General features: G+C 63.6%; 49 protein-coding genes, 1 tRNA gene and 1 pseudogene (1 of these 51 only partly in view). 30 read left to right on the top strand and 21 right to left on the bottom strand.

The genetic code is table 11. The annotated features are described in order from the left end of the window. The 4 genes and pseudogenes from IRZ77_RS20330 to mqo all read left to right on the top strand — a co-directional run. Nucleotides 1–172 carry the 3' end of an ABC transporter transmembrane domain-containing protein gene (locus IRZ77_RS20330; protein ID WP_196174277.1) on the top strand. Its footprint begins 1,592 nt before the window's first position, so the window shows 172 of its 1,764 coding nt (coding positions 1,593–1,764); its start codon lies off the left edge, out of view; its stop codon occupies nt 170–172. Nucleotides 173–364: 192 nt separating this feature from the next. Beyond that, nucleotides 365–1,048: pseudogene (locus IRZ77_RS27380) on the top strand (methyl-accepting chemotaxis protein); the annotation flags it as partial. A gap of 165 nt (nt 1,049–1,213) precedes the next feature. After that, entirely contained in the window at nt 1,214–1,981 is a 768-nt protein-coding gene (locus IRZ77_RS27375; protein ID WP_408003949.1) for a methyl-accepting chemotaxis protein, read from the top strand. A gap of 271 nt (nt 1,982–2,252) precedes the next feature. Then, complete coding sequence (gene mqo / locus IRZ77_RS20320; RefSeq protein ID WP_046615834.1) at nt 2,253–3,827, top strand: malate dehydrogenase (quinone); 1,575 nt, start codon at nt 2,253–2,255, stop codon at nt 3,825–3,827. A gap of 190 nt (nt 3,828–4,017) precedes the next feature. Here mqo and IRZ77_RS20315 read toward each other — a convergent pair. After that, nucleotides 4,018–4,094, bottom strand: a tRNA-Pro gene (locus IRZ77_RS20315). A gap of 80 nt (nt 4,095–4,174) precedes the next feature. Then, entirely contained in the window at nt 4,175–4,396 is a 222-nt protein-coding gene (locus IRZ77_RS20310; protein ID WP_025338312.1) for a YgdI/YgdR family lipoprotein, read from the bottom strand. 188 nt (nt 4,397–4,584) lie between these two features. Between IRZ77_RS20310 and moaB the strand changes: the two genes are divergently transcribed. Together moaB and IRZ77_RS20300 are read left to right on the top strand one after the other, a co-directional pair. Then, the gene (gene moaB, locus IRZ77_RS20305; protein WP_025338313.1) at nt 4,585–5,124 is read left to right on the top strand and encodes a molybdenum cofactor biosynthesis protein B; all 540 of its coding nucleotides are present in this window, start codon (nt 4,585–4,587) and stop codon (nt 5,122–5,124) included. Between the two features lie 22 nt (nt 5,125–5,146). Next, nucleotides 5,147–6,334: a molybdopterin molybdotransferase MoeA gene (locus tag IRZ77_RS20300; RefSeq protein ID WP_196174279.1), complete on the top strand. Its 1,188-nt coding sequence runs from the start codon at nt 5,147–5,149 to the stop codon at nt 6,332–6,334. On the opposite strand, the gene IRZ77_RS20295 is transcribed toward IRZ77_RS20300, so the two are convergent. Then, nucleotides 6,323–7,570 carry a glycosyltransferase family 4 protein gene (locus tag IRZ77_RS20295; RefSeq protein WP_046615835.1) on the bottom strand — a complete coding sequence of 416 codons (1,248 nt, stop codon included), beginning with the start codon at nt 7,568–7,570 and terminating at the stop codon, nt 6,323–6,325. The two genes, IRZ77_RS20300 and IRZ77_RS20295, sit on opposite strands and share 12 nt — an antisense overlap. A 255-nt stretch (nt 7,571–7,825) precedes the next feature. On the opposite strand from IRZ77_RS20295, the gene yegS reads away from it, so the two are divergent. Further along, nucleotides 7,826–8,713, top strand: a complete 888-nt coding sequence (gene yegS, locus IRZ77_RS20290; protein ID WP_046615836.1) for a lipid kinase YegS — start codon at nt 7,826–7,828, stop codon at nt 8,711–8,713. Here the strand turns inward: yegS and IRZ77_RS20285 are convergent. The 3 genes from IRZ77_RS20285 to IRZ77_RS20275 form a co-directional block, all read right to left on the bottom strand. After that, nucleotides 8,697–9,356 (bottom strand): response regulator, encoded by a 660-nt coding sequence (locus tag IRZ77_RS20285; protein WP_046615837.1) that lies wholly within the window; start codon nt 9,354–9,356, stop codon nt 8,697–8,699. The two genes, yegS and IRZ77_RS20285, sit on opposite strands and share 17 nt — an antisense overlap. Continuing rightward, the gene (locus IRZ77_RS20280) at nt 9,346–10,242 is read right to left on the bottom strand and encodes a sensor histidine kinase (protein WP_108481386.1); all 897 of its coding nucleotides are present in this window, start codon (nt 10,240–10,242) and stop codon (nt 9,346–9,348) included. Before IRZ77_RS20280 ends, IRZ77_RS20285 begins: the two co-directional genes overlap by 11 nt. A 375-nt stretch (nt 10,243–10,617) precedes the next feature. After that, on the bottom strand, nt 10,618–11,127 hold the full coding sequence (locus IRZ77_RS20275; RefSeq protein WP_135002813.1) for a histidine kinase: 510 nt from the start codon (nt 11,125–11,127) through the stop codon (nt 10,618–10,620). A 350-nt stretch (nt 11,128–11,477) separates the two neighbouring features. Here IRZ77_RS20275 and IRZ77_RS20270 point away from each other — a divergent pair, with 350 nt between their 5' ends. After that, entirely contained in the window at nt 11,478–12,413 is a 936-nt protein-coding gene (locus IRZ77_RS20270) for a chemotaxis protein CheV (protein WP_046615839.1), read from the top strand. A gap of 56 nt (nt 12,414–12,469) precedes the next feature. Then, on the top strand, nt 12,470–13,273 hold the full coding sequence (locus IRZ77_RS20265) for an MOSC domain-containing protein (protein WP_046615840.1): 804 nt from the start codon (nt 12,470–12,472) through the stop codon (nt 13,271–13,273). A 111-nt stretch (nt 13,274–13,384) separates the two neighbouring features. Here IRZ77_RS20265 and IRZ77_RS20260 read toward each other — a convergent pair whose 3' ends face one another. Next, nucleotides 13,385–15,310, bottom strand: coding sequence for a transglycosylase SLT domain-containing protein (locus IRZ77_RS20260; protein ID WP_108481385.1), 1,926 nt, complete (start codon nt 15,308–15,310; stop codon nt 13,385–13,387). 221 nt (nt 15,311–15,531) lie between these two features. On the opposite strand from IRZ77_RS20260, the gene IRZ77_RS20255 reads away from it, so the two are divergent. After that, a complete protein-coding gene (locus tag IRZ77_RS20255) occupies nt 15,532–17,460 on the top strand; it encodes an ATP-binding cassette domain-containing protein (protein WP_046615842.1) in 1,929 nt (642 codons plus the stop codon). Nucleotides 17,461–17,585: 125 nt separating this feature from the next. Here IRZ77_RS20255 and IRZ77_RS20250 read toward each other — a convergent pair whose 3' ends face one another. Continuing rightward, complete coding sequence (locus IRZ77_RS20250) at nt 17,586–18,026, bottom strand: universal stress protein (protein WP_013971709.1); 441 nt, start codon at nt 18,024–18,026, stop codon at nt 17,586–17,588. A 110-nt stretch (nt 18,027–18,136) separates the two neighbouring features. On the opposite strand from IRZ77_RS20250, the gene IRZ77_RS20245 reads away from it, so the two are divergent. The 7 genes from IRZ77_RS20245 (at nt 18,137) to IRZ77_RS20215 (ending at nt 26,589) form a co-directional block, all read left to right on the top strand. Beyond that, nucleotides 18,137–18,574, top strand: coding sequence for a hypothetical protein (locus IRZ77_RS20245; RefSeq protein ID WP_046615843.1), 438 nt, complete (start codon nt 18,137–18,139; stop codon nt 18,572–18,574). 635 nt (nt 18,575–19,209) lie between these two features. Then, nucleotides 19,210–21,357 carry a fatty acid oxidation complex subunit alpha FadB gene (gene fadB / locus IRZ77_RS20240; RefSeq protein ID WP_046615844.1) on the top strand — a complete coding sequence of 716 codons (2,148 nt, stop codon included), beginning with the start codon at nt 19,210–19,212 and terminating at the stop codon, nt 21,355–21,357. Between the two features lie 31 nt (nt 21,358–21,388). Further along, entirely contained in the window at nt 21,389–22,564 is a 1,176-nt protein-coding gene (gene fadA, locus IRZ77_RS20235) for an acetyl-CoA C-acyltransferase FadA (protein ID WP_013971712.1), read from the top strand. Between the two features lie 76 nt (nt 22,565–22,640). Then, nucleotides 22,641–22,892, top strand: a complete 252-nt coding sequence (locus IRZ77_RS20230) for a DUF1653 domain-containing protein (protein WP_023661154.1) — start codon at nt 22,641–22,643, stop codon at nt 22,890–22,892. A gap of 100 nt (nt 22,893–22,992) precedes the next feature. Further along, on the top strand, nt 22,993–25,602 hold the full coding sequence (topA, locus tag IRZ77_RS20225) for a type I DNA topoisomerase (protein ID WP_015269531.1): 2,610 nt from the start codon (nt 22,993–22,995) through the stop codon (nt 25,600–25,602). 187 nt (nt 25,603–25,789) lie between these two features. Continuing rightward, nucleotides 25,790–26,305, top strand: a complete 516-nt coding sequence (locus IRZ77_RS20220; protein WP_046615847.1) for a DUF6586 family protein — start codon at nt 25,790–25,792, stop codon at nt 26,303–26,305. A 50-nt stretch (nt 26,306–26,355) separates the two neighbouring features. Next, nucleotides 26,356–26,589 (top strand): hypothetical protein, encoded by a 234-nt coding sequence (locus IRZ77_RS20215; protein ID WP_004376430.1) that lies wholly within the window; start codon nt 26,356–26,358, stop codon nt 26,587–26,589. A gap of 49 nt (nt 26,590–26,638) precedes the next feature. Here the strand turns inward: IRZ77_RS20215 and sulA are convergent, their stop codons facing one another. After that, nucleotides 26,639–27,115 carry an SOS-induced cell division inhibitor SulA gene (sulA, locus tag IRZ77_RS20210; RefSeq protein WP_196174272.1) on the bottom strand — a complete coding sequence of 159 codons (477 nt, stop codon included), beginning with the start codon at nt 27,113–27,115 and terminating at the stop codon, nt 26,639–26,641. Between the two features lie 13 nt (nt 27,116–27,128). Next, a complete protein-coding gene (gene lexA / locus IRZ77_RS20205) occupies nt 27,129–27,737 on the bottom strand; it encodes a transcriptional repressor LexA (RefSeq protein ID WP_004376420.1) in 609 nt (202 codons plus the stop codon). Nucleotides 27,738–27,952: 215 nt separating this feature from the next. Between lexA and IRZ77_RS20200 the strand changes: the two genes are divergently transcribed. From IRZ77_RS20200 to nagZ, 3 genes are read left to right on the top strand one after another with little or no spacing between them, the layout of a single operon-like run. Further along, nucleotides 27,953–28,666 carry a TetR/AcrR family transcriptional regulator gene (locus IRZ77_RS20200; RefSeq protein ID WP_046615849.1) on the top strand — a complete coding sequence of 238 codons (714 nt, stop codon included), beginning with the start codon at nt 27,953–27,955 and terminating at the stop codon, nt 28,664–28,666. Nucleotides 28,667–28,706: 40 nt separating this feature from the next. Continuing rightward, complete coding sequence (locus IRZ77_RS20195; RefSeq protein ID WP_135002809.1) at nt 28,707–29,231, top strand: L,D-transpeptidase; 525 nt, start codon at nt 28,707–28,709, stop codon at nt 29,229–29,231. A 22-nt stretch (nt 29,232–29,253) separates the two neighbouring features. Then, nucleotides 29,254–30,252 carry a beta-N-acetylhexosaminidase gene (gene nagZ, locus IRZ77_RS20190; protein WP_178081812.1) on the top strand — a complete coding sequence of 333 codons (999 nt, stop codon included), beginning with the start codon at nt 29,254–29,256 and terminating at the stop codon, nt 30,250–30,252. 267 nt (nt 30,253–30,519) lie between these two features. Here nagZ and IRZ77_RS20185 read toward each other — a convergent pair whose 3' ends face one another. Genes IRZ77_RS20185 through mfd form a run of 3 tightly spaced genes read right to left on the bottom strand, consistent with a single transcriptional unit; the run spans nt 30,520 to nt 37,879 of the window. Further along, nucleotides 30,520–33,846 carry a DEAD/DEAH box helicase gene (locus tag IRZ77_RS20185; RefSeq protein ID WP_196174270.1) on the bottom strand — a complete coding sequence of 1,109 codons (3,327 nt, stop codon included), beginning with the start codon at nt 33,844–33,846 and terminating at the stop codon, nt 30,520–30,522. Nucleotide 33,847: 1 nt separating this feature from the next. Then, complete coding sequence (locus IRZ77_RS20180; RefSeq protein WP_135003107.1) at nt 33,848–34,420, bottom strand: CsiV family protein; 573 nt, start codon at nt 34,418–34,420, stop codon at nt 33,848–33,850. Nucleotides 34,421–34,429: 9 nt separating this feature from the next. After that, the gene (gene mfd / locus IRZ77_RS20175) at nt 34,430–37,879 is read right to left on the bottom strand and encodes a transcription-repair coupling factor (RefSeq protein ID WP_196174268.1); all 3,450 of its coding nucleotides are present in this window, start codon (nt 37,877–37,879) and stop codon (nt 34,430–34,432) included. Between the two features lie 167 nt (nt 37,880–38,046). On the opposite strand from mfd, the gene IRZ77_RS20170 reads away from it, so the two are divergent. From IRZ77_RS20170 to sthA, 3 genes are all read left to right on the top strand, one after another. Beyond that, nucleotides 38,047–39,510, top strand: a complete 1,464-nt coding sequence (locus IRZ77_RS20170) for a glyceraldehyde-3-phosphate dehydrogenase (RefSeq protein ID WP_196174267.1) — start codon at nt 38,047–38,049, stop codon at nt 39,508–39,510. Nucleotides 39,511–39,719: 209 nt separating this feature from the next. Further along, entirely contained in the window at nt 39,720–40,718 is a 999-nt protein-coding gene (locus IRZ77_RS20165) for an FAD:protein FMN transferase (protein ID WP_196174265.1), read from the top strand. A 202-nt stretch (nt 40,719–40,920) separates the two neighbouring features. Continuing rightward, nucleotides 40,921–42,315 carry a Si-specific NAD(P)(+) transhydrogenase gene (sthA, locus tag IRZ77_RS20160; RefSeq protein WP_046615856.1) on the top strand — a complete coding sequence of 465 codons (1,395 nt, stop codon included), beginning with the start codon at nt 40,921–40,923 and terminating at the stop codon, nt 42,313–42,315. Between the two features lie 42 nt (nt 42,316–42,357). On the opposite strand, the gene IRZ77_RS20155 is transcribed toward sthA, so the two are convergent. Next, nucleotides 42,358–43,080 (bottom strand): glycerophosphodiester phosphodiesterase, encoded by a 723-nt coding sequence (locus tag IRZ77_RS20155; protein ID WP_046615857.1) that lies wholly within the window; start codon nt 43,078–43,080, stop codon nt 42,358–42,360. A gap of 32 nt (nt 43,081–43,112) precedes the next feature. After that, on the bottom strand, nt 43,113–43,697 hold the full coding sequence (locus IRZ77_RS20150) for a PilZ domain-containing protein (RefSeq protein ID WP_085601679.1): 585 nt from the start codon (nt 43,695–43,697) through the stop codon (nt 43,113–43,115). Between the two features lie 93 nt (nt 43,698–43,790). Here IRZ77_RS20150 and IRZ77_RS20145 point away from each other — a divergent pair, with 93 nt between their 5' ends. From IRZ77_RS20145 to IRZ77_RS20135, 3 genes are all read left to right on the top strand, one after another. After that, a complete protein-coding gene (locus IRZ77_RS20145) occupies nt 43,791–45,041 on the top strand; it encodes a lipoprotein-releasing ABC transporter permease subunit (protein ID WP_046615859.1) in 1,251 nt (416 codons plus the stop codon). Nucleotides 45,042–45,048: 7 nt separating this feature from the next. Continuing rightward, nucleotides 45,049–45,732, top strand: a complete 684-nt coding sequence (gene lolD, locus IRZ77_RS20140) for a lipoprotein-releasing ABC transporter ATP-binding protein LolD (protein ID WP_178081810.1) — start codon at nt 45,049–45,051, stop codon at nt 45,730–45,732. Nucleotides 45,733–45,793: 61 nt separating this feature from the next. Then, nucleotides 45,794–47,035 (top strand): lipoprotein-releasing ABC transporter permease subunit, encoded by a 1,242-nt coding sequence (locus IRZ77_RS20135; RefSeq protein WP_085601690.1) that lies wholly within the window; start codon nt 45,794–45,796, stop codon nt 47,033–47,035. Nucleotides 47,036–47,156: 121 nt separating this feature from the next. Here the strand turns inward: IRZ77_RS20135 and IRZ77_RS20130 are convergent, their stop codons facing one another. Together IRZ77_RS20130 and cinR are read right to left on the bottom strand one after the other, a co-directional pair. Next, nucleotides 47,157–48,506: a heavy metal sensor histidine kinase gene (locus IRZ77_RS20130; RefSeq protein ID WP_196174263.1), complete on the bottom strand. Its 1,350-nt coding sequence runs from the start codon at nt 48,504–48,506 to the stop codon at nt 47,157–47,159. Continuing rightward, nucleotides 48,503–49,183 (bottom strand): two-component system response regulator CinR, encoded by a 681-nt coding sequence (cinR, locus tag IRZ77_RS20125; RefSeq protein WP_196174261.1) that lies wholly within the window; start codon nt 49,181–49,183, stop codon nt 48,503–48,505. The genes IRZ77_RS20130 and cinR overlap by 4 nt, the downstream gene beginning before the upstream one ends. A gap of 264 nt (nt 49,184–49,447) precedes the next feature. Between cinR and queF the strand changes: the two genes are divergently transcribed. Continuing rightward, the gene (gene queF / locus IRZ77_RS20120; protein ID WP_085601676.1) at nt 49,448–50,278 is read left to right on the top strand and encodes an NADPH-dependent 7-cyano-7-deazaguanine reductase QueF; all 831 of its coding nucleotides are present in this window, start codon (nt 49,448–49,450) and stop codon (nt 50,276–50,278) included. Nucleotides 50,279–50,425: 147 nt separating this feature from the next. Here queF and IRZ77_RS20115 read toward each other — a convergent pair whose 3' ends face one another. Continuing rightward, complete coding sequence (locus tag IRZ77_RS20115) at nt 50,426–50,689, bottom strand: DUF4404 family protein (protein ID WP_039614141.1); 264 nt, start codon at nt 50,687–50,689, stop codon at nt 50,426–50,428. 122 nt (nt 50,690–50,811) lie between these two features. Further along, nucleotides 50,812–51,375, bottom strand: a complete 564-nt coding sequence (locus IRZ77_RS20110; RefSeq protein WP_108480066.1) for a phosphonoacetaldehyde phosphonohydrolase-related protein — start codon at nt 51,373–51,375, stop codon at nt 50,812–50,814. 200 nt (nt 51,376–51,575) lie between these two features. Here IRZ77_RS20110 and IRZ77_RS20105 point away from each other — a divergent pair, with 200 nt between their 5' ends. After that, the gene (locus IRZ77_RS20105) at nt 51,576–52,283 is read left to right on the top strand and encodes an MlaA family lipoprotein (protein WP_135002579.1); all 708 of its coding nucleotides are present in this window, start codon (nt 51,576–51,578) and stop codon (nt 52,281–52,283) included. A gap of 34 nt (nt 52,284–52,317) precedes the next feature. On the opposite strand, the gene IRZ77_RS20100 is transcribed toward IRZ77_RS20105, so the two are convergent. Continuing rightward, nucleotides 52,318–52,617 (bottom strand): PilZ domain-containing protein, encoded by a 300-nt coding sequence (locus IRZ77_RS20100; RefSeq protein ID WP_108480065.1) that lies wholly within the window; start codon nt 52,615–52,617, stop codon nt 52,318–52,320. A 270-nt stretch (nt 52,618–52,887) separates the two neighbouring features. Here IRZ77_RS20100 and rssB point away from each other — a divergent pair, with 270 nt between their 5' ends. Beyond that, complete coding sequence (gene rssB, locus IRZ77_RS20095) at nt 52,888–54,072, top strand: two-component system response regulator RssB (RefSeq protein WP_046615868.1); 1,185 nt, start codon at nt 52,888–52,890, stop codon at nt 54,070–54,072. Beyond that, nucleotides 54,069–54,551, top strand: a complete 483-nt coding sequence (rssC, locus tag IRZ77_RS20090) for an anti-sigma factor antagonist RssC (protein ID WP_013971741.1) — start codon at nt 54,069–54,071, stop codon at nt 54,549–54,551. The genes rssB and rssC overlap by 4 nt, the downstream gene beginning before the upstream one ends. Before the next feature lie 264 nt (nt 54,552–54,815). Here rssC and IRZ77_RS20085 read toward each other — a convergent pair whose 3' ends face one another. After that, complete coding sequence (locus tag IRZ77_RS20085) at nt 54,816–56,666, bottom strand: alkaline phosphatase D family protein (RefSeq protein ID WP_196174260.1); 1,851 nt, start codon at nt 56,664–56,666, stop codon at nt 54,816–54,818. Nucleotides 56,667–56,841: the final 175 nt, after the last annotated feature.

Below are 56,841 nucleotides of genomic sequence, written 5' to 3'. Positions count from 1 at the left end.
GGCCGGGCGCACCACCCTGGTGATCGCCCATCGGCTGGCTACGGTCCAGCATGCCGACCGTATCGCGGTCATCGACAAGGGCCGGCTGGTGGCGGTGGGGACGCACCGCCAGTTGATCGAAGAGAGCCCACTGTATGCCCGGCTGGCGGCCCTGCAGTTCACCACGGGTTAGCTTGTCGTGGCTCTGTAACATTTCTGTAGTAATTGCCTGAGAGTATCTAGCTCAACTGTTGCGTAAGTGCTCGACCTGGCTGCCATTGCTTGATGGCAGCCTTTTTTTGGCCTGCCAGCAACCGGGCTGCGTTGCACCTTGTTGCCAGCTTGCGCGGCCCTACGGTCTTCCTCCTGCTTTCCGAGATCCAAGATGTTGCGTAAATCCCTCAGAGTGCAAATTCTCTCCCTGCTCGGCGGCAGTCTGGTGGCGATGTTGCTGATCGCCCTGGTGTGCTTCCAGTTCCTTTCCTCCAGCGTGCGCGGCTACGCCGAGCTGGTTGACGGGCCGCTGCGGGCCTCGCAACTGATTGACGAAGCCAACCTGCAGTTCAAGATTCAGGTGCAGGAATGGAAGAACGTGCTGCTGCGCGGGCGCCAGCCGGCTGACATGGACAAGTACTGGCAGCAGTTCCAGGCTCGCGAGCAGCAGGTGCAGAAACTGCTCGGACAATTGATCGACAGCAGCGACGCCAGGCTGAAGGCGCCGTTGCAGCAGCTGCGTGACAGCCACCGGCAGCTGGGCCAAGCCTATGCGCAGGGTCGCCAGGCATTCCTGGCGGCGGGCGGCGACCCTGTGGCAGGCGACCAGGCGGTCAAGGGCGTGGACCGCGCCGCCAGCGAGCAGATGAGCGAACTGGTCGAGCAATTGCGTGCCGAGGCCCTTCAGCACGCCGCCAGCCTCAGTGCTGGCGCCGAGCGCACGGTATGGGTGGGCCTGCTGGTGATGCTGGTCTCGGCCGTGCTGGTGGGGCTGCTCAGTCTGTGGTTGGTCAACCGCAGCCTGGTCGAGCCGATCCGCCAGTTGATCGACTATGTCGCGCAGCTTAGCCAGGGCCGCTTTGCCGCCCGGGTAGACAGCCGCCGCGAGGACGAACTGGGCCGCCTGGCGCGGGCCGCCAATACCCTGCGCGACTTCCTTGCCGACACGGTCGGCCGGCTGCAGGACAACGCCCAGGAACTGGAAGGCGCCAGTGGCCAGTTGCGCAGCATCGCCGGCGACATGGCCCGTGGTACCCACGACCAGTTCCAGCGCACCGACCAGGTGGCCACGGCCATGCACGAGATGTCCGCCACCGCCCAGGAAGTCGCCCGCCACGCCGCCGAGGCCGCCCGCGCGGCGGACGATGCCGACCACAGTGCCCAGGCGGGCGAGCAGGTGATGCAGCAGACCATCGACATCATCGGCGCGGTCAACCGCGAAATTGCCGGTACGGCGGCGGTGATACGCGACCTGGAGCATGACAGCACGCGCATTGGCAAAGTCCTCGAGGTGATCCGCGGTATTGCCGAGCAGACCAACCTGCTGGCGCTCAACGCGGCCATCGAAGCGGCCCGTGCCGGCGAGGCCGGGCGAGGTTTTGCGGTAGTCGCCGATGAAGTGCGCAGCCTGGCCCAGCGGACGGCGGCATCGATCGCCGAGATCCACCAGATCATCGAGGCGGTGCAATCGGGGGCGGTGGAGGCGGTCAAGGCCATCGAAAGCGGCCAGCAGCGCAGCGAGGAGGGTGCCGAGCAGGTGCAGCAAGCCGGGCAGATGCTGCAGCGTATCACCTTGGCAGTGGAAGCGATCCGCGACATGAACCGGCAGATCGCTACCGCGGCCGAAGAGCAGACCAGCGTGGCCGAGGACATCTCCTGCAACCTGATCGAAATCACCCGCATCGCCACGGCTAACCAGCAGGCCGTACAACATACCGAGCAGGCGGGGCAGCGCTTGCATGGATTGTCCGGGCAACTGGGCGAAGTCACCTCCCGCCTGAGCGCCTGATTTCAAGGGGCCGCTGCGCAGCCCATCGCCGGCAACCCAGCTCCCACCGCGGCTGTGCAGGCCTGCTCTTTGGGGGAGCTGGCTTGCCGGCGATGGGGCGCGTAGCGGCCCCAGGGGGAAACCCGCCATCTGACAGGGGCAAACTCTTCCCCACTGGCGGATTGTCGCCATGCGACCCGTCGCCGCCCCCCCGTATTTCACTGCTCCAGACTCAGTTGGCACGTTCCCTGCTCAAGGCGGCGCGCGTGTACACAACAACTGGATAACATCAATGAAGAAATTCCTGCTGACGTTCCTCTGCCTGGGCGTCATCGGCTGCTCCAAACCCGCGGAACCGGAAAAGACCGTCGACGTGCTGCTGATCGGCGGTGGCATCATGAGTGCCAGCCTGGGCACCTACCTCACCGAGCTGGAGCCTTCCTGGAAGGTCGACATCTACGAGCGCCTGGACCAGGTGGCCGAAGAAAGCTCCAACGCCTGGAACAACGCCGGTACCGGTCACTCCGCGTTCTGCGAGCTGAACTACACCAGCGTCGGCAAAGACGGCAGCATCGACATCAGCAAGGCTGTCGGGGTCAACGAGCAGTTCGAGGTGTCCAAGCAATTCTGGGCCCACCAGGTCGAGCAGGGTGTGCTGAGCAACCCGAAGTCGTTCATCAACAACGTGCCACACATGAGCTTTGTCTGGGGCGACGACAACGTTGCCTTCCTGCACAAGCGCGTCGACGCCCTGCAGCACAGCTCGCTGTTCCGCGGCATGGAAATCTCCGAAGACCACGAGCAGATCCGCAAGTGGGCACCGCTGGTGATGGAAGGCCGTGACCCGGGGCAGAAGGTCGCCGCCACGCGCATGGCCATTGGCACCGACGTGAACTTTGGCGAAATCACCCGCCAGCTGTTCGCCGCGATGACCCGCAACCCCAATGTGTCGCTGAACCTGCGCCATGAAGTGCGCGACATCGTGCGCAACGACGATGGTACCTGGCATGTGCGGGTGGCCGACCTGGCCAACGGCGGCGAGGAAAAGGCCGTCAACGCCCGTTTCGTGTTCATTGGTGCTGGTGGTGGTGCGCTGAAGCTGCTGCAGAAGTCGGGCATCCCCGAAGCCGAAGGCTATGCCGGCTTCCCGGTCGGCGGCCAGTTCCTGATGACCGACAACCCAGACCTGATCGCCCGCCACCAGGCCAAGCTGTACGGCAAGGCCTCGGTCGGCGCGCCGCCGATGTCGGTACCGCACCTGGACACGCGGATGATCGATGGCAAGCAGGTGCTGCTGTTCGGTCCGTTCGCCACCTTCTCCACCAAGTACCTCAAGCACGGCTCGCTGCTGGACATGTTCGCCTCGCTGAACAGCCACAACGTACTGCCGATGGTCAATGCCGGTATCGACAACATCGACCTCAGCACTTATCTGATGGGGCAGTTGATGCTCAGTTTCGATGACCGCATGAACGCGCTGCGCGAGTACTTCCCCAACGCCAAGAACGAAGACTGGAAGCTGCTGCAGGCCGGCCAGCGGGTTCAGGTGATCAAGAAGGACCCGGTACTGGGCGGTGTGCTGCAATTCGGTACAGAAGTGGTGGCGGCCCAGGACGGCAGCATCGCTGCGTTGCTGGGGGCATCGCCGGGCGCCTCGACCGCGGCGCCGATCATGCTGACCGTGCTGGAAAAGACCTTCAAGGACCGTATCCAGTCGCCAGCCTGGCAGGCCAGGCTCAAGGAAATCGTGCCGAGCTATGGCCAGAAGCTGAACAACAACCTGGCGCTGACCAACCAGACCCGGGCATGGAGCAGCGAGCGCCTGCAGTTGCTGTATGCGCCGGTGGAGGCCGAGCAAGCGTTATGACCGCTTGATGCAGCCCTTTGTAGGAGCGGCCTTGTGTCGCGAGAGGGCTGCGAAGCAGCCCCGGCGATATGTGCAACGATGCCGGGATCTGGGGCCGCTTTGCGGCCCATCGCGACACAAGGCCGCTCCTACAGGAACTTTTCGATGCACAACAAAAAGCCCGCACGAGGCGGGCTTTTTGACGAGGATTTGGTCGGAGAGACAGGATTCGAACCTGCGGCCTTCTCGTCCCGAACGAGACGCGCTACCTGGCTGCGCTACACTCCGATGAAGGAAATCCTACTGCATACTTTTTTTGCACGCAAGCCCTTGTTGTTAAAAGGGCCTTTGCAAAAAACAGGCTGCGATCAGAGCTCTTTGACGGTGCGGATCTGGTCCTTGTTCAGGCGCGTGCGCTTGCCGTCCAGCTGCTCGAATTCATAAAAACCGGAGTCTTCATCGAACTTCGGTGTGTCGGTGGCCTGGATTTCGCGACCGTCGTTCAGGGTAATGACGGTTGGCGATGCGCAGCCAGCGAGGGCGCCCAGGCCCAAGGCGAGCAGAAAGGCGGGTAGGGTCCGTTGAATCATCGTGTTTCTCCAGTGCGATGGTGCTAGATGACATTAAGACGCAGGGCGTCCACGCAAGTTCCGTCTACAGTGCAGCATAGCGGCAAACTTGTGGCATTGATCGAGAGCAAGGGCCACGGGCGTCACGCTGTGATGGGCGCGTGCTGTGTTATAACTGCGGCCATCCCATGTTCTTGTGACGGACCCCCATGAAAGCCAAGGCAGATACCCCATTCGTGCCGCTGAACATCGCCGTGCTCACGGTCAGCGACACCCGCACCTTCGACACCGATACTTCCGGCCAGCTGTTCGTCGACCGGCTGAGCGCGGCCGGTCATCGCCTGGCCGAGCGCGTGCTGCTGAAAGACGACTTGTACAAGATTCGCGCCCAGGTCGCCACCTGGATCGCCGATGACAGCGTGCAGGTGGTGCTGATCACCGGTGGCACCGGCTTTACCGGCCGCGACAGCACCCCCGAGGCCGTGGCCTGCCTGCTGGACAAGCAGGTAGAAGGCTTTGGTGAGCTGTTCCGGCAGATTTCCGTGGCCGACATCGGCACCTCCACGGTGCAGTCGCGGGCCCTGGCCGGGCTGGCCAACGGTACCCTGGTGTGCTGCCTGCCGGGTTCGACCAACGCGGTGCGCACCGGTTGGGACGGCATCCTCGCCGAGCAGCTGGATGCCCGCCATCGCCCGTGCAACTTCGTGCCGCACCTGAAGCAGGCAGCGGCCTGCGACAGCCGTGGTTGAGGTGCCCCAGGCCCGGCCGCTGATGCCGGTGGAACAGGCCCTGGAGCAGCTGCTGGCATTGGCCGAAGCGGCACCGATCCGCGACACCGAGAACCTGCCGCTGGCCGAAGCCGAGGGCCGTGTGCTGGCCACCGACCTGGTGGCCTCGCTCGACCTGCCACCGTGGCCGAACAGCGCCATGGACGGTTATGCCTTGCGTCTGGCCGACTGGCAGGGCAAACCCCTGCCGGTCAGCCAGCGGATTTTCGCCGGCCATGCGCCGCAGCCGCTGCAACCGGGCACCTGTGCGCGTATCTTCACCGGGGCGCCGCTGCCCGAAGGCGCCGACTGCGTCGAGATGCAGGAAAACACCCAAGTGGCGGAGGATGGCCGGGTACGCTTTCTTGAAGCGCTGAAGATCGGGCAGAACATTCGTCCCCAGGGCCAGGAAACCCGCAAGGGCGAACAGGTGATGAGCGCCGGCACCCGGCTTGGGCCGATCGAGCTGGGCCTGGCCGCGACCCTGGGCCACGGCCGGCTGGACGTGGTGCGCAAGGTGCGGGTGGCGGTGCTGTCCACCGGTGACGAACTGGTCGAACCCGGCCTGCCGCTGGGGCCGGGGCAGATCTACAACAGTAATCGCCGGCTGCTGGTCAGCTGGTTGCAGCGGCTGGGCTGCGACGTGGTCGATGCGGGCATCCTGCCGGATGACCTGGCACGCACCCGCAGCTGCCTGGCCGAGCTGGGCGATGTCGACCTGATCCTGTCCACCGGCGGTGTCTCGGTGGGGGAGGCCGACTACCTCGGCGCCGCCCTGCGCGAAGCCGGCGAGCTGGCCTTGTGGAAGCTGGCGATCAAACCGGGCAAGCCGCTGACCTTCGGCCACTTCCAGGGTGTGCCGGTAATCGGGCTGCCGGGTAACCCGGCCTCGACCCTGGTCACCTTCGGCCTGCTGACCCGGCCCTACCTGTTGCGGCGTCAGGGTGTGACCGATGTCACGCCGCTGCGCTTCGACATGCCGGCCGGCTTTGACTGGCCCAAGGCCGGCACGCGCCGCGAATACCTGCGCGCACGTATCGAACAGGGCCAGGTGCGCATCTACAAGAACCAGAGCTCTGGCGTGCTGCGCAGTGCGGCCTGGGCGGAGGGGTTGGTGGAGGTGCGCGAAGGCAGTACGCCGACGCGGGGGGACAGCGTGCCGTTCATTCCCTTCAGCGAACTACTTGGCTGAGCGGCCCAGCAAGGCACTGCCCAGTGGCGCCGCCTCGACCGGTGCCGCCTGGGCCAGGCGCATGTGCACGTTCTCCAGTTGCTGGGCGGCCACGCTCCAGTCATGTCGCTGGCGGGCGAACTGGCGCCCGGCAGCGCTCAACTGGCTCATGCGCCAAGGCTGGTTGAGCAACTGGGTGATCAGCAGGGCAAGCTGGTCGCCATCCTCACTGCCCAGGTAGTGCTCACCGTTGTTCGCGGTCAGGCCTGAAACGCCTTTGCCGGTGGTGATCACCGGTAAGCCCGCGGCCATCGCTTCGAGGATCTTCACCTTGGAGCCACCGGCATAGCGCAGCGGTGCGAAGAACAGCGCCGAACGCCGCTGCAGCTCACGCAAGTCGGGGCGGTAGCCGAACCATTCGATGCGCGGGTCGTTCCAGTGCAGTTTCCAGCTGGCGGGCATGGCATGCCCGGCAATCGCCAGGCGCACCGCCGGGTTGCTCATCCAGACCTGCGGCATGATGTCTTCCAGCGCCCATTCGATGGCCTCCAGGTTCGCGCCATACTCGAAGTTGCCAACGAACAGCAAGCGCTGGCTGTGCAGCGCAGGTTGCACGTGCTGGTAGAAATCACAATCCACGCCATTGACCACCACGTTCACCGGGCGTCCACTGATCTGCGCGATCAGCTCGGCATCGTGGGTGCTGACCACCACCAGTTCGGTTGGTTGGCGCAATACTCGCTGTTCCCAGCGTCGATAGCGCCAGCGGTCGAAGGCGTTGAGCGGGCGCAGCCATAGCGGCAGGCGATCGTGGCTGGCGCCACCCATAACCGATTCCAGGGTGTGTTCGCTGAGCATGTACGGCAGTCCGCGTGCCTGCAAGGCCTTTTCGAAGGGTTGAAAACTGTAGCTGTGCTCGATCTGGATCACATCCCAGGGTTCGTCAAGCAATTGCTCGAAGCGGTGCCGCAGGCAAGGAGCCAGGCCATTGATGATTGCCCGCATGGGGTAGGCGATGATTGGCGAGGCCAGCAGGTTGAGCGGGCTGTGCAGGGGGCGACGGGGCAGCACGATCAGGCGCTCGAGCAGCGGTTCCAGGGCCTCGCGGGCGGCATCGCCCAGCGGGATCTTCGATTGCACCAGCAGGGTAATCCGGTGACCCCGCTGTGCCAGGGCGCGTATCAGGTGGTATTGCCGTGTCTTGCTGCCGCTGGTGGTCGGCCAGGGTAGGTACGGCAGTGTCCAGAGAATGCGCATGACCCGAAATCCTCGCTAAAGGCTGCGGATAGCAAGACGCGCCCTTGGGCAGCAGTGGTAGAACCACTGCCGGGGGCGCGTCCGTGGCAATAAAGTGTATCTGCTGAGCATAGCCGGGCATTGCCAGGCGTGGGGAAAAGACTGGCCGCTCCCACAAAATCGACCGCGTTGGCCTGCTATTTTTTGGGATGCATGCAACGATCCGCGGTTGCGAAGGGTCGAGATCTGGGTTGATCACTTCACGGAGGCGCACACATGCAAGGGCGCAAGGCAATGCTGATCCTGCATGGCAAGCAGGCCATGAACGAAGACGTGCGCAGCGCCGTGCATGGCTTGCGCGATAGTGGCTGGGTACTGGATGTGCGGGTCACCTGGGAGGCCGGTGACGCCCAGCGCCTGGTCACCGAGGCCCTGGCTGCCGGCTACGGCCATATCGTCGCCGGAGGTGGGGATGGCACGTTGCGTGATGTCGCCGAGGCCATGGGGCTTGCAGGTACTCAGGCCAGCCTGGCGTTGTTGCCGCTGGGTACGGCCAACGATTTTGCCAAGGCCGCCGGCATACCCCTGGAGCCTGCCACTGCACTGGCCTTGCTGAACATACCCGCGCGGCCAATAGACCTGGGCCAGGCCGGTGACCAGTTGTTCCTCAACATGGCCACGGGCGGTTTTGGCAGCCAGGTCACGGCCAATACCTCCGAAGACCTGAAGAAAGTGCTGGGCGCTGCCGCCTACCTGTTCACTGGCTTGTCGCGTTTCAGCGAACTGCAGGCAGCCTCGGTCGAGCTGCGAGGGCCGGGTTTCGACTGGCAGGGTGACCTGCTGGCGCTGGGGATCGGCAACGGTCGCCAGGCCGGGGGTGGGCAAGTGCTGTGCCCCGAGGCCCTGGTGGATGATGGCTTGCTCGATATCGCCATCCTGCCGGCACCTCAGGAGATGGTCGGGGCGCTGCGTGAACTGTTGGCTGGCAACGGGTTGTTGGTCAGGGCCAGGTTGCCCTGGGTCGAGATCAAGTGCTCGCAAGGGTTGGACATCAACCTGGATGGCGAGCCGGTGCAGGCCGACAAGTTGCGCTTCAAGGCCAGGCCCGCTGCGCTGCGCCTGCACTTGCCAGAGGGGTCGCCGTTGCTCAGTCGTCCAGGCTGATGATTTTCTCGCGCACTGCGAACAGCACCAGGCCGGCCACATCATGGATCTGCAGGCGTTTCATGATTTGCGAGCGGTGGGTTTCCACGGTCTTGATCGACAGGCCCAGCCCGGTGGCGATTTCTCGCGTGGACTTGCCACGCACGATCAGGCGCAGGATCTCCAGCTGTCGCGCCGTGAGGTTATGCCGCTCGCCTGCGGGTTGCTTGCCCTGCCTGGTGTGCAGAAGCGCCTGGTTGATGACCGTATGGGCGATGGCCGGGCTGAGGTAGCGCTCGCCATTGCGCACCGCGGTAAGGGCCTGTTCCAGTTCGGTGGCGCTGGTGTCCTTGAGCAGGTAGCCGTGTGCGCCGCTTTCCAGGGCCCGCATGATCAGGTCCGGGTCGGTGTGCATCGACAGGATCAGCACCTTGCAGGTGCTGCCGCTGGCGCGCAGTTGGGTGAGGGCGTCCAGCCCGCTGGTGGAGCGCATGGAGATGTCCAGCAGGACAATGTCCGGTGCCAGCGTACGCACCTGTTCGAGCAACTGGCTGCCATCGTCGGCTTCACCGATCACATCATAGCCAGGGATGTCGCAGACCAGTGCGCGCACCCCGGCGCGGATCAGCGAGTGGTCGTCTACCAGCAGCAGCCTACAGGTCATGGGTTGCAGTACTCCTGGCGCGTTCCTGGGTGCGCGGTGGCCATGGGAACATCGCCTCGATGTGCGTGCCCAGGCCAAGCTGGCTGGTGATGTCCAGGCTGCCCTGCAGCGCGGTTACCCGCTCCTGCATGCCGGCCAAGCCCCGCTGGCCTGCTTCGGCCGGTTGCCTGGCTGGCACGAAACCGCGTCCATCGTCGTGGATCGACAACGCCAACCCCTCAGGCGTGCGCTGCAGGCGGACGACAAGGTTGCGAGCCTGGGCGTGGCGCAGCATGTTGGTCACGGCTTCCTGGGTGATGCGGAAAACCGCCATGGCCACGGCCTCGTCGATGCCGCCCAGGCGCTGGTTGCACGCCAGGCTCCAGTGCACGCCGCTGTTGCCCAGGGTACGCACCAGGTGTGCGCGCAGGCTGGCTTCCAGGCCCAGGCTGGCCAACTGCCGAGGGTTGAGCAGGGCGGAGACATCGCGCACGTTGCCCAGGGTGTCGTCCAGCGTGCTGCGCAGCGCGTCGCAGTGGCCTTGCAGGTCATCGGGCATGCGCTTTTGCAGCCACTGCAACTGCAATTTGGCGGCGGTGAGCAACTGGCCGATGTCATCGTGCAATTCCCGGCTCAGATGCTGGCGCTCGTCTTCCTGGACCTTGAGCATGCGCTCGGCCAACTCCGCCGGGCGCAGGTTGATCGACCTGGCGCCCATGGCCAGGTGCACCACAGCGCCCAGCGTGGCGGCCAACTGCAGCAGCAGCAGGCTGGTCGGGATCGCCTGGTCGGCCAGGTACAGCGACAGGTTGGCGACCAGCGACGCCATGCACAGCCCGACCGTCGTCCAGCGCAGCAGGGTTGTGCGGGAGCAGCACTGCAAAGAAGTCTTCAAGCGTGGGGACATAGGTAGGGAAGCCACTGAAGTATTGCTGATGGAGGCCTTGCACAATCCATGTCAGAGGCTTTGGAGCAGTACTTTCTATTTTCTTTCGAACACGTGATCCTGCGACCTTGCTGCAGGTTGCAAGCGTTTGTGGGGGCGCATGTTACCACTTCGCAGTGCATTGGTCGCGGTCGGGTAAAGGTATGAAACGCCGGCGGGGCGGGCGCGGGAGAGTAGCAAAGTGCCACTTGGCTTTATTGTGCAGCAGGCACTTGCCATGGAACTTGCGCGCTGTTGATTCAACTTGGCCACCGGCAACCTGGAAACTTTCGAGAACTTTCCAAGTTCGACCTGGGTGGGCCTGAATAAACGTGCCCAGCTGCATTTCAAACCAGTTCAATAGGTGGCAGATGAGCGGCCGGAGTGCGTGCTGCCTGCCGTCTCGGTATGCGGGTGGATGCACACGCTGCCTTGCTCGTTACAAGGCGTGCAGGGTAGTGCAAACGGTTGCTGCACGGCCTTGGCCAGTTCACCCAGCAGCACCAGCTGTTCACCGATGTCCAGGTTGAGCCGCCCGGTGCAAGGGTCGACCAGTTCCAGCTGCCAGGCCAGCAGGGTCAGGCAGGCCCCTACTGCGGGCAAAGCTTCGCGCTGCAGGCAACCGCCCTGGCAGGCCGGGGCCAGCAACTGCTGCAGAGCGGTGGTGTAATGGGCGACTTCGCGCAGGCCAAGGTGTGCGGCCTGTCGAGCGAGGTTGTCGAGGGCGTTGTCCAGGCAGCGGCAGGCATCCGGGTCATTGTCGATCAATTCCAGATGCTGCAGGCATTCCTGGGCCTGGGTCAGCAGTACCTGGGCATCCAGCAGGAACCCCTGCAGGGCGTTATCGAACGGCAAGGCGCTGTCCATCATGAAGCCCCCGCGTGTGGGGTAGGCGCAAGGGACGGGCACGCCAATACGATAGCTAGCAAAAGCCTGACTCCATTCATGCAATGAGAATGGCGTCACATTAATGGCTAAAGGATATCGCGAACATCAGGTTGCGCCCGATTGTGGCTAAGGGTTTCCCTGATAAGGGCCTCAGGTGGGGAACTTTTGCCGTCCCGCTGAATCATTCGCGCTTCCCGCAGTAAAGCATGATGGTAATGTGATATCAATTGCCTTCACGGCATTTTCCCGCAAGGGTCAAGGTGTGCGTGAAGCCGCCGATACAGGGTGGATGATTTCACTTTTTCCGACTCAAGCCTGGGGGCTTTCCAATGGCTGGCATTCTCGACACGGTAGACCAACGCACGCAACTGGTGGGTGAGAACCGCCTGGAAATCCTGATGTTTCGCCTGGCCGGCCGCCAGCTGTTCGCAATCAACGTGTTCAAGGTGCAGGAAGTGCTGCAACTGCCCAAGCTGACCCTGATGCCCCAGCGCCATGCTTTCGTCTGCGGTGTGGTCAACCTGCGCGGCCAGACCCTGCCGGTGATCGACCTGTCCCAGGCGATCGGCATGCGCCCGCTGCAGCCGGGGCCGGACAGCACCATCATCGTCACCGAATACAACCGCTCGGTGCAGGCCTTCCTGGTGGGCGGTGTCGACCGCATCGTCAACATGAACTGGGAAGCGATCATGCCGCCGCCATCCAGCGCCGGACGCCAGCATTATCTGACCGCCATCACCAAGGTCGATGACAAGCTGGTGGAAGTGATCGATGTGGAGAAGGTGCTGGCCGAGATTGTGCCGTACAACGCCCGGGTTTCCGGCGACAAGCTCGCCGACCCGGTGCTGGCCCGGGCTCGCGGCCGCGAAGTGCTGCTGGTGGACGACTCCAGCGTGGCCCTGGCGCAATTGCGCGACACCCTGTCCCAGTTGGGCGTGAAGTTGCACGTGGCCAGTGATGGCCTGAAGGCGCTGCGCATGCTAAAGGGCTGGGCTGACGCAGGAGAGAACGTGTGCGAGAAGTTGCTGATGGTGTTCACCGACGCCGAGATGCCGGAAATGGACGGCTACCGTTTGACCACCGAGATCCGTGGCGATGCCCGTTTGCGCCAGCTGTACGTGGTGTTGCACACCTCGCTGTCGGGTAGTTTCAACGAGTCCATGGTGAAGAAGGTGGGCTGCGACAACTTCCTGTCCAAGTTCCAGCCCGATCGCCTTGTCGACGTGGTCAAGCAACGTCTGTTGCTGGACGCCGCTACCGCGTGATTCCAGCCCCTGCCGGGTATAAGCTTGGCGTTTTGGCATGACGCGAGGCGGCAGGGATGTTTCTCAGTGAGCTGTATCGGTACCCGGTGAAGTCGGGGCAGGCCCAACGCTTGCAAGCTTCGCCGGTGGGGTTGCTGGGGGTGCACGGCGACCGGCGCTGGATGGTGGTGGAGGAAGAAAACGGACGCTTCCTTACCCAGCGCGCCTGGCCTCAGCTTGGCCGGATCAAGGCAAGCGATGATGACAGTGGCCAGTTGCTGCTGGAAGCACCTGGGCAGGCACCGTTGTGGGTGCCTGTGCCACCTGCCGATGATGCCCTGCGCGGCGTGACCATCTGGCGCGATACCCTGCGTGTGCCGGATGCGGGCGATGCGGCGGCGGCCTGGCTGAGCCAGTTGCTGGGCAAGGCCGTGCGCCTGGTGCATTGCCCGGAGCAGCGCGCGCGTTACCTGCCCAATGGCTACGGCTTCAACAGTGACCGGGCGGCGTTCCCGGACGGTTTCCCGTTGTTGCTGATCGGCCAGGGTTCGCTGGACGAACTCGACCGGCGTATCGGCCGGCCCATGGAGATGCTGCGCTTTCGGCCCAACCTGGTGGTGCAGGGGGCTGAGCCGTTTGCCGAAGATGGCTGGAAGCGGATTCGTATCGGCAGCCTGGAGTTTCGCGTGCTCAAGCCCAGTGTGCGCTGCATCTTTACCACCATCGACCCGGCAACCGGCGAGCGCAGCGAGGACCGCGAGCCGATGGCCACGCTCAGGACCTTCCGCGAGAAAGAAGGGGATGTGCTGTTCGGGCAAAACCTGGCGGTGGATGGCAGCGGGTGGCTGGAGGTAGGGATGCAGGTCGAAATCCTGGAGTAGCTGTGTTGCCTGTGCCGGCCTCTTCGCGGGTATTGCACCGGGTTTGAATGCGGTGCAGTACCTGTGAGAGCGGGTTTACCCGCGAAGGGGTTGGAACAGGCTCACCAGCGATCACATGTCATCGAAATACCGCTCATGCCAATCCACCAGCGGCTGCGGCGAGTTCAGCTTCTGCCCGTAGATCACCGAATACGACAGCACGTTCTGCACATACTGGCGCGTTTCGTCGAACGGGATCGATTCCACCCACACATCGAAGCTCAGGTGCTTGGCGCCTTTGAGCCACTGCCGCACACGCCCGGGGCCGGCGTTGTAGGCTGCCGAAGCGAGCACCCGGTTGCCGTTGAACTGACTGTGTACCTGGCTCAGGTAGGCCGCACCCAGCTGGATGTTCTTGTCCGGGTTGAACACCTGCGCCGGTGATGCCAGCGGGATGCTGAACTTTCGCGCGGTTTCCTTGGCCGTGGCCGGCATCAACTGCATCAGGCCGCTGGCACCCACCGGGGAGCGTGCATCCTCCATGAACGCGCTTTCCTGGCGGGTAATGGCGAATACCCAGCTCGAATGCAGGCCGCGGACCTTGGCCTCGCGCACCAGTGTGTCGCGGTGGGCCATCGGGAAGCGGATGTCCAGGTCGTCCCAGTACTGTGCCTGGCTGATGGTGCGAATGGCCGGGAAGTACCAGCGCAGGTCGTACCCCAGGCGTGCCTGGGCGACCATTTCGTCGCGGCTGAAGTGGCGGCTGACGTGGTACCACTCGCGGCGGCCTTCGACGATCTGGCCGCGAGCGTGGAACTCCAGGGCACGGCGGATGCCCGGGGTATTGCGTACCTTGTTGACCAACTGTGGGCTGAGCACCAGCGGCTTGTTGTTCAGCTGGTAAGGGGTCTGTGCCCGGTCGGCGGCGAGGAAACCGTAGAAGTCACGCTCGCGCGCCACGGTCTTGTACAGCAGCGGGATCTGTGGGTTGTTCGGTTGCGCCAGCTCCAGGCTGCGCGCCTGCCAGTACTTCCAGCGGCTGCTGCTGGCCAGGTCCTGGGGCAGGCGGCGGGTCAGCTCGTAGGCGTCCTCCCAGCGGCCCAGGCGCAGCAGCAGGCGCAGGCGCCATTCGCTGACGGTGTTATCACGCAGTTCGGGGTCGTAGCGGGTCATCAGGTCGAGCGCGCGCGGGTCGTAGCGGCGCGCAAGGGTCAGGCCGATTTCGCGGGCGATGGCCACCTTCTCGTCTCGGGAAAAGTGCATGCGCTGGGCGTAGTCGTCGAGCAGTGTCATGGCCCGCTCCGGGTCCTGTCGGGCCAGGCGGCGCAGGCCGAGGCTGACCACGTCGGACATGGCTTCGTTGACCGGGGTGAAGCGCGACGGCTGGTTGAGCAGCTCGGGTTTTTGCGCCACATCGACCAGCAGGCGCCCCTGTGGGGCGAGAGTGGTCAGGGTCTTGACCAGGTTGTTGGCCAGGCCGTAGTTGCGCGCCTGGGCCGCCAGCTTGGTGCGTTGCCAGCGCTTGGCCTCGGTCAGCTGGCCCTCGGCCGCCCACATGCCGAACAGCGTGTCGCAGGTGGCCGGCTGCGACTTGCCGACGTTCCACAGTTTTTCGGCCGTGGCAAAGCCCTCGGCGCGCAGGCCGTGGCTGAGCTGGTACTGGCCGTTGAGGCAATCCAGTTCGGTGAAATTGAGCTTGGGGTCGTAGTACTTGACGAAGGTGTTCCATTCGCCGCGTTCGGCCAGCCAGCGCAACCAGCGCAGTTTCATCCAGTTGGCCTGGGGCAGGTCGCCATGCTTGGCGAGGAAGCCTTCGATTTCCTGATTGCTGGCGGTTTTCAGGCGGGCGGTGAGTTCGTCGTAGGCCAGGTAGGGCGTCAGCGGGTAGTCGCTGAGGGCCTGGGCATAGCGCAGGTACGGGCCTTTGTCACCTTTGGCCAGCGCGCGCTTGGCCTCGTCATAGTATTGGCGTTGCAGGGTAAGGTCGGCGGCCTGCGCCGCGCAGGTAGCGGCGGTGAGCAGCAGGCAGGATGCAATATGTAACAGGCGGCTGCGCATGATACGTCCGGGCAGTTGAACCATGGGGAAGTGACGGCGGAGCCAGCACTGTTGGAAGCTATTGCCTTAGCTTAGCTGTTTGCCGGCCGCGGGTGAAAGCACTGTGCTTGTATCGGGATATTAAGTTCGACCAGATGTCGCAAAGCCCTCGCCGGTTGGCCAGGCGGATGCCGTCGGGGGCCAAGTCAGGTAGAATGCGCGCCCGATTTATGGAGACCAACATGACCCTGCTCAAATTCAGCGATGTGTCCCTCGCATTCGGCGCCATGCCGCTGCTGGACAAAGTGTCCTGGCAGATCGCTCGTGGCGAGCGGGTGTGCATCATCGGCCGCAACGGCACCGGCAAGTCGAGCATGCTGCGCCTGGTCAAGGGCGAGCAGAAGGGCGACGACGGCGAAATCTGGCGTGCCCCGGGCCTGAAGATCGGCGAGCTGCCGCAGGAGCTTCCGGTGGCCGACGAACGCACGGTGTTCGACGTGGTGGCCGCAGGGCTGGATGGCGTTGGCGATCTGCTGGCGCAGTTCCACCACCTGAGCCTGAACATCCAGGGCGATGAAGACCTGGAAAAACTCATGCACGTCCAGCACGAGCTGGAAGCCCGTGACGGCTGGCGCTTGCAGCAGGTGGTGGAAAGCACCCTGAGCCGCCTGCAACTGCCGGCCGACAAGACCCTGGCCGAACTGTCCGGTGGCTGGCGCCGACGCGTGCTGCTGGCCCAGGCGCTGGTGTCGGAACCCGACCTGCTGCTGCTCGACGAGCCGACCAACCACCTGGACATCGGTGCCATCGCCTGGCTCGAAGAGGCACTTCGCGGCTTCAACGGCGCGGTGCTGTTCATCACCCACGACCGTTCCTTCCTGCAGAATCTGGCCACCCGCATCCTCGAACTGGATCGCGGCGGCCTGATTGACTGGAACGGCGACTATGCCAGCTTCCTGGTGCACAAGGAGGCCGCGCTGGCCGCCGAAGAAACCGCCAACGCATTGTTCGACAAGCGCCTGGCCCAGGAAGAAGTGTGGATCCGCCAAGGCATCAAGGCCCGCCGTACCCGCAACGAAGGCCGCGTGCGCGCGCTGAAGGCCCTGCGTGTGGAGCGTAGCGAACGCCGCGAACGCCAGGGCAAGGCCAACATCCAGATCGAGGCGGCGGAAAAGTCCGGCAAGCAGGTGATGGTGCTGGAAAACGTCAGCTTCCATCACCCCGACGGGCCTGTGCTGGTCAAGGACTTCTCCATGGTCCTGCAGCGTGAGGACCGCATCGGCCTGCTGGGCGCCAACGGTACCGGCAAGACCACCCTGCTCAAGCTGATGCTCGGCGACCTGGAGCCGACCGCCGGCAAGGTCGAGCGCGGCACCAAGCTGGAAGTGGCCTATTTCGACCAGATGCGTCACCAGCTCGACCTGGAAAAGACCGTTATCGACAACCTGGCCGAAGGCCGCGACTTCATCGAGATCGACGGCCAGAACCGCCATGTGCTGAGCTACCTGGGCGATTTCCTGTTCAGCCCTCAGCGTGCCCGTACGCCGGTCAAGGCGCTGTCGGGTGGCGAGCGTGCACGGCTGTTGCTGGCCAAGCTGTTCAGCAAGCCGGCCAACCTGCTGGTGCTTGACGAACCGACCAACGACCTGGACGTGGAAACCCTCGAGCTGCTCGAGGAGGTGCTGTCCAACTACAAGGGCACCGTGCTGATGGTCAGCCACGACCGGGCCTTCCTCGACAACGTCGTCACCAGCACCCTGGTGTTCGAAGGCGAGGGCAAGGTGCGTGAATACGTTGGTGGTTACGAGGACTGGATTCGCCAGGGTGGCTCGCCGAAGCTGCTGGGCGTGACCGAGAGCAAGGGCGGCAAGTCCGAGCTCAACAGCGCGGTGGTGGAGAAGGTCGAGGCCAAGCCGGCGCCTGCCCCTGTTGCAGTGGTGGCCGATGGTTCGAAAAAGAAGCTCAGCTACAAGCTGCAGCGTGAGCTGGAAATGCTGCCGGGGCAGATCGACGAACTGGAGCAGCGCATGGCCGAGGCCCAGGAAGAAGTGAATGCGGCGGGCTTCTATCAGCGGCCTATTGCGGAAACCTCGGCGGTGCTGGCCAAGATCGAGAAGCTGCAGGGTGAGCTGGATGTATTGGTAGAGCGCTGGGCCGAGCTGGAAGGCTGACCAGCGTCAGCCTGATTCGGCCTCTTCGCGGGTGAACCCGCTCCCACAAGGACCGCACCGCAGTTGAACGCGGTACAGTACCTGTGGGAGCGGGTTCACCCGCGAAATGGCCGGCACAGGTTGAATCATTCCTTCTTCTGCAACCGCACCGCCAGTACATCGCACGGCGCGCCATGCAGCACGTCATTGGCCGTAGAGCCCAGTAGCAATGCCAGGCCGTGACGGCCATGGCTGCCGACCACGATCAGGTCGCACTTCTGGTCCTTGGCCAGCTGGTGGATTTCCTGGCGCGGCTGGCCATAGGTCAGGTGCGAGTCGCCGCGGTGGATGTCCGGGTATTTGTTGAACAGGCGGTCCATGCGTTCCTTGGCCTGGTCGAACTGCTGCTGTTGCAGCTGCGACAGGTCCATCGGTACGTCACCGCCGAACGCCATGGCCATCGGCTCGACGATGTGTACCAGCGAAACTTTGGCATTCGACGGTGCGGCCAGCGCCATGGCACGTTTGATCACCGGGTCGCATTCTTCGGTCAGGTCGACGGCGACCAGAAGATGTTCGTAGGACATGAGCGGAACTCCTGACAATCGCGATAGAAGAAGTATGGTCGCTTTCGGGCGGGTCTTCCGTGAAAAATGGCTAACCAGCTCATTTGCAACGTTTTATGGGAACTACAGATATGACGGTATTGCTGGTGGTGTCAATCCTGGCGCTGATTCTCAGCCCGCTTTCGTGGCTGCGCACCTCGCGCAAGCAGAGCGAGCAGATGAAGTTGCGCCTGGAGGCTCGGCGCATGGGTTTGGCCATGCAGCTGGCGCCGCAGCAGTGGCCGCACTGGCTGGAAAAGGAGCCGCCGAGCCCGTGCCCGCAATACCACCGGGCACGTCGCCGCGGGCATGAGGACAGCTTCAGCTTCTGGCAGATAACCCCGGGGGTGTGGTGGAACCAGTGGCGTGAACCCTGTGAGGACCCACGCTTCATGGAGGCCTTGGCGCGCTTGCCGGCGAGTGTCTACAAGGTCGAGGCCGATGCGCGCATGATCGCGCTGTACTGGACCGAGCGGGGCGATACGGCTGTGTTGCAGGATGTTGCCTACGTCCTCGAAACCCTGGCCTGAGACCTGCCTTTGCGCAGCCTGTGTGGGAGCGGGTTTACCCGCGAAGAAGGCGACGCGGTGGATGGCACCGGCTTTGCCGGTGTTCGCGGGTAAACCCGCTCCCACAGGGCCCCGCTAAGCCCTACCATTGGTCTTCTCATCCGAAGGCAAGCACAAAACGACAAAGCGGCGGCTTGGCCGATCCCCTGAAGGGGTGGGGTGCCAAGTCGCCGCTTTGCGTTCTGCTGCGCAGAAAAGGCCAGGCAGGCCGGGTATGCATTCAAGCAAGTGCCAGTGTAGCCGTTCGAGGTCGCCGTGCAAGGCAGAGCTGCAACATTCGCCTGCGGTTCATGGTCAATCGCCGACATGAATGGTCAACAATCACTGTCATCATGTTTTGTACCAGGACGCTACAAAATGACCGGAAAGTCGTGTTTTCACCATGCTCGCGAGCATTTGACAACGCTGATCTTTTCGGAGAATGTGTGCACACCCAAATCAAACGGGCGTATGAATTGAGCGTTTGTATGTCATGACGCCAAGCCATACTTCCGACTAGCGCGCTGACGGGTGTGCCTGGGGCAGGGCAGCTAGGCCTGCTTTTGCTGCAGCGATCGGCGTGTACTGTTCAGCTTCCATATCGTGGAGATCAGTTGATGATTTACGAAGGTAAAGCCATCACGGTTAAGGCTCTTGAAAGTGGCATCGTCGAGCTCAAGTTCGACCTCAAGGGTGAGTCCGTCAACAAGTTCAACCGCCTGACCCTGAACGAACTGCGCCAGGCCGTCGATGCCATCCAGGCCGACGCCTCGGTCAAGGGCGTGATCGTCAGCAGTGGCAAGGACGTGTTCATCGTCGGCGCCGACATCACCGAGTTCGTCGACAACTTCAAGCTGCCCGAGGCCGAACTGGTCGCCGGCAACCTGGAAGCCAACCGCATCTTCAACGCCTTCGAAGACCTCGAAGTGCCGACCGTCGCCGCCATCAACGGCATCGCGCTGGGCGGCGGCCTGGAAATGTGCCTGGCCGCCGACTACCGGGTCATGTCCACCAGCGCCAAGATCGGCCTGCCGGAAGTCAAGCTGGGTATCTACCCGGGCTTCGGCGGTACCGTGCGCCTGCCGCGCCTGATCGGTTCGGACAACGCCATCGAATGGATCGCCGCCGGCAAGGAAAACCGTGCCGAAGACGCCCTGAAAGTGGGTGCCGTCGACGCCGTGGTCGCGCCTGAGCTGTTGATGGCCGGTGCTCTTGACCTGGTCAAGCGCGCCATCAGTGGCGAGCTGGACTACAAGGCCAAGCGTCAGCCAAAACTGGAAAAGCTCAAGCTCAACGCCATCGAGCAGATGATGGCCTTCGAGACTGCCAAGGGCTTCGTCGCTGGCCAGGCCGGCCCGAACTACCCGGCCCCGGTCGAAGCCATCAAGACCATCCAGAAGGCCGCCAACTTCGGCCGTGACAAGGCCCTGGAAGTCGAAGCCGCAGGCTTCGCGAAGCTGGCCAAGACCTCGGTTGCCGAGAGCCTGATCGGCCTGTTCCTCAACGACCAGGAACTCAAGCGCAAGGCCAAGGCGCATGACGAAATCGCCCGCGACGTGAAGCAGGCCGCCGTGCTCGGCGCCGGCATCATGGGGGGCGGCATCGCCTACCAGTCGGCGGTCAAGGGCACCCCGATCCTGATGAAGGACATCCGCGAGGAAGCCATCCAGCTGGGCCTGAACGAGGCCTCCAAGCTGCTCGGTAACCGTGTCGAGAAGGGCCGCCTGACCCCGGCCAAGATGGCCGAGGCACTCAACGCCATTCGCCCGACCCTGTCCTACGGCGACTTCGCCAATGTCGACATCGTCGTCGAGGCCGTGGTCGAGAACCCGAAAGTCAAGCAGGCCGTGCTGGCTGAAGTGGAAGCCCAGGTGAAGGAAGATGCGATCCTCGCTTCCAACACCTCGACCATTTCCATCAACCTGCTGGCCAAGGCGCTCAAGCGCCCGGAAAACTTCGTCGGCATGCACTTCTTCAACCCGGTGCACATGATGCCGCTGGTGGAAGTCATCCGTGGCGAGAAGTCCAGTGAAGTGGCGGTCGCCACCACCGTGGCCTACGCCAAGAAAATGGGCAAGAACCCGATCGTGGTCAACGACTGCCCGGGCTTTCTGGTCAACCGCGTGCTGTTCCCGTACTTCGGCGGCTTCGCCAAGCTGGTAAGCGCCGGTGTCGACTTCGTGCGTATCGACAAGGTCATGGAAAAGTTCGGCTGGCCGATGGGCCCGGCGTACCTGATGGACGTGGTCGGCATCGACACCGGCCACCACGGCCGTGACGTGATGGCCGAAGGCTTCCCGGACCGCATGAAGGACGAGCGTCGCTCGGCCGTTGACGCACTGTACGAGGCCAACCGCCTGGGCCAGAAGAACGGCAAGGGCTTCTACGCCTACGAAACCGACAAGCGCGGCAAGCCGAAGAAGGTCGCCGATGCCACCGTGCTCGACGTGCTCAAGCCGATCGTCTTCGAGCAGCGTGAAGTCACCGACGAAGACATCATCAACTGGATGATGATCCCGCTGTGCCTGGAGACTGTGCGCTGCCTGGAAGACGGCATCGTCGAAACCGCCGCCGAAGCTGACATGGGTCTGGTCTACGGCATTGGCTTCCCTCCCTTCCGCGGTGGTGCGCTGCGCTACATCGACTCGATCGGTGTGGCCGAATTCGTTGCCCTGGCCGATCAATACGCCGACCTGGGGCCGCTGTACCACCCGACCGCCAAGCTGCGTGAAATGGCCAAGAACGGCCAGCGCTTCTTCAACTGAGCGGTCAACGAGCTAGAGCGAGAAATTTGATATGAGCCTGAATCCAAGAGACGTGGTGATTGTCGACTTCGGTCGCACGCCGATGGGCCGCTCCAAGGGTGGCATGCACCGCAATACCCGCGCCGAAGACATGTCGGCGCACTTGATCAGCAAGCTGCTGGAACGCAACGACAAGGTCGACCCGAAAGAAGTCGAGGACGTGATCTGGGGCTGCGTCAACCAGACCCTCGAGCAGGGCTGGAACATCGCCCGCATGGCTTCGCTGATGACCCAGATCCCGCACACTTCCGCGGCGCAGACCGTCAGCCGTCTGTGCGGCTCGTCGATGAGTGCGCTGCACACCGCCGCCCAGGCGATCATGACCGGCAATGGTGATGTATTCGTGGTCGGTGGCGTGGAGCACATGGGCCACGTCAGCATGATGCATGGTGTCGACCCCAACCCGCACCTGTCCTTGCATGCCGCCAAGGCTTCCGGGATGATGGGCCTGACCGCGGAAATGCTCGGCAAGATGCACGGCATTACCCGTGAGCAGCAGGACCTGTTCGGCCTGCGTTCGCACCAGCTGGCCCACAAGGCCACGGTCGAAGGCAAGTTCAAGGACGAAATCATCCCGATGCAGGGCTATGACGAGAACGGCTTCCTGAAGGTGTTCGATTTCGACGAAACCATTCGCCCGGAAACCACCCTCGAAGGCCTGGCATCGTTGAAGCCGGCGTTCAACCCGAAAGGCGGTACCGTCACTGCCGGTACCTCGTCGCAGATCACCGACGGTGCGTCGTGCATGATCGTCATGTCCGGCCAGCGCGCCATGGACCTGGGTATTCAGCCATTGGCGGTCATCCGTTCCATGGCGGTGGCTGGTGTCGACCCGGCGATCATGGGCTACGGCCCGGTGCCGTCGACTCAGAAAGCCCTCAAGCGTGCTGGCCTGACCATGGCCGACATCGACTTCATCGAGCTCAATGAAGCCTTCGCTGCACAGGCCCTGCCAGTGCTGAAAGACTTGAAAGTACTCGACAAGATGGATGAGAAGGTTAACCTGCACGGCGGCGCCATTGCCTTGGGCCACCCGTTCGGTTGCTCCGGGGCGCGGATTTCCGGCACCCTGCTCAACGTCATGAAGCAGAATGGCGGTACCCTGGGGGTGGCGACCATGTGCGTCGGCCTCGGCCAAGGTATCACCACGGTCTTCGAACGCGTCTGATCGCGCAGCGGGACAGCGACCGGGGCCTTGTGCCCCGGTTTTGTTTTTACAGGTTTTATTCAAGAGGGTGGGCAACATGCAGATACAACCAGGCGTATACCGGCATTACAAAGGGCCTGAGTACCGTGTCTTCAGTGTTGCGCGGCACTCCGAGAGCGAAGAGTGGATGGTGTTCTACCAATGCCTGTATGGTGATTACAGCTTCTGGGTACGGCCACTTTCGATGTTTCAGGAGTCCGTCGAGGTTGACGGCGAGCAGGTGCCACGCTTTGCTTTGGTCAAGGCCGAAGAGGGGCTGCCCGGGTTGCTGGGCAAGTCGCACGAGTGATAGTCCGAACTTGACCTCACACTTTTGCCACTATATATAGCGGTGCCGCGTCTGGCACCTGACGCGTTTTTCATCTTCAGATTCAGGAATACTCCGATCCATGGGCAAATCGCTGGTCATTGTGGAATCCCCGGCCAAGGCCAAGACCATCAACAAGTACCTGGGCAACCAGTACGTGGTGAAGTCGAGTATCGGCCATATCCGAGACCTCCCCACCAGCGGTTCGGCCAGCGCCAGCAAAGAGCCGGCCGCCAAGCGTGGCAAGGCCGCGGGTGAGGCTCCGGCCCTGTCGCCGAAGGAAAAGGCCCGCCGCCAGCTGGTGGCACGCATGGGCGTCGACCCCGACCACGGCTGGAAGGCCAAGTACGAGATCCTGCCCGGCAAGGAAAAGGTGATCGAAGAGCTGCGCCGCCTGGCGAAGGACGCCGACACCATCTATCTCGCAACCGACTTGGACCGCGAAGGGGAAGCCATTGCCTGGCACCTGCGCGAGGCCATCGGCGGCGACGACACCCGCTACAAGCGCGTGGTGTTCAACGAAATTACCAAGAAGGCTATTCAGGAAGCCTTCTCGCAGCCGGGCGAGCTGGATATCGACCGGGTGAACGCGCAGCAGGCGCGGCGTTTCCTCGACCGCGTGGTCGGCTATATGGTTTCGCCGCTGCTGTGGGCCAAGATCGCCCGTGGCCTGTCCGCCGGTCGTGTACAGTCGGTGGCGGTCAAGCTGGTGGTGGAGCGCGAACGCGAGATCCGCGCGTTCATCCCGGAAGAGTACTGGGAAATTCACGCCGACCTCGGCACCGCCAAGAACGCCAAGGTGCGTTTCGAAGTGGCCCGCGAGAAGGGTGAGGCCTTCAAACCGCTGAATGAAGCCCAGGCCATGGCCGCGCTGGAAAAGCTCAAGGCTTCCAGCTACAGCGTGGTCAAGCGTGAAGACCGCCCGACCAGCAGCAAGCCGTCGGCACCGTTCATTACGTCCACCTTGCAGCAGGCTGCCAGCAACCGCCTGGGCTTCGGTGTGAAGAAAACCATGATGATGGCCCAGCGCTTGTACGAAGCCGGCTACATCACTTACATGCGTACCGACTCGACCAACTTGTCGGCCGATGCCCTGGACATGGCCCGCAGCTACATCGAGCGTGAGTTCGGCAAGCAGTACCTGCCCGAGGCACCGCTGGTGTACGGCAGCAAGGAAGGCGCCCAGGAGGCGCACGAAGCGATTCGTCCTTCCGACGTGAACACCCACCCGAGCAAGCTCAGTGGCATGGAGCGTGACGCCGAGCGCCTGTACGAGCTGATCTGGCGCCAGTTCCTGGCCTGCCAGATGCCGCCGGCGCAGTACCTGTCCACCAGCGTCACCGTGGCCGCAGGCGACTTCGAGCTGCGTGCCAAGGGCCGTATCCTCAAGTTCGATGGTTACACGCGTGTGCTGCCGCAGCAGAGCAAGCCTGGCGAAGACGACGTGTTGCCGGAAATGGTCCAGGGCGAAGCGCTGAAGCTGATCCAGATCGACCCGAGCCAGCACTTCACCAAGCCACCGGCGCGCTTCACCGAAGCCAGCCTGGTCAAGGAAATGGAAAAGCGCGGCATTGGCCGCCCGTCGACCTATGCGGCGATCATTTCGACCATTCAGGACCGTGGCTATGTAACCTTGCACAACCGCCGCTTCTATTCCGAGAAGATGGGCGACATCGTTACCGAGCGCCTGTCCGAGAGCTTCTCCAACTTGATGGACTACGGCTTTACCGCCGACATGGAAGAGAACCTCGACGACGTAGCTCAGGGCGAGCGTGACTGGAAGAACGTACTCGACGAGTTCTACGGCGACTTCAGCAAAAAGCTGCAGACCGCCGAGTCCAGCGAAGACGGCATGCGTGCCAACCAGCCGACCATGACCAACATTCCGTGCAAGGAATGTGGCCGGCCGATGATGATCCGCACTGCCTCCACTGGCGTGTTCCTCGGTTGCTCGGGCTACAGCCTGCCGCCGAAAGAACGCTGCAAGGCCACCGTCAACCTGGTGCCGGGCGACGAGATTGCCGCCGACGACGAGGGCGAATCGGAGTCCCGCGTGTTGTTGGGCAAGCACCGCTGCCCGATCTGCGCCACGGCGATGGATGCCTACCTGCTGGACGAGAAGCACAAGCTGCACATCTGTGGTAACAACCCGGATTGCGCCGGCTACGAGATCGAGGAAGGCAACTACCGCATCAAGGGTTACGAAGGGCCGAGCCTGGAGTGCGACAAGTGCGGCAGCGAGATGCAGTTGAAGACGGGCCGCTTCGGCAAATTCTTCGGTTGCACCAACCCGGCGTGCAAGAACACCCGCAAGCTGCTCAAGAGCGGTGAGGCAGCGCCACCGAAGATGGACAAGGTGGACATGCCAGAGCTCAAGTGCGAGAAGGTCGACGATACCTACGTGCTGCGTGATGGCGCTTCGGGGCTGTTCCTGGCCGCCAGCCAGTTCCCCAAGAACCGCGAAACCCGTGCGCCGCTGGTGCTGGAGATCGTGCCGCACAAGCATGAGATCGATCCGAAGTACCACTTCCTGTGCGATGCGCCACAGAAAGACCCGGAAGGCCGCCCGGCGGTGATCCGCTACAGCCGCAAGACCAAGGAGCAGTATGTGCAGTCCGAGGTTGATGGCAAGCCGACCGGCTGGAAGGCGTTCTACGATGGCAATGCGTGGAAGGTTGAAGACAAGCGCTGATTCTTCAGTGCTGTAATTGGGGCTGCTTTGCAGCCCATTGCCGGCAAGCCAGCTTCCACAGGTACAGCATAGGTCTCGGGCCTGATGCAATCTCTGTGGGAGCTGGCTTGCCGGCGATGGGCCGCAAAGCGGCCCCAAACAATTATGATTCAGTTATCCGCATTGCAGCCTTAGGGAGGGCACAAAAATGGCCCAGGAACTCTACACCCGCACCAACCAGAAACTGTTCTTCGCCGGCCTTGCCCTCGAGTCCATGGCCAAGGCTGAGCAAAGCCAGGCCATGAATGCCCAGGGCCTGGTCCAGGCCGAACGTGAGGCGGCGCTGTTCCATCTCTACGGCGCGCTGCTGGGCCTGTGCCATGAGATCGGTGGCTTCTACCGCCTGCCTGTGGTTGCAACGGTCGAGCAAGCGCTGGCCGACGATGCCCTGAACGGCATCGCTATCCCGGAAGTGGCCGAATTGCTGGAACTGGCCCGCCAGCGCGAAACCTGGCTGGCGCAAATGCTCAGTGCTTATGCCGATTTGTTCCGACCACCGGTCGCGAAAAAAGCGCCGAAAACCGACGTCACACAACCATTGATCCAGGCGGTCAATCTCGATGAGCCCGAGCCTTCGGCGTTGTCGCGCACTGAGCTGGAAAGCTGGCGCAGCAACCTCAAGGGCCTGGTGAGGCGTTTCCGTGACGCGTTGAGTGAGTGCTGATAGCTGCTACGGCTGGTACAATACTGGCCTTTCGCGGAGAACTGCCATTTATGTCTACGTCGTTTCTGGAAATTGTCGAGTTGCCTGATGGCCGCATCGAACTGCGTCGCGCCGAGGATGAGGGCTCTCTGGTAACCCTGGATTTCTCGGAAGACGCCAAGGCGTTCCTGCAGGGTCAGCATGTGGAAGTGGCCAAGGCCATGCTCAGCGTGGGCGTGCAAATGGCCGGCCGCCTCATGGATGGCGAGCTAGAGCGTGATGAAGGGCCGCGTGTGCTGCACTGAGGTGCAGCAGGGCATCAGGTTTCATGCAGTAACAGGCAAAGCCTGAACATCAGCCGAGGCGGATGTTCAGGCTTTGTGCGTTTCCGGCACTGGCAGCGCGCAGCAATTGCTGGCGTGCAGTGGCGTTGACGTTGCCCAGCCAGCTGACCACGGTGTGGCTGCGGCCCAGGCGCAAGGCTTCGCAGGCCAGTTGCAGCGGGCTTTGATTGCCGCGAGGTTGCAGCAGCAGGATGCGTTCACGGTTGAGCCCGGCATCGCGCAGCCAGGCCTGGGTCAGGCTCGACGGCGGGGCGATCAGGGTCAGCCAGCGGGTCTCGTCCTCTTCGCTCAGTTCGCGCAGCACGGGTGCCAGCAGGCTTTGGCAATGCCCGGGGGCTCCGCGCAACGACAGTTCGCTGAACAGCTCGGGCTGGCTGCTCTTGCGCGCCACTTCGCTGGCTTTGAGGCCAGGCAGTATGGGCTGGGCGAGGAATGCTTCGAACAATGGCAACTGGGCTTGCTCGGGTGCGTGAATGAACTGCTGCATGACGCCTCCTGGATCAGCGGCGAATGACGCCGACGCTCAAGCCCTCGATCACCAGCTCCTGCTCTTTCAGGTCGACTTCGATGGGGGCGAATTCGGGGTTTTCGGCAAGCAGCCAGACTTTGCTGCCTTCGCGCTTGAAGCGCTTGACAGTGACTTCGTCGCCGATGCGGGCCACAACGATCTGGCCGTTGCGGGCTTCGCGGCAGGTGTGTACCGCCAGCAGGTCGCCATCGAAGATGCCGACATCCTTCATGCTCATGCCGTGTACGCGCAGCAGATAGTCGGCCTGGGGGTGGAAGAAGTCGGGGTTGATGTTGCAGGATTGCTCGATGTGCTGTTCGGCAAGGATCGGCGCACCGGCAGCAACCCGGCCGATGATCGGCAAGCCGCTTTCTTCGGCCTTGGCTTCCAGGCCGGGGATGCGAATACCGCGGGAGGCGCCCGGGGTCATCTCGATCGCGCCCTTGCGGGCGAGGGCCTTGAGGTGCTCCTCGGCGGCGTTGGGCGATTTGAAGCCCAGCTCCTGAGCGATCTCGGCGCGCGTCGGCGGGAAGCCGTTATCTTCCAGGCAACGCTTGATGAACGCGAGAATTTCGGCTTGGCGTGGCGTCAGTTTCAACATTGTGAGCGCTCTGTCTTTTTGTACAGTGACTGGGATTATATACAGTACTGGATGCGCTGCAAGCCAAAACCTGCAATAAACAGCAGCAATGGCGCTTGCAGCCGACCTCCTGGCGCTTTTAAATGGCGACCGGCCGGTCACCGAGCCTTGACAGAAGCAGGGCTGAAACGTATGTTTCAAACACCTGTTTGTCTGGCGGAGTAGTCGGAGTAGTCATGGCCCAATCGGAAACCGTTGAACGCATTCTCGATGCTGCCGAGCAGCTGTTCGCGGAAAGGGGGTTCGCAGAAACCTCGTTGCGGCTGATTACCAGCAAGGCCGGGGTCAACCTGGCGGCGGTCAACTATCACTTCGGCTCCAAGAAGGCCCTGATCCAGGCAGTATTCTCGCGTTTCCTCGGGCCGTTCTGCGCCAGCCTCGAACGTGAGCTGGAGCGGCGCCAGGCCAAGCCGGAGCACAAGCCGAGCCTCGAAGAGCTGCTGGAAATGCTGGTCGAGCAGGCTTTGGCCGTGCAGCCGCGCAGCAACAACGATCTGTCCATCTTCATGCGCCTGCTGGGCCTGGCGTTCAGCCAGAGCCAGGGCCACCTGCGGCGGTATCTGGAAGACATGTACGGCAAGGTGTTCCGCCGCTACATGCTGCTGGTCAACGAGGCCGCACCGCGCATTCCGCCGCTGGAGCTGTTCTGGCGCGTGCACTTCATGCTTGGCGCTGCGGCCTTCAGCATGTCCGGCATCAAGGCCCTGCGGGCGATTGCCGAGACCGATTTTGGCATCAACACCTCGATCGAGCAGGTAATGCGCCTGATGGTGCCGTTCCTGGCAGCGGGCATGCGTGCCGATAGCGGTGTTACCGACGACGCCATGGCCACCGCGCAGTTGCGCCCGCGCACCAAGACCAGCGCAAGCGCCACCACCGCCAAGGTCTGAAGGCTGGGCGGGGCAGGGCGCTTCGGCTAAGCTAGCGCCCATGCCCGAGCTCGACTTCTTGCACATTTCCCTTGCTGACCAGTGCCTTTATGGCTTTGCCGATGGCCAGCTGCGCCTGCGCGTGCCGGTTTCCACGGCGCGCAATGGCGCCGGCGAGCGCAACGGCTCGGGTTGCACGCCGTGTGGCCTGCACCAGGTACGGGCGAAGATCGGTGCGGGCTTGCCGCTGAATGCGGTATTTGTCGGGCGGCGCTGGACCGGCGAGGTGTGGTCGCCGGCCTTGCATGCGCAATACCCCGGCCGGGACTGGATCCTTAGCCGCATTCTCTGGCTCAGTGGCTGCGAACCGGGGGTCAACCGCCTGGGTGCGGTCGACACCTTCCGCCGTTATATCTACTTGCACGGCACCCCGGATACGGAACCCTTGGGCGTAGCGCTGTCCCATGGTTGCATACGCCTGCGCAACACCGATTTGCTAAGCCTGTTCGAGCAGGTGCCGGCCCATTGCCCGGTGCGCATCGAGCAGGCCGCCTGCCCCCAGTGGGCTTCTCTCAGTCTTCAATGAAGGATTACCCATGACTGTAAGCCTGCAAGGCTCCCTGATGGTGGATATCGCCGGTAAATGGCTGACCGCCGAGGACCGTCACTTGCTGCGCCAGCCTGAAGTGGCCGGCCTGATCATTTTCGCCCGCAATATCGACAGCCCGCGCCAGGTGCGTGAACTGTGCGCGTCGATCCGCGCCATCCGTCCCGATCTTATCCTGGCGGTGGACCAGGAGGGCGGCAGGGTGCAGCGCCTGCGCCAGGGCTTTGTACGCCTGCCGGCCATGCGGGCGATAGCCGACAATGACAACGCCGAGTACCTGGCCGAACAGTGCGGTTGGTTGATGGCGACCGAGGTGCTGGCGGTTGGCCTGGACCTCAGCTTTGCCCCGGTACTCGACCTGGACCACCAGCGCAGCGCCGTGGTGGGCAGCCGCGCCTTCGAGGGTGACCCGCTGCGCGCCACGCAACTGGCCGGGGCGTTCATCCGTGGCATGAATGCGGCAGGCATGGCGGCCTGTGGCAAGCACTTCCCGGGGCATGGCTGGGCTGAAGCGGACTCGCATGTGGCCATTCCCACCGATGAGCGCAACCTCGAGCAGCTGCGCCAGGCCGATCTGTTGCCGTTCACCCGCCTGAGCCGGCAATTGGCGGCGGTGATGCCGGCGCATGTCATCTACCCGCAGGTCGACAACCAGCCGGCTGGCTTCTCGCGGCGCTGGTTGCAGGACATTCTGCGTGGCGAGCTGGGCTTTGACGGGGTGATCTTCAGTGATGACCTTTCGATGGCGGGTGCGCATGTGGTCGGGGACGCGGCCAGTCGGATCGAGGCGGCGTTGAGCGCTGGCTGCGACATGGGCCTGGTGTGCAATGACCGGGCGGCGGCGGAGCTGGCGTTGAGTGCGGCGCAGCGGATGAAGGTCAAGCCCTCGCCACGGATTGCGCGGATGCGTGGGCAAGGGTTTGCGCGGACGGATTATCGCCAGCAGCCGCGGTGGCTGGAGGCGTTGGGGGCGTTGCGGGAGGCGCAGCTGGTCGATTGACCGCGTCGGCCCCTTCGCGGGCATGCCCGCTCCCACAGGTGCTGTGCTGGTTTCGAAATTAGTGTTGTACCTGTGCCGGCCTCTTCGCGGGTAAACCCGCTCCCACAGAGGTATGGCGCTGGTTTCGAAATTGGTGTTGTACCTGTGCTGTCCTCTTCGCGGGTGAACCCGCTCCCACTGGTACAGTACCGCCCTTGAGGGCACTGATATCCCTGTGGGAGCGGGTTTACCCGCGAAGAGGCCGGTACAGGCAGTGGGGGCACTGGGCTACCGCCCGCGCTTCCCGGGCAGCGGCGCGAACAGCGCTTCGATCTCTTCATCCCCCAGCCGCCATTGCCCGGCCTGCCCACCATCCAGCAGGCTCGCCGCCAGCGCCGCCTTCTCCTGCTGCAACTGCTGGATCTTTTCTTCCACTGTCCCCCGGGTGATCAGCTTGAACACGAACACCGGCTTGTCCTGGCCAATGCGGTAGGCGCGGTCGGTAGCCTGGTTTTCGCTGGCCGGGTTCCACCAGGGGTCGAAGTGGATCACCGTGTCTGCGGCCGTCAGGTTCAAGCCCACGCCACCCGCCTTGAGGCTGATCAGGAACACTTCGCTATCACCCTGCTGGAACTGCTGCACCGGCGTGCGCCGGTCGCGGGTGTCGCCAGTCAGCAGGCTGTAGCGGATCTTGCGCTTCTCCAGTTCCTGCTCGATCAACGCCAGCATCGAGGTGAACTGCGAGAACAACAGCACCCGGCGCCCTTCACTCAGCAGCTCTTCGAGCATTTCCAGCAACGCGCCCAGTTTGCCCTTGTCGGCCTGGTTGCCTTTGCTTTCCACCCCTTTGACCAGGCGCAGATCGCAGCACACCTGGCGCAGCTTGAGCAGGGCGTCGAGGATGACGATCTGGCTGCGCGCGGCGCCATTGCGGGCGATTTCATCGCGGACTTTCTTGTCCATGGCCACTCGCACGGCCTCGTAGGTGTCGCGCTGGGCATCGCTAAGCTCGACCCAGTGCACCATCTCGGTCTTGGCCGGCAGCTCGGTGGCCACCTGCTCCTTGGTGCGGCGCAGCAGGAACGGGCGGATGCGGCTGGCCAGGTGGGCCATGCGCTCGCTGTCGCCGTGGCGCTCGATCGGTGTGCGGTAGTCCTGGTTGAAGCGCTTCAGGTCACCCAGCCAGCCAGGCATGAGGAAGTGGAAAATCGACCACAGCTCGCCCAGGTTGTTTTCCATTGGCGTGCCGGTCAGGCAGACGCGCTGATTGGCCCGCAGCTCGCAAACCGCGAGGGCGGCCTTGCTGGTGCTGCTCTTGATGTTCTGTGCCTCGTCCAGCACCAGTACATGCCAGGCCTGGGCGCGCAGGTGCTCGAGGTCGCGCGGCACCAGGGCATAGGTGGTCAGGACCAGGTCGTATTCGTGCAGTTTGGCGAAATGCTTGCTGCGCCCCGGGCCCTGCAGGGCCAGCACGCGCAGCCCGGGGGCGAAGCGCTGGGCTTCGTCCAGCCAGTTGGGCACCAGGCTGGTCGGCATCACCGCCAGGGCCGGCGCGCTCAGGCGCCCGGTCTGCTTCTCCAGCAGCAGGTGTGCCAGGGCCTGCAGGGTCTTGCCCAGGCCCATGTCGTCGCCGAGAATGCCGCCGGTGCCCATCTCGCGCAGCGCCTGCAGCCAGTTCAGGCCCTGTTGCTGGTAAGGGCGCAGGCTTGCCTGCAACCCGGCCGGCGGTTCTACCTTCAAGTCACGGGCATCGCGCAGGCGTCGGCCCAGGTCGCGTACATGCTCGCCACCTTCCCAGTGCAAAGGAAGGCTGTCGATTTCATTCAGGCGTGCGGCATCGGCACGGTCCAGGCGCAGGGACGGGCCTGCGACGTCTTCGTGCAGGTACAGTTCGCCCAAGGTGCCCATCACTGCCTTGATGCGGCCATAGGGCAAGGCAACGCGCAGGGCCGGAGCATCGAGGCGGCCACGGTTGAGGTCGATCAGCAGGTGCTCGTCGTCACTGCGCCGGGCCAGTTCGCTGGGGCGCAGCAGTTCCGGGTTGTTGCGCAGCAGTTGCAGCACGATCGGCAGCAGGCTGTGGCGTTGGCCATCGACCACGATGCCCAGCTCCAGGTCGAACCATTCATGGCCGGGCGCTTCGTCGATGGTGGCGTACCAGTCGTCCACCTCCTGCAGGTTGAAGGCGAAGTCGCGATGGATGTCGATTTCCCAGCCGGCCTCGCGCAGGCGTGGCAGGCCTTCGCGGGCAAAGCGCAGCCAGGCTTCGTCGTCGGGCAATTGGTACATTTCGCCGGCGCTGTCGGGTAGCGCCTTGCTCTGCCGGGTGGCCGCCTTGAAGCCGAGGTCGCGCAGGGCCTTGCGCAGCGCCTGCTCGGCCTGGGGCTGGCGACGGATGCGCTGGCTGGTGTCGTCGACCAGGCGGGTCAGCGGCTTGTCGTCGCTGCCGGTGGCGCGCAGGCCGTCGTAGTCGAATGCCAGCGCTGCACGGTGTTGCATCTGCCGTTGCATGCGACCGGTCTTGGGCATGTAGGCGCTGAACTCGAGACTGCCCAGGGTCAGTCTGCCTCTTGGTGCGAGGTCGTCGATTTGCTTGGTGCTCACGGCTGTGGGGGTGGGAACCTGGCGGTTCAAGGCGTTCAATCGATGACTCAAGGGGACGACCAGGTGCTCGGGAACAATAGGCGCGCGCGCGAGCTGGCCGGCAATGAAAGGGTCGAGGTCATGGAGCAGCTTGCCGGTCTGGTGCGAATGCCTGTCGACATAGTGCATGGGCTCGATGGGCAGCACCTGTAGCTGCTGGTGACCATCGTGGTACCAGGCGCCTCGGTAGCTGCCATTGTCCAGCCTGACCCAGCGGAACTCGGCATGCAGCTCCGGCCCGGGGGACAGTGGCGCAGCATCGTCTTCGAACAGAAGGCGACCAGTGGCCAGGGCGTAGCCGTAAAGCTCCGCGCCCTGTTTGCCTTCCAGTTGCACCATGGGTGTCATCGTCTTGCTGCGGGCATCGATCAGGCGCAACAGCCGCGCATCGTCCTCGGTGACGTAACGGGGTGTGTAGTAGATCATCTCGGGCATCGAGGTGATGCGACCGATCTTCAGGCTGCCGTCTGTTTGCCGGGTGCCTTTGATCGGTTCGAGCCGACAGTGCTCATGATCCATGTGGATACGGTAATAGATTGCCGGGCCTTTGCGCGCGGGCTCGTGGGGGGCTGCGGGTTGCGACGGTGACTCGAGTGCCTGGACCCACAGGTTGAGGTCCGGTGGCAGCGACAGCGCGGCTTGCTCCGGCGGGGCCGCGGCGTCAAGGCCATCGTTACCGTCCTGCAGTTGCAGCAGCGCCGCGACGCAGTGCTTGCAGTTGAGCGCGACCGGGCAGGTGCAGCGTCCGAACACGCGCAAGTCACCGTGGTTGACCACCAGCTGGATGTTCTGCTGGTAAGTCTGGCCTGCCGAGCCCTTGCAGGTTGCTTCGACCTTCGGGCCATGCTTCGACAGGATGCGCGTCCGCTCTTGCGCCGCATAATTGCGGCCTCGTGCCAGTGCACCGGCCTCGAAGAAGTCGACCCAGTCCGGATAGGCTCTCAGCAGTTGCTGCGCATCACCGTCGCTCACATCACTGCTCCATCATCTCCGGGTCCATCACCGGCATTTTTGGCGTACCCGGTGGTGTCACTTTCAGCAGCACCGCCAGGTGTCCGCCATCGAGGAAGGTCAGCTGGCCGCCCTTGACGTTGCTGTTGCTCTGCTTGAACTGCTCGCTTTGCAGCACGCTGCCGTTGCCGTCCAGCTGGTTGACCCAGAAGTTGGCCTCCACCGCGATGAAGCGGCCCTCGGCGATGCTCAGGTTGCCTTCGATGGGGAAGTGGCCGAACTGCTCGGTGCCTTCGCCCAAGGCGATGCGGCTGGGCTCGCTGCCCACTTGCTGCTGCCAGGCCTTGTGCAGCAGCACGGTGTAGTCGGCGGTGGCTTCCAGGCGGGTGGCTTCGTCTTCCAGCGCCGGGCGACGCTCTGCGTCCTTCTCCAGGCGTGGTGCGCCGGCGCTCCAGTCTTCGGGGGCGAACGGGCTGGTGAAGGCGGGCACGCTGTTCTGCCGCACCAGGATCATTTCTACCTGATACAGGCCTTCGGCGAAGGCGGCCGGGGCGAACAGCGCCAGCAGCAGGGTCAGGCAACGGATGGCACGCATGGATCTTCCTTAGGCAGGCTGTGGGGTCAGGCGCTCGAACAGCGCCTCCAGGGTATTGAAGCGTTCGTCGGGGCGTTCCATGGGTACCAGGAAGCGGAACTGGGTGGCGCCTTCGAACTTGTAGCGTTTGGGCTGGCCCTGAATCAGCTTGATCAGGGTCAGCGGGTCGACCGGGGTCTCGGCCTCGAACTCGATCTTGCCACCGTTGGGGCCGGCGTCGACTTTCTTGATGCCGAGCTTTTCCGCGTGCAGCTTGAGCGAGGTCAGGCGCATCAGGTTCTTGGTCGGCTCGGGCAACAGGCCGAAGCGGTCGATCATTTCCACCTGCAGGTCCTTGAGGCCTTCTTCGTCGGCAGCCGAGGCAATGCGCTTGTACAGGATCAGCCGCGCATGCACGTCGGGCAGGTAGTCCTCGGGGATCAGTGCCGGCAGGCGCAGGTTGATTTCCGGGCCGCCGCCCAGCGGCTGTTCAAGGTTGGGCTGGGTGCCCTTGCGAATCGCCTTGACCGCTCGCTCGAGCATTTCCATGTACAGGGTAAAGCCCACCGCCTGGATCTGCCCGCTCTGGCCTTCGCCCAGCAGCTCGCCGGCGCCACGAATCTCCAGGTCGTTGGTGGCCAACACGAAGCCGGCACCGAGGTCCTGGGTGTTGGCGATCGCCTCCAGGCGTTTTTCGGCGTCGGCGCTGACCTTCTGCCGGGTTGGCGTCAGCAGGTAGGCGTAGGCCTGGTGGTGGCTACGGCCAACCCGGCCGCGCAGCTGGTGCAGCTGGGCCAGGCCGAACTTGTCGGCGCGTTCGATGACGATGGTGTTGGCGCTGGGCACGTCGATGCCGGTTTCGATGATGGTCGAGGCCACCAGCACGTTGAAGCGCTTGTGGTAGAAGTCGCTCATCACCTGTTCCAGCTCGCGCTCGCGCATCTGCCCGTGGCCGATGCCGATGCGCGCCTCGGGCACCAGTTCGGCAAGGTCGGCGGCGCATTTTTCGATGGTTTTCACATCGTTGTGCAGGTAGTACACCTGGCCACCACGCAGCAGCTCACGCAGCAGTGCCTCCTTGACCGTGCTCTTGTTCTGCTCCATGACGAAGGTGCGTACCGACAGGCGGCGCGCTGGCGGCGTGGCGATGATCGACAGGTCGCGCATGCCCGCCACCGCCATGTTCAGCGTACGCGGGATCGGCGTGGCGGTGAGGGTGAGGATGTCCACCTCGCTGCGCAGGGCCTTGAGCTGTTCCTTCTGACGCACGCCAAAGCGGTGCTCTTCGTCGATGATGGCCAGGCCCAGGTCCTTGAAGCGCACATCGTCTTGCAGCAGCTTGTGGGTGCCGATGAGGATGTCGATCTTGCCTTCGGCCAGCTCGGCGGCGGCGTTGGCCACTTCCTTGGCCGACTTGAAGCGGCTCATCACCTCCACGGTCACCGGCCAGTCGGCAAAGCGGTCGCGGAAGCTGTTGTAGTGCTGCTGGGCGAGCAGGGTGGTGGGCACCAGTACGGCCACCTGGCGGCCGCTGTGCACGGCGATGAACGCCGCGCGCATGGCCACTTCTGTCTTGCCGAAGCCGACATCGCCGCACACCAGGCGGTCCATCGGCTTGGGCGCCAGCATGTCGGCGCGCACGGCTTCGATGGCAGCCTGCTGGTCCGGGGTTTCCTCGAACGGGAAGCCGGCGCTGAAGGTGGCGTAGTCGGCGGACGGGTCGGCAAATGCATAGCCCTTGCGCGCGGCGCGGCGGGCATAGATGTCGAGCAGTTCGGCGGCCACGTCGCGCACCTGTTCGGCGGCCTTGCGCTTGGCCTTCTGCCAGGCCTCCGAGCCAAGCCGGTGCAGCGGTGCCAGTGCATCGTCGCTGCCGGTGTAGCGGGCGATCAGGTGCAGGTTGGCCACCGGCACGTACAGTTTGGCGCCCTCGGCGTATTCCAGGGTGAGGAATTCGGCGGCCTGGCCGTCGATTTCCAGGGTGGCCAGGCCCAGGTAGCGGCCCACGCCATGGTCGATGTGCACCACCGGCGCGCCTTCGCGCAGCTCGGTCAGGTTCTTGATCACCGCGTCGTTGGCGGTTTCGCCGCGCTTGTCGCGGCGCCGGCGCTGCATGACCCGCTGGCCGAACAGAGGGCTTTCGGCCACCAGTGCAATGGCTGGGTCGTCCAGCAGCAGCCCTTCGTCCAGCGGGGCGATGGTGATTGCCAGCCGTTCGCTGCCGGTGATGAAGTCGGCCCAGCCGTCGACGGTGTGCGGGCGCAGTTTCAGCCGTTCGAGCAGCTCCAGCAGCACTTCGCGGCGGCCTGCCGATTCGGCGGTGAACAAAACCCGGCCGGGGAACTGGTCGAGGAAATTGGCCAGTTCGGCCAAGGGCTGGTTGGCCTTGGCCTCGATTGCCAGGTTGGGAAGGGGGCGCGCCGGGAAGCGCTCGCGGCCCACGCCGGGGTCGAGGTCTTCGGTGCTGACCACTACCCGTGGCCATTGCTTGAGCCGGGCAAAGCAGTCTTCAACCGGCAGGAACAGCTCGGCCGGCGGCAGCAGCGGCCGGCTCAGGTCGCCACGGCGGTCTTCATAACGCCCGCGCACGTCGTTCCAGAAGTGTTCGGCGGCCTGTTCCACGCCGGGCAGCGAGAACACCTGGGTGTCGGCCGGCAGGTAGTCGAACAGGGTCGAGGTTTCTTCGAAGAACAGTGGCAGGTAGTACTCGATGCCGGCGGGGATGATGCCGCTGGCCAGGTCCTGGAAGATCGCGCTGCGGCGGAAATCGACATCGAAGCGTGCGCGGAAGCGCGCCTTGAAGCGGGTCACTTCCTCTTTCTGCATCGGGAACTCGCGCGCCGGCAGCAGGCGCACCGAATCCACCTTGTCGATCGAACGTTGGGTCTCGGGGTCGAAGGTGCGCAGCGTCTCGATCTCGTCATCGAACAGGTCGATGCGGTAGGGCAGCTTGCTGCCCATCGGGAACAGGTCGATCAACGCGCCGCGCACGGCGAATTCGCCATGCTCGTAGACGGTGTCGACGCAGCGATAGCCACTGGCCTCCAGGCGCAGGCGCATCTGCTCCACGTCGATGGTCTGGCCCACGTCCAGCACCAGGCTGCTGCCCAGCAGGAAGCGGGTCGGCGCCAGGCGGTGCAGGGCGGTGGTGATCGGCACCACGAGGATGCCGTGGCTCAGCTCCGGCAGGCGGTAGAGGCTGGCGATGCGCTGGGAAATGATGTCCTGGTGCGGCGAGAACAGGTCGTAGGGCAGGGTTTCCCAATCGGGGAACGGCAGCACCGGCAAGTCCGGGGCAAAGAAGCGAAGTTCCTGTTCCAGACGATCGGCAGCCTGGCTGTCGGCAGTCAGCAGCAAAGTGAAGCGGCCCGCGCTGCTGGCGGCTTCGGCGATGGCCAGGCTGAGGGTGGCACCGGGTAGATTGCCCCAGGTTTGTTTGCCGGCTGTGGCCGACATTTGCGGTAGGCGCAGAACTGACACGGGAGATTGCACTCCAAGCGTTGCGGCAAAGAGGTCGATTGTACCGGTGACGGTGCCGGCTGTCAGGCTCGGAAGGGCGTGAACGCTGGCTTGCGTCGCCGCGACAGGCGCTCATTGCCCGTAACGCGTTGGGGCGTCATAATGTAGCCCCTTTTTTCTGTCCCTACATGTGGAAGGTTCCCGTGACTCAGAAGCCCGACCAGTGTCTTGGTGAGTGGATCGATCGTGAAGCCCTGGCTGAAGCGATGATCCCGCTTATCGGTCAGCTCTACCGCAACAACAACGTGGTGAGCTCGATTTATGGCCGTAGCCTGATCAACCGTTCGGTTATCTCGATCCTCAAGGCGCACCGCTTTGCGCGTCATCGTCAAACCGACGAAACCGAACTGTCCGTCCACGAGACATTCCCGCTGCTCAAGGCCATGAGCGAGCTGAAACTGGGCGCCGCTTCGGTCGACCTGGGCAAGCTGGCCAACAAGTTCAAGCAGCAAGGCAACGGCCGCACTGCCGAGCAGTTCGTCCGTGAAGAACTGGCCGAGGTGGTTGGCCAGCAGAACGCTTCGGCGCGCAAGGGCACTGACGTTGTCCTGTACGGCTTCGGCCGCATCGGCCGCCTGCTGGCGCGCATCCTGATCGAGAAGACCGGTGGCGGCGACGGCCTGCGCCTGCGCGCCATCGTCGTGCGCAAGGGCGCCGAGAACGACCTGGTCAAGCGTGCCAGCCTGCTGCGCCGTGACTCGGTGCACGGCCCGTTCGATGGCACCATCACCATCGACGAAGCCAACAACACCATCACTGCCAACGGCAACCTGATCCAGGTCATCTACGCCAAGAGCCCGAGCGAAGTCGACTACACCCAGTACGGCATCGAAAACGCGCTGATCGTCGACAACACCGGCGTATGGCGTGATGCCGACGGCCTGGGCCAGCACCTGGCCTGCCCGGGCGCTGCCCGCGTGATCCTCACCGCACCTGGCAAGGGCGCGCTGAAGAACATCGTGCACGGCATCAACCACGGTGACATCGCTGCCGATGACAAGATCATCTCGGCCGCTTCCTGCACCACCAACGCCATCGTGCCGGTGCTCAAGGCCATCAACGACCAGTACGGCATCGTCAACGGCCACGTCGAAACCGTTCACTCGTTCACCAACGACCAGAACCTGATCGACAACTTCCACAAGGGCAGCCGCCGTGGCCGTGCCGCGCCGCTGAACATGGTCATCACCGAAACCGGCGCCGCCACTGCTGCCGCCAAGGCACTGCCAGTGCTGAAAGGCAAGCTGACCGGCAACGCCATTCGCGTACCGACGCCGAACGTTTCGATGGCCATCCTCAACCTGAACCTCGAGAAGGCCACCAGCCGCGACGAGATCAACGAGTACCTGCGCCAGACCGCCATGCACTCGGAACTGCACAAGCAGATCGATTACGTCAGCTCGCAGGAAGTGGTTTCGACCGACTTCGTAGGTTCGCGCCACGCTGGTGTGGTTGACGCCGAAGCGACCATCTGCAACGACAACCGCGTTGTTCTGTACGTCTGGTACGACAACGAATTCGGTTACAGCTGCCAGGTGGTTCGTGTGATGGAAGAGATGGCCGGTGTGAACCCGCCAGCGTTTCCGCACTGATGCGCTTGTAAGGCAATGAAAAAACGGGAACCTTCGGGTTCCCGTTTTTTTTGCCTGATTAACTGATCGGGCATTTACTGTGCCTGTACTGGCCCTTTCGCGGGCACGCCCGCTCCCACAGGGATATCACAGGGCTGGAGGGCAGTGGGGTACCTGTGGGAGCGGGCGTGCCCGCGAAAGGGCCAGTACAGACATTCGAGATCTCGGTATTGCGCGCATTTCTTTGTTTCTTGCTGATGCTGCTCACCGCCTGCGACCAGGGTCCCACCCTGGAGCGCCTGGGCGGCCCGACCATGGGCAGCAGCTACAGCATCCAGTACGTGCGCGAACCCGGCGGCCCGGCGCCGGTCCAGGTGCGGGCGGCAGTCGAAACCATTCTGCACGACATCGACCAGCACTACTCGACCTACCGCGGCGACTCCACCGTCAGCCGTTTCAACCAGTTGCCCGCCAACCAGTGCCAGGTCCTGCCGCCCGACATGCTCGAACTGGTCAGCCTTGGTCAGCACCTGGCCGAGCAGAGCGACGGCGCCTTCGACCTTACCGTCGAACCCTTGCTCGACCTGTGGGGGTTCGGCCCCCAGGCCCGCCACGAGCAGGTGCCCGACCCGCTGGCCCTGGCCCAGGTGCGTCAGCGCGTGGGCTACCGGCACTTGCACATCGACGGCCAGGCCTTGTGCAAGGACGCCCCGGTGCAACTCGACTTCAACAGCATTGCCGCCGGCCATGCGGTCGACCTGATCGCCGCGCGCCTGCAGGCCATGGGCGTAGCCAGCTTTGTCGCCGAAGCCACCGGCGAGCTCAAGGCCGCCGGCCACAAGCCCGATGGCAGCCCATGGCGCATCGCCCTGGAGCTGCCCCGCGAAGATCGCCAGATAGCCCGCCAGATCATCGCGGTCAATGGCCTTTCAGTATCAACCTCGGGTGACTATCGGCACTATTTCGAGGAGAATGGCCGGCGCTATTCGCACACCTTCGATGCTCGCCTCGGGCGCCCGGTGCAGCACGACCTGGCCGCGGTCACCGTGCTCGATGCCTCGGCGCTGCAGGCCGACGGCTATTCGACGCTGCTGTTGATCCTGGGCCCGGAACGTGGCTGGGATTTTGCCGTGGCGCATGACCTGGCCGCGGTATTGGTGACTCGGGCCGAGGGTGGCTTCGTCTCCCGAGCTACGCCCGCATTCGAACGGGCAGTGAAAGGCGAGTGAAAGCACAAGCAGGGATGATCGCCGCCAGGGAATGGTTCACACATGTAGTGCGGGCAAAATTGGCCTACGACGCGACCAAGGGTTAATGTGCGCGGCGTTCACGCTTGATTAGACTGCACCCGAATTTTCTCATGACGCCCCGGCGGCATGATCGCGCCCCGCGAGCGACCGTGGCTTGCGGGCCAGTTCTGAAGGAGTACGCATGGCTGTCTACAACTACGACGTAGTGGTGCTGGGTTCCGGCCCGGCCGGAGAAGGTGCGGCAATGAACGCCGCCAAAGCAGGGCGCAAGGTGGCGATGGTCGATAGCCGTCGCCAGGTCGGGGGCAACTGCACCCACCTGGGCACCATCCCGTCCAAGGCACTGCGTCACTCGGTGCGGCAGATCATGCAGTTCAACACCAACCCGATGTTCCGTGCCATCGGCGAGCCGCGCTGGTTCTCGTTCCCGGACGTGCTGAAAAGCGCCGAGAAGGTCATCGCCAAGCAGGTAGCGTCGCGCACCGGCTACTACGCGCGTAACCGCGTGGACGTGTTCGTCGGCACCGGCAGCTTCGCCGACGAGCAGACCGTCGAAGTGGTCTGCCCGAACGGTGTGGTGGAAAAGCTCAACGCCAAGCACATCATCATCGCCACTGGCTCGCGCCCGTACCGCCCGGCCGACATCGACTTCCACCACCCGCGCGTCTATGACAGCGACACCATCCTCAGCCTCAGCCACACTCCGCGCAAGCTGATCGTGTACGGTGCCGGCGTGATCGGTTGCGAATACGCCTCGATCTTCAGCGGCCTGGGTGTATTGGTAGAGCTAGTGGACAACCGTGGCCAGTTGCTGAGCTTCCTCGACTCGGAAATTTCCCAGGCGCTGAGCTACCACTTCAGCAACAACAACATCACCGTACGCCACAACGAAGAGTATGAGCGCGTCGAAGGCCTGGACAACGGGGTGATCCTGCACCTGAAGTCGGGCAAGAAGATCAAGGCCGACGCCTTGCTGTGGTGCAACGGCCGTACCGGCAACACCGACAAGCTGGGCCTGGAAAACATCGGCATCAAGGTCAACAGCCGCGGCCAGATCGAGGTCGACGAGGCCTACCGCACCAGCGTGCCGAACATATACGGTGCCGGCGACGTGATTGGCTGGCCGAGCCTGGCCAGTGCCGCCCATGACCAGGGCCGCTCTGCCGCTGGCAGCATCGTCGATAACGGCAGCTGGCGCTTCGTCAACGACGTGCCGACCGGCATCTATACCATTCCGGAGATCAGCTCGATCGGTAAGAACGAGCAGGAGCTGACCCAGGCCAAGGTGCCGTATGAAGTGGGCAAGGCCTTCTTCAAGAGCATGGCCCGTGCACAGATCGCAGGCGAGCCGCAAGGCATGCTGAAGATCCTGTTCCACCGCGAAACACTGGAAGTGCTGGGGGTACACTGCTTCGGCTACCAGGCTTCGGAAATCGTCCATATCGGCCAGGCAGTGATGAACCAGCCGGGCGAGCAGAACAACCTGAAATACTTCGTCAACACCACGTTCAACTACCCGACCATGGCCGAAGCCTATCGGGTAGCTGCCTACGACGGCCTGAACCGGCTTTTTTGAGCGGCTCCGACCGGTGGCCTGAGCCGGTCGGAGAGACCGATTTCAACCCTGCCCGAGGGTGGTCTTGGCCAAACCGGGAAAGTCTGTAATCAGGCTGTCCACGCCAAAATCAGCGAGCCGGCGCATCAGTGCCGGTTCGTTGACCGTCCACACCGACACGTGCAAACCCTGGCCCTGTGCTTTCAGCAGGCGCTCGGGGGTGCACAGTGTCCAGTTCAATGCCAGCAGATCGCAACCGTAGTTCTGCGCCACCTTCAGCGGGTCGAGCCAGGCGTATTCGGCGACCAGCCCGCGCTTGACGTCCGGCACCAGCTCCAGGGCGGCACCCAGTACTTCGCGTGAGCTGGAGGTGATGGTCACCTTGTCCAGCAGGCCGTACTGCTGGGCCAGCTCGCGGATCGCCAGCACGGTGGTGGCGGCACGGGTACGCGAGGCGCTTTTCACCTCCAGTTGCCAGTGCTCGAACGGGCACTTCTGGAACAGTTCCTCCAGTCTCGGGATCGGGCAGGGCTGGACATGGCCCGGGCCGCCCTTGCGGGCATCGATCTTGACCAGGTCTGCGGCCGGGTGCTCGACCACCTTGCCGCGTTTGCCGGTGGTGCGCTTGAGGGTAGGATCATGGATCACCATCAGCTCGTTGTCGGCCGACAGGTGCAGGTCAAGCTCGCAGCGGGTCACGCCATGGGCGAGGCATTGCTGGAAGCTCTTCAGGGTATTCTCGGGCGCTTCGCCCTTGGCGCCGCGGTGGCCGTAGATCAGGGTCACGTTCGTTCCTTCAAATCAGGGAAAAAATAGGCTCAGGAGGCGGGGTCGTTCTGTTCCAGCTGCTGGCGCCGTTGCTGCTGCTGGCGCTGCAGGATGTAGCGGGCCAGCAGTTGCCGTTGGGCGTCGGTCATGTCGGTGAATTCGGTGCCGACCTCGAAGCCGCCCTCCGGGCGCGGGTCGCAATGGGTAACCTTGCCGCGCAGCAGCAGGCCATGGGCGCGCGGCATCAGCACCATCTTCACCTTCACTCGGGAGCCGGGGGCCACCGCTGTGGCTTGCGCGAATTCGATGCCGCCCTCGGAAATGACCACCGGCTGGGGCTGGCCAACTTCGCCGATCAGGGTCTGGGCAACCACCGCGCTGAGCAGGTCGAGGCGCTTGTTCTGCGCACGCAGGAAGGCGGCAAGGGTGCGGTCCTTGTCGCTAAGCTGGCGCAGCAGGTGCTGCGACTCGAAGTCGGACAGGTGCAGTTCGCTGAGCAGGTTGAACAATGGCGAATCATCTTGCAACACATCTGGGTCAAGGGCTTCGGCCGCGCTGAGGGGGCTGATTTGAAGTGCGATCCGATCTTCGATGCGGTAGTATTCGCGGCGATCTTCTTCGTCTAATGTCGTCATGGCGAACCCAAGGTAGCGGCGGTGGTCCGAGTGTAAAGCCGCCGTAGGCGCCTCGCCACAAGGACGTTCCCTTTCATCCGAACAAGCCCCGACATGTTCAGACCTCTTTTCGCATTCATCGGCACGCGTTATACCCGTGCCAAACGTCGCAATCACTTCGTCTCGTTCATTTCCCTGACCTCGATGATCGGCCTCGCCCTGGGCGTGGTGGTGATGATCGTGGTGCTCTCGGTGATGAACGGTTTCGACCACGAGATGCGTACCCGCGTGTTGGGCATGATCCCCCATGCCACGCTGGAGAGCGGCCAGCCTATTGCCGACTGGCCGGCCCTTGCCCAACAAGTAAAGCAGAATCCGCAGGTGGTGGCGGTCGCGCCCTTCACCCAGATGCAGGGCCTGCTGACCCATGAAGGCAAGGTGCAGAAGGTGCTGCTCAACGGCATCGACCCGGCCCGCGAGCGCGAAGTGTCGATCATCGACAAGTTCGTCCTGCAGGGGCGCCTCGACCAGCTGGCGCCGGGCGAGTGGGGCATAATGATCGGCGACAAGGCCGCGGCCAAGCTGGGCGTGGGCATCGGCGACAAGCTCACCTTCGTCGCCCCCGAGGTCAGTGTGACCCCGGCCGGCATGTTCCCGCGCATGAAACGCTTCACCGTGGTCGGTACCTTCCATGTGGGCGCGGGCGAGATCGACGGCTACCTGGGCCTGACCAACATCAGCGACCTGTCCCGGCTGCACCGTTGGAAGCCCGACCAGGTCCAGGGCCTGCGCCTGAAGTTCGACGACCTGTTCCAGGCGCCACGGGTGGCCTGGGACATCGCCCAGCGCCTGGGTGAGCAAGAGTTCTACAGCCGTGACTGGACCCGTACCCACGGCAACCTGTACCAGGCGATCCGCATGGAAAAGGCCATGATCGGCCTGCTGTTGCTGCTGATCGTGGCGGTGGCGGCGTTCAACATCATTTCCACCCTGGTGATGGTGGTCAACGACAAGCGTGGCGACATCGCCATCCTGCGTACCCTGGGCGCCACGCCCGGGCAGATCATGCTCATCTTCATGGTCCAGGGCACGGTTATCGGGGTGATCGGTACCCTGATCGGCGCCGTGGTCGGGATCGTCGCCGCGCTGAACGTGAGCGCGGTGATCGCCGGCATCGAGAAACTGATCGGGCACAAGTTCCTCAACGCCGATGTGTATTTCATCGATTACCTGCCGTCGCAGATCCAGGCCCAGGACGTGTACATGGTCTGTGGTGCGGCACTGGTCCTGAGTTTCTTCGCCACCCTGTACCCGGCCTGGCGTGCGGCCCGCACCCAGCCTGCAGAGGCGCTACGTTATGAGTGAGTCGCGCATGAGTGATAAAGCCGTTCTGAGTTGCCGCAACCTGGGCAAGTCCTACGACGAGGGCCCGGAATCGGTGCAGGTGCTGTCCGGGCTCAACCTCGAGCTGCACGCCGGTGAGCGGGTAGCCATCGTGGGCAGCTCCGGCTCGGGCAAGAGTACCTTGCTGAACCTGCTGGGCGGCCTCGACCGGCCGACCCAGGGCAGCGTCTGGCTGGCCGGGGAGGAGCTGTCGGCGCTGGGCGAGCGTGCCCGTGGCCTGTTGCGCAACCGCGAGCTGGGCTTTGTCTACCAGTTTCACCACCTGCTGCCGGAATTCACTGCCATCGAGAACGTGTGCATGCCGTTGCTGATCGGCCGCACGCCCATCCCCGAGGCCCGTGAGCGTGCCGAGGCGCTGCTCAAGCGCGTGGGCCTGTCCCACCGTTTCAACCACAAGCCGGCCGAGCTGTCCGGTGGTGAGCGCCAGCGGGTGGCAATTGCCCGGGCACTGGTCAACCGCCCCGGCCTGGTAATGCTCGACGAGCCGACCGGCAACCTCGACCACCACACCGCCCAGGGCATTCAGGAGTTGATGCAGGAACTGTCCAGCGCGTCGCGCACGGCATTCCTGGTGGTCACCCACGATCTCAACCTGGCGCGCCAGATGGACCGTGTATTGAAGCTCGACGACGGCCACCTGGTGGCGATCTGATCGACTGCACGGGGTGGCCGGTGCCGCCCCGTTTTCCTGTTTTCATTGGGTGATTTCGTACATGTTCAGACCCTTGCCCATCTTCATCGGTGCGCGCTACACCCGAGCCAAGCGCCGCAACCACTTCATCTCGTTCATCTCGATGACCTCGATGATCGGCCTGTCGCTGGGTGTGCTGGCGATGATCGTGGTGCTGTCGGTGATGAACGGCTTCCAGCGCGAAATGAGTTCGCGCATCCTCGGCCTGGTACCGCATGCCGCCATCCTCGGCGTGCAACCGCTGGACGATTGGCACAAGGTGGCCGACGCGGCCATGCGCGACCCGGCGGTGATGGCGGCGGCGCCGATTACCGAAATGGAAGGCATGCTGTCGTACAAGGGCGCGATGCAGCCGATCCAGGTGGGCGGTATCGACCCGGCCGAAGAGGGCAAGGTCTCGATCGTCGGCCAGCATATCGTCCAGGGCCGCCTGCAGGACCTGCAGCCGGGTGAGTTCGGCGTGGTCATCGGTGAGCTGACTGCGCGGCGCTTCCGCCTGAACACCGGCGACAAGCTGACGCTGATCGTGCCGGAAATCAGCAAGGAGCCGGGCGGTATCACACCGCGCATGCAGCGCCTGACCGTGGTCGGCATCTTCAAGGTCGGCGCCGAACTGGATGGCTCGCAGGCTTACATTCATGTGGCCGATGCTGGCGCCATGCAGCGCTGGGCGCCGGGCCAGGTGCAGGGCGTGCGCCTGAAGCTGCACGACCTGTATGCCGCGCCGCAGGTGTCCAAGGCCATCGCTGCCGGGCTGGGCGATGCCTACCGGGCCGATGACTGGTCGCACACCCAGGGCAGCCTGTTCAGCGCCATGAAGATGGAAAAGACCATGATCGGCCTGCTGCTGATGATGATCATCGCGGTGGCGGCGTTCAACATCATCGCCACCCTGGTGATGGTGGTGAACGACAAGGGGCCGGACATCGCCATCCTGCGCACCCTGGGCGCCACGCCGGCGCAGATCATGGGCACGTTCATGGTCCAGGGCAGCCTGATCGGCATTGTCGGGACGCTGATCGGTGGCGTGCTGGGGGTAATTGCGGCGTTCAACGTCAGCCAGATCGTCGGTTGGCTGGAGCGGGTGAGCGGGCAGCACATCTTCACTTCGGATGTTTACTTCGTCAGCAGCTTGCCGTCGCAGCTGCAGTGGGGCGATGTGGCGATCATCTGCACTGCCGGGTTGGTGATGAGCTTCCTGGCGACCATTTACCCGGCTTATCGGGCATCGCAGGTGCAGCCGGCGATTGGTCTGGCGGTTTGAGTAACTGTTGAGGGCCTCATCGCCGGCAAGCCAGCTCCCACAGGATTGCATCAAGCCCAAGGCATGCGCTGTACCTGTGGGAGCTGGCTTGCCGGCGATGGGCTGCAAAGCAGCCCCGATGTCACCGGCCTTCAGTGAAATCGATCACGAATCGTGTCCAACCGTCCGCACACTCCGCCCTGATGTGCCCGCCATGGGCCTGCACGATCGACCGGGTAATCGCCAACCCCAACCCGGCATGCTCGCTACTGCCTTCCCGCCGCGCCGGGTCCACCCGGTAGAAGCGGTCGAACAGCCGCGGTAACGCCGCCGGCTCGATAGCCGCCCCGGTATTGGCCACACCAATCCTCGGCCCTGGCCCCAATGTCACCCGTATCTGCCCTCCCGCCGGGGTGAAGCGCAAGGCATTGTCCAGCAAGTTGGACAGCGCCCGGCGCAGCATATGCCGGTCGCCCCGCAGCAGCGCCTCACCCTCGCGCAGCATCTGCACGCCGCTGTCCTCTGCCAGCGGTGCGTAGTATTCAAGCAGCGCATCCACCTCCTCATGCAGCACCAGCGGTGCTTGCCCCGGCACCAGCAGGCCGTGGTCGGCCTTGGCCAGGAACAGCATGTCGTTGATCATCTGCGCCATCCATTGCAGCTCCTCGAGGTTGCCGTGCAGGGCTTCGCGGTACTCTTCGAGGCTGCGCGGGCGGGTGAGGGTGACCTGGGTATGGGTCAGCAGGTTGGACAGCGGCGTGCGCAGCTCGTGGGCAATGTCGGCAGAGAACGCCGACAGGCGCTGAAAGGCATCGTCCAGGCGCTGCAGCATGGCGTTCATGGCCGTCGCCAGCTCGGCCAGCTCTTCGGGCATCTGTGCCACCGGCAGGCGGGTGGTGAGCGAGCGCGCCGATACGCTGGCAGCCACCTGGCCCATCTGCCGCAAAGGGCGCAACCCGCGGCGTGCTGCCCAGGCACCGAGCAGGGCCGTGGCCAGTGCCGACAGGCCCACTGTCAGCCAGATCAGCCGTTGCATGCCCTGCAGGAAGTGCTGGTGATGGGTGATGTCGAGGTACAGGGTCAGTTGTGGCGACTGCGGGGCGCCTTGCGCCAGGTGCACGGCCAGGCTGCGGTAGTCGGTGCCTTGCGCATGCAAGGTAGCCAGCCCGTCGGGCAGCGCCCGTGGCAGGCCTGTACGGCTTTCGAACCAGGTGGCACCGTCGCTGCCGTTGATGCGCAGGGCCAGGTCGGCCTGGTGGCCCAGTTCATCGCGCAAGGCGGGCAGGCGCGCCTGCAGCTCGGCCGGGGTGGTGATGCCGGCCAGCTGGGTGCGGAACAGCGACAGGCGCGAGTCCAGCAGTTGCTGGTCCAGTTCGACGAAGTGCTGCTCGCTGGCCCGGCTGAATATCAGGCCGGCGCCGAGCGAGACCGTGGCGGTGCAGGCGGCGAACAGCAAGGCCAGGCGGCTGCCGAGGGAGACCCGGCGCATCACTCCGCGCGCTCTTCGAGTACATAACCCATGCCGCGTACGGTATGGATCAGCTTGTTGGAATGCGGGTCGTCGATCTTCAGGCGCAGGCGGCGGATCGCCACTTCGATCACATTGGTGTCGCTGTCGAAATTCATGTCCCACACCTGCGAGGCGATCAGCGATTTGGGCAGCACCTCGCCCTGGCGGCGCAGCAGCAGTTCAAGCAGGGCGAACTCCTTGGCGGTCAGGTCGATGCGCTGGCCGGCGCGCTCGGCGCGGCGGCGGATCAGGTCCAGGCGCAGGTCGGCCAGGCCCAGGGTCGTGTCCTGGTTGGGGCTGGTGCCTCGGCGCAGCAGGCTGCGCACCCGGGCCAGCAGTTCGGAGAAGGCGAACGGCTTGACCAGGTAATCATCGGCGCCCAGCTCCAGGCCGTGTACTCGGTCCTCCACGGCATCGCGAGCGGTGAGAAACAGCACCGGGGTGTCCAGGCCGGCCTGGCGCACGGCCTGGAGGATCTGCCAGCCGTCCCGGCCGGGCAGCATCACGTCGAGAATCAGCAGGTCGTGGTCGCCGGTCAGGGCGAGGAACTGGCCGGTCTCGCCATCGGTGGCCAGTTCGGTGGCGAAGCCAGCCTCGTTCAGGCCCTGGCTCAGGTACTGGCCGGTACGGGCCTGGTCTTCGACGATCAGCAGTTTCATTGGGTGAATTGACTCCAGCAAGCGGCGCAAAGCCCTGTGGGAGCGGGTTTGCCCGCGAAGAATTCAACACGGTGCATGGCACCGGCTTTGCCTGTGTTCGCGGGTGAACCCGCTCCTACTGGGGCTGGGTGATGCTGAGATGATACGTGACGATGCACCCGCTCGCCCCAAACTGACGAAGATGTAATCCCGCTGACTTGCGCTCCAAGGCGAGGTGCAAAACCGGTAGACTAGGGGCAATTTCGAACCTTCAGGTCAGTTTCCATGCATCCCGCTGCCGAACATTCCCCGCTGGGCAAGTCCAGCGAATACATTGCCACCTATTCCCCGGAGCTGCTGTTCCCGATCCCGCGTACCGCCAAGTGGGCCGAGCTGGGTGTTACTGCCCAGACCTTGCCGTGGCAGGGTGTGGATTACTGGAACTGCTTCGAGCTGAGCTGGCTGCTGCCTTCGGGCAAGCCGGTGGTGGCGATCGGCGAGTTCGCCATTCCCGCCGATTCGCCGAACATCATCGAGTCCAAGTCGTTCAAGCTGTACCTGAACTCGCTGAACCAGACGGTTTTCGCCTCGCCTGGCGAGCTGCAGGCGTGCCTGGAGAAAGACCTGTCCGCAGCCGCCGGCAAGCCGGTGGGCGTGAAAGTGCGCACCTTGGCCGAGGTCGAGGCCCAAGGCGTGGTGGCATTGCCGGGGCAGTGCATCGATGCGCTGGACGTTGCCATCAGCAACTACGAACAACCACAACCAGGGCTGCTGCGCTGCAACCCGGAGCAGCAGGTGGAAGAAACCCTGCACAGCCACCTGTTGAAGTCCAACTGCCCGGTCACCGGCCAGCCAGACTGGGGTAGCCTGGTGGTCGAGTACAAGGGCAGGGGGCTGGACCATGCCAGCCTGCTGACCTACCTGATCAGCTTCCGCCAGCATGCCGACTTCCACGAGCAGTGTGTGGAGCGGATCTATCTGGACTTGAAGAACCTGCTGCAGCCGGAGCATTTGACGGTGTATGCGCGCTATGTGCGCCGGGGTGGGCTGGATATCAATCCTTACCGCAGCACGGGGGCGATCAGCCCGGACAACAAGCGCCTGGTTCGGCAGTAAGGTTCGCAAGTACGCCGGGGGGGCGCTTCGCGCCCCTATCGCGACACAAGGCCGCTCCTACAGGTACAGCGCAAGCCTCAAATCTTGCGCTGTACCTGTAGGAGCGGCCTTGTGTCGCGATAGGGCCGCAAAGCGGCCCCAGTATTTCTAGATCCCCATGCTGTGCAGCGAGTTGGCAATGCTGCGCAGGGTAGCGGTGAGGTCGGGGTGTTCGGCCTCGAAGCGTTCGATCGCCAGGTTCACGCCGTCCACCAGGTTGTTGTCTGGCGTGGCTTCCTCAAGCTTCAGTTGCGCCTCGATCTGGCGCGCTTCTTCGTGCAGCGCGGCCAGTTCCTCGTCCGAAAGTGGCACGTTGCGGTCCAGTTGCTCGCGCAAGCTGTTCAGGCGCTCTTGCAATTCGCGGGCAGGCATTGGCAGTTCTCCATCAATGGCTTGGCAAGCCATGGACCTCAGCGAAGCGGCAAAGGTTCTGGCTTGTCTTCAGCGTAATCCACCTGCCGTTGCTTTGCATGATCCGCGTCAAGGGTGCTGTATCAGGGTTTTTCGCCCTTGCGCCGGCGTTGGGCAATGTCCTGCAGGCAGTTATCCAGCGCCTCCAGGTGGTCGATGACCGAGTGCACGCCCAGGCTGAACAGTTCCAGCGTCGCCTTGCCACGGGCCAGGTCCTGTTCCTGCGCCGTCATGGCTTGCCATTGCCGCGAGCTGCGGTCGCAGAACGGGCTGCAGGCGGCCAGCCCCACCGTCCACAGCCCCGCGTTCAGGCCAGACTGCAACAGGCGTGGGTCGCCGCTGACCAGCACGCAGCCGTCCAGGCGTTCGCTGTCCAGCGTCATCAGGGCTTGCCAGCAGGCATTTGGCGCCGGCCAGCGCACGCCGTTCACCGAATGCCCCGGCAGCCAGGCAGGCAGTACATGCGCAAGGCGCTTGCTCTGGGTGGCGTCGAGGTCGTCCAGCCAGATGCACGGCACCTTGCGCTGGCGCAGGCTGGCGAGGGTGGCCAGGGCGCCGGGTGCGGGCGAAGGGGCGCCATTGGCAGCTTGCACCAGGCAGCCGCGCAAGCCGAACAGCACAGCGGTGAAGGCGGGTGCAGCGTCCATGGCAACTTCCCTCAAATAGTCCGCAGGCTATTCGGCGATTGTTACCGCCCTGTGACAGCAGGCGCCACGCAACAGTTGTTCACAAAATATTGAGCAGTGATGTGTAAAGCTGTTTATCAGCCCGCAAGCCTCTATACTGCCGCCGTACAGCAGCGCACCCGTTTGCGCTTGCGGCCGAGAAATTCGATGGAGAAACACCTATGCGTAGGATCGGTGCCAGTGTGATCGAACGAGTCACCCAGGCCTGTGTCTGCGCCAGCATGCTGCTGGCGCCCGTGGCAGCCGCCCAGGCCGCCACCGAGGAAGATCCCTGGGAAGCGGTCAACCGCCCGATCTTCCGTTTCAACGATACCCTCGACACCTATGCCCTCAAGCCATTGGCCAAGGGCTACCAGGCGGTCACCCCGCAGTTCCTCGAAGATGGCATCCACAACATCTTCCGCAACCTGGGTGACGTGACCAACCTGGCCAACGACTTGCTGCAGTTCAAGCCCCATGCGGCGGGGGTGGACACGGCGCGGCTGATCGTCAACACCACCTTCGGCCTGGGCGGCTTCTTCGACGTGGGTACCAAGATGGGCCTGCAGCGAAACGACGAGGACTTCGGCCAGACCCTCGGCTATTGGGGCGTGCCGAGCGGCCCGTACGTGGTCATCCCGCTGCTGGGCCCGAGCACCGTGCGTGACGGCGTGGCCAAGTACCCGGATACCTATACCAAACCCTACCGCTACATCGACCATGTACCGACGCGCAACTCGATCTTCGCCCTGGACATCATCGACACCCGCGCCGACCTGCTCTCGGCAGAGAAGCTGATCCAAGGCGACAAGTACATCTTCATTCGCAACGCCTACCTGCAGAACCGCGAGTTCAAGGTGAAGGATGGCGAAGTCGAAGACGACTTCTGACCCACGGATCTGGGGCTGCTTTGCAGCCCCTGATTCAGTGCATCGCCAGGATCCGCAACCCGAACTTCTGCTGCCCGCCAGGCTGGTCGGCAATCCACACCACTTCGGTGCTGGCGTGCAGCCCCTTCAGCGCCGGGTGGTCGGACTCGATCCGTACCTCGATATGGTCCCCCACATGGAAGCGCTGCGGTGCCTGCACCTGCATGCCGCCGCTGGACAGGTCCAGGCACACTGCCGCGATCACCTGGCCTTCGTGCAGCAGGCTGACCTCGGTGTCGATGCGCATGCGGATGAAATCGCGTTTCTCGTCATGACTGGAGGGCGTGTGGGGCATGCTGCATCCTTCCCATCGGGTTGCGCTGGTCGACTTTCTTATAACTCCCGGTGATTTGGCCTGTAAAGTGCGTCGAGGTGAACCTTTGCATGCTTGAAACGCCTGCCGGATGGGAGTACCGTCTGCGCCTTACAAGGTCCCTCTGACAGTTGCCGGGCAAGTGTTCTTGTCCTACAACTCAAGTAGAGTGTGACCACAAAGAATTCCCGTAGCTGGCCGTCTGCCTTGCCGACACCGCTGCACCAACCCAAATCGGCGCCGTTCGCCCACATGCAGAAAACCAGTGCAACGCTGCTGATCATCGATGACGACGACGTGGTCCGTGCAAGCCTCGCCGCCTATCTTGAAGACAGTGGCTTCAGCGTCCTCCAGGCCAGCAATGGCCAGCAGGGGCTTCAGGTCTTCGAAGAACACCAGCCCGACCTCGTGATCTGCGATCTGCGTATGCCGCAGATGGGCGGCCTCGAGCTGATCCGTCAGGTCAGCGAGCGTGCCCCGCAGTTGCCGGTGATCGTGGTGTCCGGTGCCGGCGTCATGAGTGATGCGGTGGAAGCGTTGCGCCTGGGCGCTGCCGACTACCTGATCAAGCCGCTGGAAGACTTGGCCGTGCTCGAGCATTCGGTGCGCCGCGCCCTCGACCGTTCGCGCCTGGTGCTGGAAAACCAGCGCTACCGCGACAAGCTTGAAGCTGCCAACCGTGAACTGGAAGCCAGCCTGCACCTGCTGCAGGAGGACCAGACCGCCGGTCGCCAGGTGCAGATGAACATGCTGCCGGAAAGCCCTTGGGTGGCCGGCGATTTCGCCTTCGAGCACCAGATCATCCCTTCGCTTTACCTGTCGGGTGATTTTGCCGATTACTTCCGGGTGGACGAACGGCGCATCGCTTTCTACCTCGCCGATGTCTCCGGGCATGGTGCGTCGTCAGCGTTCGTCACCGTGCTGCTGAAATTCATGACCACACGGCTGTTGTTCGAATTCAAGCGCGGCAGCAAGATGCGCGAGTTCAAACCCTCGCAGGTGCTCAGCCACATCAACCGCGGGCTGATCAACTGCAAGCTGGGCAAGCACGTGACCATGGTTGGCGGGGTGATCGACGAAGACACCGGTCTGTTGACCTACGCCGTTGGCGGCCATCTGCCGCTGCCGGTGCTGCACACCCCCGAGCACACCCGCTACCTGGAAGGCCGCGGCCTGCCGGTGGGGTTGTTCGACGAGGCCACCTACCAGGACCTGGTAGTGGAGCTGCCGCCGCAGTTCAGCCTCAGCTTGATGTCCGATGGCATTCTGGACCTTTTGCCGGGTGACACGCTCAAAGATAAAGAAACCGCCCTGCCGGAAATCGTCAGGGCAGCAGGTGGCAGCCTGGATGGGCTGCGCCAACGATTTGGATTGGCTACGCTTGGGGAGATGCCGGATGATATCGCCCTATTGGTGTTGAGCAGGAACCTTCAATGAGTACCGGTAGAATCCAGTTCGCCGAGCAGAGTGGTACCTTCGTCCTGAAATTCGTCGGTGAAGTGCGCCTGACCCTGTGTTCGGCGCTGGATGCGACGATCGAGAAGATTTTCACCGCGTTGAACTTCTCGGCGATTGTCATCGACCTGACCGAAACCGAGAGCATCGACAGTACCACCCTGGGCCTGCTGGCCAAGCTGTCGATCCTGTCGCGTCAGAAGGTAGGCCTGTTGCCGACCGTGGTCACCACCAACCCGGACATTTCCCGGTTGTTGCAGTCGATGGGCTTCGATCAGGTGTTCAACATCGTCGATCGACCGATCCCTTGCCCGGAATGCCTGACCGACCTGCCGTCCCAGGACCAGAATGAGGACGTGGTGCGCTCCAAGGTGCTGGAGGCGCACAAGATCCTCATGGGCTTGAACGACTCCAACCGCGAAGCCTTCCATGACCTGGTCAATGCGCTGGAGCGGACCTGATCTTCAGCCTGTACCGGCCTCTTCGCGGGTAAACCCGCTCCCACAGGTTATGCACCCGTCTTGAGTTATGCACTTTGCCTGTAGGAGCAGCCTTGTGCTGCGAAGAGGCAGGTATGACGAAGATTTTGTGGCAGTGCCGGCCTCTTCACAGCACAAGGCTGCTCCTACAGGTACTGCGTTGCATTCAGAACCTGTGTTGCCCTGGTGGGAGCGGGTTTACCCGCGAAGAGGCCGGCAAAGCCAACACAAGCATTACCTGCCTGATCACCCCCGCCGCGCAAACTCAGTAGCCTCACCCCCACCCGCATCCAGCTGATACACCCGCGCCGGCCGACCCTGTTCATCGAAGAACACCTGCCCCAACCCCGCGCCATTCCACAACCGTTCGCCAGCCTTGCTATGGCTGGGCGTACGCGGCACTACCTCCATTTCCCGCCGCTTGGTAAACCAGTTGAGCGGCGAGCGCGGTGCATACAGCCAGCGGTTGAGCCGGTCGAGCACATCCAGCAGGCGCCGCGGGAATTCGTTCTTGATCCCGCTGCTGGTCACCTGCCACAAGTGCGGGCTGCGCTGGCGGTGGCGAATCAGCACTTCATAGACGAACGAGTAATGCACGTCGCCGGACAGCACCACGTAGTGCCCCGGCGTGCGCGAGTGGCGGAAGATGTTGAGGATGACCTGTGCTGCACCGCGATGAGCCATCCAGTTTTCGGCATCCACCAGCAAAGGGTAACCCAGCCAGCTGAACAGCTTCTGCACTGTCTCGATCAACTTCACGCCAAAAATCGGCGCAGGCGACACGATGATCGCCGACGGGTGGTCCAGCAATGCTTGCTGCAGCTCGCTCAGCGCCTCCCAGTCCAGCAGGCCGGACGGCTTTGCCAGGCTGCTTTCGCTGCGCCAGCGGCGGGTGCGGGTGTCCAGCACCAGCAAGGGTGGGTTGGTGGGCAGGCTGAACTGCCAGCCCTGGAAGCGCAGCAGCGCGCCGATCAGCTCATCCTGGGTCTGGTTGTTCAACGCCTGGCATTGCTCGACCAGGGGCTTGCAGCCCTGCGGATCGTTACCCCAGGCCTGGCACAGCAGGTAGCCGAGCAGGGCATTGCCGATGATCCGCCGCGAGAAGGGGTGGCCGTAGGCGGTTTCTTCCCACAGCGCCGAGAGGTTCCAGTCGTCGGTGATGTCGTGGTCGTCGAAGATCATCAGGCACGGCAGGTGGGCCATCACTCGCGCTACCTGGCCAAGGTTGTCGGCAAACGCCTGGATCAGCGGCAGTTCCTGGAGGTAACGGGCCTGGCGCGGGGCGGTAAGCCCATCGGGCATGTCCAGGTTCACCAGCTGCCAGGGCACTGGTGACCACACCAGCAGGTACATGGCCATGACCTCGGCGAAGGTCACCAGGTGGTTGTCGGCGTTGCTGGACGAGAAGATCGGCTTGCGCTTGCCGCCGAAAAAGCGCTCGCGCAGGGTTTCGTTGCGTTCCTGCGCCGGCAGCAGGTCGGCGCGGTGGTAATAGCAGGCCGGGTGCTGGTAGAGCGCCTGGCTGTCGGGCACCACCGCACCCTCCAGTTGCTCGTCGAACAGGCCCAGGCGCGCAATCAGGCTGTGGATGGCGCGCAGCATCGGGCCGGCGACGTCGTCAGCATAGACCTGGTCGCCGGTCATCAACAGCACGGCGGGCCGGTCCGCGGGGCTTTCGCAGGCCTGCAGCAGGCGGTCGGCGCAGAGCAGGCCATCGGCGGCCGGAAAATGCGGCTTGCGGCAGGAACCGTGCAGCAGGTGGTCGAGCCGATCGCGCAGCACCAGGCTTGGGCGCTGGGCGCCGGAGTAGAGAAGGTGCGGCGCCCAGCCGGCGATGCCCTGGCCGTTGATGAGCAGGTCATAGTCGAGCAGCTGGTTGCAGGGCAGGGGGTGGGTGAAGTAGATGTCCAGCAGGTGGATGAAGGCGTGCTGGCCCACCGTGACTACCTGGCAATCGACCCGGGCCTCGCTTGCCGGAAAGATGAATTCGGGTTGCAGTGGTTGCGTGGCGACCAGCCAGATGGCCAGGCGCTGAGGTTCCAGGCGGCGCAGTACCGGGCCGGCGAGTACGAGGGGCAATGGGGTAGAGGAGGTCATCGACAGCTCTGAGGGCTAACCGGCCCTATCGCCGGCAAGCCAGCTCCCACAGGTACAGCGCGGATCTCGAAGGCTGTGCAGTAACTGTGGGAGCAACTGTCTTGCTCAATTTCTAAAAGCTGGCGTGATCCCTGTGGGAGCGGGCTTGCCCGCGAACACGGGCGAAGCCCGTGCC

This window comes from Pseudomonas pudica, from assembly GCF_015680405.1.
Lineage (GTDB): Bacteria > Pseudomonadota > Gammaproteobacteria > Pseudomonadales > Pseudomonadaceae > Aquipseudomonas > Aquipseudomonas pudica.
The sequence above is the reverse complement of the archived record's forward strand: the minus strand, read 5'-3'. Positions and strand labels throughout refer to the sequence as shown.

Coding starts and splice junctions, on each gene's coding strand:
- sulA (WP_196174272.1), bottom strand. CDS start 27,115: ATGCAGCAGTTCATTCACGCACCCGAGCAAGCCCAGTTGCCATTGTTC.
- mqo (WP_046615834.1), top strand. CDS start 2,253: ATGAAGAAATTCCTGCTGACGTTCCTCTGCCTGGGCGTCATCGGCTGC.
- IRZ77_RS20270 (WP_046615839.1), top strand. CDS start 11,478: ATGGCTGGCATTCTCGACACGGTAGACCAACGCACGCAACTGGTGGGT.
- IRZ77_RS20300 (WP_196174279.1), top strand. CDS start 5,147: ATGCCGGTGGAACAGGCCCTGGAGCAGCTGCTGGCATTGGCCGAAGCG.
- IRZ77_RS20145 (WP_046615859.1), top strand. CDS start 43,791: ATGTTCAGACCTCTTTTCGCATTCATCGGCACGCGTTATACCCGTGCC.
- IRZ77_RS20250 (WP_013971709.1), bottom strand. CDS start 18,026: ATGTCCTACGAACATCTTCTGGTCGCCGTCGACCTGACCGAAGAATGC.
- IRZ77_RS20220 (WP_046615847.1), top strand. CDS start 25,790: ATGGCCCAGGAACTCTACACCCGCACCAACCAGAAACTGTTCTTCGCC.
- IRZ77_RS20085 (WP_196174260.1), bottom strand. CDS start 56,666: ATGACCTCCTCTACCCCATTGCCCCTCGTACTCGCCGGCCCGGTACTG.
- IRZ77_RS20150 (WP_085601679.1), bottom strand. CDS start 43,697: ATGACGACATTAGACGAAGAAGATCGCCGCGAATACTACCGCATCGAA.
- rssB (WP_046615868.1), top strand. CDS start 52,888: ATGCAGAAAACCAGTGCAACGCTGCTGATCATCGATGACGACGACGTG.
- IRZ77_RS20285 (WP_046615837.1), bottom strand. CDS start 9,356: ATGACCTGTAGGCTGCTGCTGGTAGACGACCACTCGCTGATCCGCGCC.
- fadA (WP_013971712.1), top strand. CDS start 21,389: ATGAGCCTGAATCCAAGAGACGTGGTGATTGTCGACTTCGGTCGCACG.
- lexA (WP_004376420.1), bottom strand. CDS start 27,737: ATGTTGAAACTGACGCCACGCCAAGCCGAAATTCTCGCGTTCATCAAG.
- cinR (WP_196174261.1), bottom strand. CDS start 49,183: ATGAAACTGCTGATCGTCGAAGACCAGGCCCGTACCGGCCAGTACCTG.
- fadB (WP_046615844.1), top strand. CDS start 19,210: ATGATTTACGAAGGTAAAGCCATCACGGTTAAGGCTCTTGAAAGTGGC.
- moaB (WP_025338313.1), top strand. CDS start 4,585: ATGAAAGCCAAGGCAGATACCCCATTCGTGCCGCTGAACATCGCCGTG.
- IRZ77_RS27375 (WP_408003949.1), top strand. CDS start 1,214: ATGGCCCGTGGTACCCACGACCAGTTCCAGCGCACCGACCAGGTGGCC.
- IRZ77_RS20245 (WP_046615843.1), top strand. CDS start 18,137: ATGACGGTATTGCTGGTGGTGTCAATCCTGGCGCTGATTCTCAGCCCG.
- IRZ77_RS20275 (WP_135002813.1), bottom strand. CDS start 11,127: ATGGACAGCGCCTTGCCGTTCGATAACGCCCTGCAGGGGTTCCTGCTG.
- IRZ77_RS20230 (WP_023661154.1), top strand. CDS start 22,641: ATGCAGATACAACCAGGCGTATACCGGCATTACAAAGGGCCTGAGTAC.
- IRZ77_RS20170 (WP_196174267.1), top strand. CDS start 38,047: ATGTGGAAGGTTCCCGTGACTCAGAAGCCCGACCAGTGTCTTGGTGAG.
- lolD (WP_178081810.1), top strand. CDS start 45,049: ATGAGTGATAAAGCCGTTCTGAGTTGCCGCAACCTGGGCAAGTCCTAC.
- IRZ77_RS20310 (WP_025338312.1), bottom strand. CDS start 4,396: ATGATTCAACGGACCCTACCCGCCTTTCTGCTCGCCTTGGGCCTGGGC.
- topA (WP_015269531.1), top strand. CDS start 22,993: ATGGGCAAATCGCTGGTCATTGTGGAATCCCCGGCCAAGGCCAAGACC.
- IRZ77_RS20180 (WP_135003107.1), bottom strand. CDS start 34,420: ATGCGTGCCATCCGTTGCCTGACCCTGCTGCTGGCGCTGTTCGCCCCG.
- sthA (WP_046615856.1), top strand. CDS start 40,921: ATGGCTGTCTACAACTACGACGTAGTGGTGCTGGGTTCCGGCCCGGCC.
- IRZ77_RS20100 (WP_108480065.1), bottom strand. CDS start 52,617: ATGCCCCACACGCCCTCCAGTCATGACGAGAAACGCGATTTCATCCGC.
- queF (WP_085601676.1), top strand. CDS start 49,448: ATGCATCCCGCTGCCGAACATTCCCCGCTGGGCAAGTCCAGCGAATAC.
- rssC (WP_013971741.1), top strand. CDS start 54,069: ATGAGTACCGGTAGAATCCAGTTCGCCGAGCAGAGTGGTACCTTCGTC.
- IRZ77_RS20280 (WP_108481386.1), bottom strand. CDS start 10,242: ATGTCCCCACGCTTGAAGACTTCTTTGCAGTGCTGCTCCCGCACAACC.
- IRZ77_RS20265 (WP_046615840.1), top strand. CDS start 12,470: ATGTTTCTCAGTGAGCTGTATCGGTACCCGGTGAAGTCGGGGCAGGCC.
- IRZ77_RS20200 (WP_046615849.1), top strand. CDS start 27,953: ATGGCCCAATCGGAAACCGTTGAACGCATTCTCGATGCTGCCGAGCAG.
- IRZ77_RS20295 (WP_046615835.1), bottom strand. CDS start 7,570: ATGCGCATTCTCTGGACACTGCCGTACCTACCCTGGCCGACCACCAGC.
- yegS (WP_046615836.1), top strand. CDS start 7,826: ATGCAAGGGCGCAAGGCAATGCTGATCCTGCATGGCAAGCAGGCCATG.
- IRZ77_RS20110 (WP_108480066.1), bottom strand. CDS start 51,375: ATGGACGCTGCACCCGCCTTCACCGCTGTGCTGTTCGGCTTGCGCGGC.
- IRZ77_RS20105 (WP_135002579.1), top strand. CDS start 51,576: ATGCGTAGGATCGGTGCCAGTGTGATCGAACGAGTCACCCAGGCCTGT.
- IRZ77_RS20215 (WP_004376430.1), top strand. CDS start 26,356: ATGTCTACGTCGTTTCTGGAAATTGTCGAGTTGCCTGATGGCCGCATC.
- IRZ77_RS20195 (WP_135002809.1), top strand. CDS start 28,707: ATGCCCGAGCTCGACTTCTTGCACATTTCCCTTGCTGACCAGTGCCTT.
- IRZ77_RS20115 (WP_039614141.1), bottom strand. CDS start 50,689: ATGCCTGCCCGCGAATTGCAAGAGCGCCTGAACAGCTTGCGCGAGCAA.
- IRZ77_RS20260 (WP_108481385.1), bottom strand. CDS start 15,310: ATGCGCAGCCGCCTGTTACATATTGCATCCTGCCTGCTGCTCACCGCC.
- IRZ77_RS20135 (WP_085601690.1), top strand. CDS start 45,794: ATGTTCAGACCCTTGCCCATCTTCATCGGTGCGCGCTACACCCGAGCC.
- IRZ77_RS20255 (WP_046615842.1), top strand. CDS start 15,532: ATGACCCTGCTCAAATTCAGCGATGTGTCCCTCGCATTCGGCGCCATG.